58 protein-coding genes (1 of these 58 cut by a window edge) are annotated in these 57,671 nt (G+C 31.1%); 11 read left to right on the top strand and 47 right to left on the bottom strand.

The window, feature by feature from the left end:
• Window positions 1-342 precede the first annotated feature (342 nt).
• Window positions 343-888 carry a GNAT family N-acetyltransferase gene (locus tag BED47_RS04510; protein WP_069032602.1) on the bottom strand — a complete coding sequence of 182 codons (546 nt, stop codon included), beginning with the start codon at window positions 886-888 and terminating at the stop codon, window positions 343-345.
• 175 nt (window positions 889-1,063) lie between these two features.
• On the opposite strand from BED47_RS04510, the gene BED47_RS04505 reads away from it, so the two are divergent.
• A complete protein-coding gene (locus tag BED47_RS04505) occupies window positions 1,064-1,480 on the top strand; it encodes a hypothetical protein (RefSeq protein WP_069032601.1) in 417 nt (138 codons plus the stop codon).
• Between the two features lie 68 nt (window positions 1,481-1,548).
• Here BED47_RS04505 and BED47_RS04500 read toward each other — a convergent pair whose 3' ends face one another.
• Window positions 1,549-2,118, bottom strand: a complete 570-nt coding sequence (locus BED47_RS04500; RefSeq protein WP_069032600.1) for a class I SAM-dependent methyltransferase — start codon at window positions 2,116-2,118, stop codon at window positions 1,549-1,551.
• A gap of 196 nt (window positions 2,119-2,314) precedes the next feature.
• On the opposite strand from BED47_RS04500, the gene BED47_RS04495 reads away from it, so the two are divergent.
• The gene (locus BED47_RS04495; RefSeq protein ID WP_069032599.1) at window positions 2,315-3,382 is read left to right on the top strand and encodes a pyruvate kinase; all 1,068 of its coding nucleotides are present in this window, start codon (window positions 2,315-2,317) and stop codon (window positions 3,380-3,382) included.
• Window positions 3,383-3,429: 47 nt separating this feature from the next.
• On the opposite strand, the gene BED47_RS04490 is transcribed toward BED47_RS04495, so the two are convergent.
• Complete coding sequence (locus tag BED47_RS04490) at window positions 3,430-3,660, bottom strand: hypothetical protein (protein WP_175403448.1); 231 nt, start codon at window positions 3,658-3,660, stop codon at window positions 3,430-3,432.
• Window positions 3,660-3,980, bottom strand: a complete 321-nt coding sequence (locus BED47_RS04485; protein WP_069032597.1) for a YbjQ family protein — start codon at window positions 3,978-3,980, stop codon at window positions 3,660-3,662. Before BED47_RS04485 ends, BED47_RS04490 begins: the two co-directional genes overlap by 1 nt.
• A 554-nt stretch (window positions 3,981-4,534) precedes the next feature.
• Here BED47_RS04485 and BED47_RS04480 point away from each other — a divergent pair.
• Window positions 4,535-5,236, top strand: a complete 702-nt coding sequence (locus BED47_RS04480; protein WP_069032596.1) for a polysaccharide deacetylase family protein — start codon at window positions 4,535-4,537, stop codon at window positions 5,234-5,236.
• Window positions 5,237-5,317: 81 nt separating this feature from the next.
• On the opposite strand, the gene BED47_RS04475 is transcribed toward BED47_RS04480, so the two are convergent.
• The 7 genes from BED47_RS04475 to BED47_RS04445 all read right to left on the bottom strand — a co-directional run bounded on the left by BED47_RS04475 (window position 5,318) and on the right by BED47_RS04445 (window position 11,873).
• On the bottom strand, window positions 5,318-6,421 hold the full coding sequence (locus BED47_RS04475) for an MGDG synthase family glycosyltransferase (protein ID WP_069032595.1): 1,104 nt from the start codon (window positions 6,419-6,421) through the stop codon (window positions 5,318-5,320).
• A 32-nt stretch (window positions 6,422-6,453) separates the two neighbouring features.
• The gene (locus BED47_RS04470) at window positions 6,454-7,026 is read right to left on the bottom strand and encodes a hypothetical protein (RefSeq protein WP_069032594.1); all 573 of its coding nucleotides are present in this window, start codon (window positions 7,024-7,026) and stop codon (window positions 6,454-6,456) included.
• A gap of 157 nt (window positions 7,027-7,183) precedes the next feature.
• Window positions 7,184-7,816 carry a VTT domain-containing protein gene (locus BED47_RS04465; RefSeq protein WP_069032593.1) on the bottom strand — a complete coding sequence of 211 codons (633 nt, stop codon included), beginning with the start codon at window positions 7,814-7,816 and terminating at the stop codon, window positions 7,184-7,186.
• Between the two features lie 29 nt (window positions 7,817-7,845).
• On the bottom strand, window positions 7,846-9,075 hold the full coding sequence (locus tag BED47_RS04460; protein ID WP_175403447.1) for a sensor histidine kinase: 1,230 nt from the start codon (window positions 9,073-9,075) through the stop codon (window positions 7,846-7,848).
• Window positions 9,076-9,175: 100 nt separating this feature from the next.
• Entirely contained in the window at window positions 9,176-9,850 is a 675-nt protein-coding gene (locus BED47_RS04455) for a response regulator transcription factor (RefSeq protein WP_069032591.1), read from the bottom strand.
• A 27-nt stretch (window positions 9,851-9,877) separates the two neighbouring features.
• Window positions 9,878-10,462: a phosphatase PAP2 family protein gene (locus tag BED47_RS04450; protein WP_069032590.1), complete on the bottom strand. Its 585-nt coding sequence runs from the start codon at window positions 10,460-10,462 to the stop codon at window positions 9,878-9,880.
• 199 nt (window positions 10,463-10,661) lie between these two features.
• A complete protein-coding gene (locus BED47_RS04445) occupies window positions 10,662-11,873 on the bottom strand; it encodes a serine hydrolase domain-containing protein (protein ID WP_069032589.1) in 1,212 nt (403 codons plus the stop codon).
• Between the two features lie 172 nt (window positions 11,874-12,045).
• Between BED47_RS04445 and BED47_RS04440 the strand changes: the two genes are divergently transcribed.
• Entirely contained in the window at window positions 12,046-12,666 is a 621-nt protein-coding gene (locus BED47_RS04440) for a trimeric intracellular cation channel family protein (protein WP_069032588.1), read from the top strand.
• Between the two features lie 64 nt (window positions 12,667-12,730).
• Here the strand turns inward: BED47_RS04440 and BED47_RS04435 are convergent, their stop codons facing one another.
• A complete protein-coding gene (locus BED47_RS04435) occupies window positions 12,731-13,282 on the bottom strand; it encodes an NADPH-dependent FMN reductase (RefSeq protein WP_069032587.1) in 552 nt (183 codons plus the stop codon).
• A 355-nt stretch (window positions 13,283-13,637) separates the two neighbouring features.
• Between BED47_RS04435 and BED47_RS04430 the strand changes: the two genes are divergently transcribed.
• Window positions 13,638-14,543 carry a DMT family transporter gene (locus BED47_RS04430; protein WP_069032638.1) on the top strand — a complete coding sequence of 302 codons (906 nt, stop codon included), beginning with the start codon at window positions 13,638-13,640 and terminating at the stop codon, window positions 14,541-14,543.
• Between the two features lie 966 nt (window positions 14,544-15,509).
• Here the strand turns inward: BED47_RS04430 and BED47_RS04425 are convergent.
• Window positions 15,510-16,070, bottom strand: a complete 561-nt coding sequence (locus tag BED47_RS04425; protein WP_069032586.1) for a TetR/AcrR family transcriptional regulator — start codon at window positions 16,068-16,070, stop codon at window positions 15,510-15,512.
• Window positions 16,071-16,208: 138 nt separating this feature from the next.
• Here BED47_RS04425 and BED47_RS04420 point away from each other — a divergent pair, with 138 nt between their 5' ends.
• On the top strand, window positions 16,209-17,114 hold the full coding sequence (locus tag BED47_RS04420; RefSeq protein ID WP_069032585.1) for an ABC transporter ATP-binding protein: 906 nt from the start codon (window positions 16,209-16,211) through the stop codon (window positions 17,112-17,114).
• Window positions 17,107-17,889 (top strand): ABC transporter permease, encoded by a 783-nt coding sequence (locus BED47_RS04415; RefSeq protein WP_069032584.1) that lies wholly within the window; start codon window positions 17,107-17,109, stop codon window positions 17,887-17,889. Before BED47_RS04420 ends, BED47_RS04415 begins: the two co-directional genes overlap by 8 nt.
• Before the next feature lie 709 nt (window positions 17,890-18,598).
• Here BED47_RS04415 and BED47_RS04410 read toward each other — a convergent pair.
• The gene (locus BED47_RS04410; protein ID WP_069032583.1) at window positions 18,599-19,180 is read right to left on the bottom strand and encodes a MerR family transcriptional regulator; all 582 of its coding nucleotides are present in this window, start codon (window positions 19,178-19,180) and stop codon (window positions 18,599-18,601) included.
• 804 nt (window positions 19,181-19,984) lie between these two features.
• Window positions 19,985-23,155 (bottom strand): ATP-binding cassette domain-containing protein, encoded by a 3,171-nt coding sequence (locus BED47_RS04405; RefSeq protein WP_069032582.1) that lies wholly within the window; start codon window positions 23,153-23,155, stop codon window positions 19,985-19,987.
• Window positions 23,156-23,471: 316 nt separating this feature from the next.
• On the opposite strand from BED47_RS04405, the gene BED47_RS04400 reads away from it, so the two are divergent.
• Complete coding sequence (locus tag BED47_RS04400) at window positions 23,472-25,073, top strand: glycoside hydrolase family 10 protein (protein WP_069032581.1); 1,602 nt, start codon at window positions 23,472-23,474, stop codon at window positions 25,071-25,073.
• A gap of 65 nt (window positions 25,074-25,138) precedes the next feature.
• Here the strand turns inward: BED47_RS04400 and recQ are convergent, their stop codons facing one another.
• From recQ to BED47_RS04295, 22 genes are all read right to left on the bottom strand, one after another.
• Complete coding sequence (gene recQ, locus BED47_RS04395) at window positions 25,139-27,250, bottom strand: DNA helicase RecQ (RefSeq protein WP_069032580.1); 2,112 nt, start codon at window positions 27,248-27,250, stop codon at window positions 25,139-25,141.
• Window positions 27,251-27,291: 41 nt separating this feature from the next.
• Window positions 27,292-27,732 (bottom strand): YaiI/YqxD family protein, encoded by a 441-nt coding sequence (locus BED47_RS04390; protein ID WP_025569195.1) that lies wholly within the window; start codon window positions 27,730-27,732, stop codon window positions 27,292-27,294.
• A complete protein-coding gene (locus BED47_RS04385; protein ID WP_069032579.1) occupies window positions 27,716-28,432 on the bottom strand; it encodes a pseudouridine synthase in 717 nt (238 codons plus the stop codon). The genes BED47_RS04390 and BED47_RS04385 overlap by 17 nt, the downstream gene beginning before the upstream one ends.
• Before the next feature lie 83 nt (window positions 28,433-28,515).
• Window positions 28,516-29,019 (bottom strand): ankyrin repeat domain-containing protein, encoded by a 504-nt coding sequence (locus tag BED47_RS04380; protein ID WP_084006763.1) that lies wholly within the window; start codon window positions 29,017-29,019, stop codon window positions 28,516-28,518.
• A gap of 2 nt (window positions 29,020-29,021) precedes the next feature.
• A complete protein-coding gene (locus BED47_RS04375) occupies window positions 29,022-29,966 on the bottom strand; it encodes a biotin-dependent carboxyltransferase family protein (protein WP_069032577.1) in 945 nt (314 codons plus the stop codon).
• A gap of 4 nt (window positions 29,967-29,970) precedes the next feature.
• Window positions 29,971-30,726, bottom strand: a complete 756-nt coding sequence (locus tag BED47_RS04370) for a 5-oxoprolinase subunit PxpA (RefSeq protein ID WP_139116339.1) — start codon at window positions 30,724-30,726, stop codon at window positions 29,971-29,973.
• On the bottom strand, window positions 30,716-31,459 hold the full coding sequence (pxpB, locus tag BED47_RS04365; RefSeq protein WP_025569274.1) for a 5-oxoprolinase subunit PxpB: 744 nt from the start codon (window positions 31,457-31,459) through the stop codon (window positions 30,716-30,718). Before pxpB ends, BED47_RS04370 begins: the two co-directional genes overlap by 11 nt.
• On the bottom strand, window positions 31,452-32,069 hold the full coding sequence (locus tag BED47_RS04360; protein WP_353616537.1) for a pyroglutamyl-peptidase I: 618 nt from the start codon (window positions 32,067-32,069) through the stop codon (window positions 31,452-31,454). Before BED47_RS04360 ends, pxpB begins: the two co-directional genes overlap by 8 nt.
• 279 nt (window positions 32,070-32,348) lie before the next feature.
• Window positions 32,349-33,305, bottom strand: coding sequence for a LacI family DNA-binding transcriptional regulator (locus tag BED47_RS04355; protein ID WP_069032574.1), 957 nt, complete (start codon window positions 33,303-33,305; stop codon window positions 32,349-32,351).
• 385 nt (window positions 33,306-33,690) lie between these two features.
• On the bottom strand, window positions 33,691-34,536 hold the full coding sequence (locus BED47_RS04350) for a protein-glutamine gamma-glutamyltransferase (RefSeq protein WP_069032637.1): 846 nt from the start codon (window positions 34,534-34,536) through the stop codon (window positions 33,691-33,693).
• 172 nt (window positions 34,537-34,708) lie between these two features.
• Entirely contained in the window at window positions 34,709-35,554 is an 846-nt protein-coding gene (locus tag BED47_RS04345; RefSeq protein WP_069032573.1) for an IS3 family transposase, read from the bottom strand.
• 17 nt (window positions 35,555-35,571) lie between these two features.
• On the bottom strand, window positions 35,572-35,871 hold the full coding sequence (locus BED47_RS04340; RefSeq protein ID WP_069032572.1) for a helix-turn-helix domain-containing protein: 300 nt from the start codon (window positions 35,869-35,871) through the stop codon (window positions 35,572-35,574).
• A 515-nt stretch (window positions 35,872-36,386) separates the two neighbouring features.
• Window positions 36,387-36,785 carry a Gfo/Idh/MocA family oxidoreductase gene (locus BED47_RS23995; protein WP_254664544.1) on the bottom strand — a complete coding sequence of 133 codons (399 nt, stop codon included), beginning with the start codon at window positions 36,783-36,785 and terminating at the stop codon, window positions 36,387-36,389.
• On the bottom strand, window positions 36,782-37,411 hold the full coding sequence (locus tag BED47_RS23990) for a Gfo/Idh/MocA family protein (protein WP_254664543.1): 630 nt from the start codon (window positions 37,409-37,411) through the stop codon (window positions 36,782-36,784). The genes BED47_RS23995 and BED47_RS23990 overlap by 4 nt, the downstream gene beginning before the upstream one ends.
• A 40-nt stretch (window positions 37,412-37,451) precedes the next feature.
• Window positions 37,452-38,420, bottom strand: a complete 969-nt coding sequence (locus tag BED47_RS04330; protein WP_029715356.1) for a sugar phosphate isomerase/epimerase family protein — start codon at window positions 38,418-38,420, stop codon at window positions 37,452-37,454.
• 24 nt (window positions 38,421-38,444) lie between these two features.
• Entirely contained in the window at window positions 38,445-39,161 is a 717-nt protein-coding gene (locus tag BED47_RS04325; RefSeq protein WP_029715355.1) for a ThuA domain-containing protein, read from the bottom strand.
• 43 nt (window positions 39,162-39,204) lie between these two features.
• On the bottom strand, window positions 39,205-39,951 hold the full coding sequence (locus tag BED47_RS04320) for a sugar phosphate isomerase/epimerase family protein (RefSeq protein WP_069032571.1): 747 nt from the start codon (window positions 39,949-39,951) through the stop codon (window positions 39,205-39,207).
• Between the two features lie 21 nt (window positions 39,952-39,972).
• The gene (locus BED47_RS04315) at window positions 39,973-41,049 is read right to left on the bottom strand and encodes a Gfo/Idh/MocA family protein (protein WP_069032570.1); all 1,077 of its coding nucleotides are present in this window, start codon (window positions 41,047-41,049) and stop codon (window positions 39,973-39,975) included.
• 76 nt (window positions 41,050-41,125) lie between these two features.
• Entirely contained in the window at window positions 41,126-41,989 is an 864-nt protein-coding gene (locus BED47_RS04310; protein ID WP_025569010.1) for an AraC family transcriptional regulator, read from the bottom strand.
• 168 nt (window positions 41,990-42,157) lie between these two features.
• The gene (locus BED47_RS04305; RefSeq protein ID WP_025569009.1) at window positions 42,158-42,532 is read right to left on the bottom strand and encodes a DnaJ family domain-containing protein; all 375 of its coding nucleotides are present in this window, start codon (window positions 42,530-42,532) and stop codon (window positions 42,158-42,160) included.
• Window positions 42,533-42,750: 218 nt separating this feature from the next.
• Window positions 42,751-43,434 carry a hypothetical protein gene (locus BED47_RS04300; protein WP_069032569.1) on the bottom strand — a complete coding sequence of 228 codons (684 nt, stop codon included), beginning with the start codon at window positions 43,432-43,434 and terminating at the stop codon, window positions 42,751-42,753.
• Between the two features lie 430 nt (window positions 43,435-43,864).
• Window positions 43,865-44,350 (bottom strand): AraC family transcriptional regulator, encoded by a 486-nt coding sequence (locus BED47_RS04295; RefSeq protein WP_069032568.1) that lies wholly within the window; start codon window positions 44,348-44,350, stop codon window positions 43,865-43,867.
• A 220-nt stretch (window positions 44,351-44,570) separates the two neighbouring features.
• Between BED47_RS04295 and BED47_RS04290 the strand changes: the two genes are divergently transcribed.
• Window positions 44,571-45,338, top strand: a complete 768-nt coding sequence (locus BED47_RS04290; protein WP_069032567.1) for a HipA family kinase — start codon at window positions 44,571-44,573, stop codon at window positions 45,336-45,338.
• 134 nt (window positions 45,339-45,472) lie between these two features.
• Here the strand turns inward: BED47_RS04290 and BED47_RS04285 are convergent, their stop codons facing one another.
• Complete coding sequence (locus BED47_RS04285) at window positions 45,473-45,976, bottom strand: CcdC protein domain-containing protein (protein WP_025569092.1); 504 nt, start codon at window positions 45,974-45,976, stop codon at window positions 45,473-45,475.
• A 202-nt stretch (window positions 45,977-46,178) separates the two neighbouring features.
• Window positions 46,179-46,619, bottom strand: a complete 441-nt coding sequence (locus BED47_RS04280; RefSeq protein ID WP_025569093.1) for an NUDIX hydrolase — start codon at window positions 46,617-46,619, stop codon at window positions 46,179-46,181.
• A 214-nt stretch (window positions 46,620-46,833) separates the two neighbouring features.
• On the opposite strand from BED47_RS04280, the gene BED47_RS04275 reads away from it, so the two are divergent.
• On the top strand, window positions 46,834-47,298 hold the full coding sequence (locus tag BED47_RS04275; RefSeq protein WP_069032566.1) for an NUDIX hydrolase: 465 nt from the start codon (window positions 46,834-46,836) through the stop codon (window positions 47,296-47,298).
• A 172-nt stretch (window positions 47,299-47,470) separates the two neighbouring features.
• On the opposite strand, the gene BED47_RS04270 is transcribed toward BED47_RS04275, so the two are convergent.
• From BED47_RS04270 to BED47_RS04255, 4 genes are all read right to left on the bottom strand, one after another.
• Window positions 47,471-47,989, bottom strand: coding sequence for a hypothetical protein (locus BED47_RS04270; protein WP_069032565.1), 519 nt, complete (start codon window positions 47,987-47,989; stop codon window positions 47,471-47,473).
• 232 nt (window positions 47,990-48,221) lie between these two features.
• A complete protein-coding gene (locus tag BED47_RS04265) occupies window positions 48,222-49,277 on the bottom strand; it encodes an ABC transporter permease subunit (RefSeq protein WP_069032564.1) in 1,056 nt (351 codons plus the stop codon).
• On the bottom strand, window positions 49,274-50,152 hold the full coding sequence (locus BED47_RS04260; protein ID WP_069032563.1) for an ABC transporter permease subunit: 879 nt from the start codon (window positions 50,150-50,152) through the stop codon (window positions 49,274-49,276). Before BED47_RS04260 ends, BED47_RS04265 begins: the two co-directional genes overlap by 4 nt.
• Before the next feature lie 34 nt (window positions 50,153-50,186).
• Window positions 50,187-50,708 carry a hypothetical protein gene (locus BED47_RS04255; protein ID WP_069032562.1) on the bottom strand — a complete coding sequence of 174 codons (522 nt, stop codon included), beginning with the start codon at window positions 50,706-50,708 and terminating at the stop codon, window positions 50,187-50,189.
• Between the two features lie 217 nt (window positions 50,709-50,925).
• Here BED47_RS04255 and pepF point away from each other — a divergent pair, with 217 nt between their 5' ends.
• Window positions 50,926-52,737: an oligoendopeptidase F gene (gene pepF / locus BED47_RS04250; protein WP_069032561.1), complete on the top strand. Its 1,812-nt coding sequence runs from the start codon at window positions 50,926-50,928 to the stop codon at window positions 52,735-52,737.
• A gap of 48 nt (window positions 52,738-52,785) precedes the next feature.
• On the opposite strand, the gene BED47_RS04245 is transcribed toward pepF, so the two are convergent.
• The 4 genes from BED47_RS04245 to BED47_RS04230 form a co-directional block, all read right to left on the bottom strand.
• On the bottom strand, window positions 52,786-54,174 hold the full coding sequence (locus tag BED47_RS04245; RefSeq protein WP_069032560.1) for an APC family permease: 1,389 nt from the start codon (window positions 54,172-54,174) through the stop codon (window positions 52,786-52,788).
• A gap of 266 nt (window positions 54,175-54,440) precedes the next feature.
• On the bottom strand, window positions 54,441-55,088 hold the full coding sequence (locus BED47_RS04240) for a nitroreductase family protein (RefSeq protein ID WP_069032559.1): 648 nt from the start codon (window positions 55,086-55,088) through the stop codon (window positions 54,441-54,443).
• An 11-nt stretch (window positions 55,089-55,099) separates the two neighbouring features.
• A complete protein-coding gene (locus tag BED47_RS04235) occupies window positions 55,100-56,935 on the bottom strand; it encodes an ABC transporter ATP-binding protein (RefSeq protein ID WP_069032558.1) in 1,836 nt (611 codons plus the stop codon).
• Window positions 56,916-57,671, bottom strand: the 3' portion of a protein-coding gene (locus BED47_RS04230) for an ABC transporter ATP-binding protein (RefSeq protein ID WP_069032557.1). It continues 984 nt past the right edge of the window; 756 of the gene's 1,740 nt are visible here — the last part of the coding sequence; its start codon lies beyond the right edge, outside the window — the gene reads right to left on this strand; its stop codon occupies window positions 56,916-56,918. Before BED47_RS04230 ends, BED47_RS04235 begins: the two co-directional genes overlap by 20 nt.

Below are 57,671 nucleotides of genomic sequence, written 5' to 3'. Positions count from 1 at the left end.
TGTGTCAGTCTTAAGGGTTACCCCACATTCTACCGGATTTATTCGTTATCCAGAAAGCATCTTTCATCTATTGAACTGACTGTGTTGAAACCTACCATGTAACTCCAAATTTATCGGTTACTTGTCCGTATAAAGGACTCCAAAAAGTTTTTATATTTAAAAGAGGGTTATCTAATTTCTCTAATCCAAGTAAACGCATAAAACACTAGATTTTTCAGAAAATTCATTTTATAATATTGAAAATGTCTTTATTTTAGCCTCTCTTATAATACTTAGCTATTAATTTAATTTATCAAATGGTTGTAAAAGGAGACGCATTAACTGACTCTTTTTAATGAACATTCATTTATTAAATCTACCCATTAAAATCGAATTATAATATTTCCCATCAGAAAGTACCTTATCGTTTTTTAAAACACCTTCAACTTCAAAGCCTAACTTTTTATAAAGTTTAATTGCATTTTCATTCGTTTCTAAAACACTCAAATTCATTTTATGGAGATCATTTGCATCCGCCCAAGAAATTGATCGTTTTAAAAGATTTTTACCGATTCCGTATCCCCAAAATTCTTTTAAGACGCAAACTCCAAACTCTACTTTATGAGAAAGTCTTTTTAATTCATTACCTTCACATCTAGAAAAACCTATTATTTTATCTTCAACTTCTGCTACTAAAAATAAATTATTAATCGTTTCTGTATCTGAGATAATTAATTGTTCAAAGCCTTTTGGATCAATAAATGCTTCCCCGGCTTCTCTGTCTAAATTTTCTGTTTCCCCGTCAATTTGTACTCTCAAACTAGATAATTGTTTAGCGTCAGTAAGTACTGCATGTCTAATAATAAATTGTAGTCCATTTATCGTAAATTTCTGAGGTTGGATTTTCATCATAAACTCCTTACACTTGTATTCTTTTTTATAGGAAGATAGATTATTTGTGTTATTAGATTGGATAAGCCTGATTATTGAAAATAGATTGATTCATACTAAAAGAGATCATCCAAATGTTAATAGTTAAAGTTTTTAGTCGAAACTATATTAATATGAAAGAGGTGTATCAATAGTGGAATTTAGAAGTAGTGGAAGGCTTTCCAATTTTTTAGTTGCAATATTGTTTACGATTTGTTTAATCACTTTTATATTTTATGTACAAAGGCATGGATTTCCTATTACGATTAAGTCATATATGATCATGACTATGGTATTCTTAATCTTTCTAGCTTATATTGGCTATACTCGTAGTATGATTATTAGAATAAACGATTACGGTGTTACATACGAACATTGGGGTTTTAAGCGAACGATACCCGCTCATCATATTACACGTGTTAATTTACAATATCGCTATAAAGAAACACCCTCACATAGTGCTTATTTAGTAATTAATCATCCCGAAGAATCTATTTTCATACCTTCTATGATGTTTCAAGGTCAAATCGAACGAATAACGAAAGAAATCAGAGATATAATGATCTACTAATTAAATCTATTTTAAAGAACTGAAGTAAAGCTTCAGTTCTTTGTTAAGAAAATGATGTTTTTGGTATTTTATCGCTTTATTGCATCTACAATGATTGATGGAAACAGCACTTTTTCCCCGTGATTTCTAGGATCATATTTTTTTGAACGGAAAATAACCCCGTCCTTGCCATCCCACTCTTTAAAATGAAAATTTCCTTCTTCATCACAATATTCTAGCAGTTTAACTTCAAAACCCGCTGTTTCAAACATAGTAACTAGTGTTTTATAGTTATAGACAATTTTATGGCTTGCAGCAGGATGATCTATTGGTCCTGGTCCGCCAACTTTAACAATACTTTGATAAGTTTCGTCTTGAAAAAATCCATCTGGTACTGCACAACGAATATAACCCGTTGGTTTTAAATAATCATAACAAATTTTAGCAGCTGCTAAACCTTCATCATATGTAAGGTGTTCCCAAACATGTTCAGCTAAAATAGCTGTAATTGAATTTTTCTCAAATTTATTTTCCCACGTGGACTTAACTAATAGATTAAGTTCTTCTTCCTGAGTTTGAATCCATGTTGGATTATTGTTATATTCACCTGCTCCAATTACAACTTTTAATTCATCTTGTTTAATCACTAGTAGATTCACCTCACACTAAACTTTGATCGATTAGTAGTGTTCTACAAAAGTTACATGAATTCCTTCTTTAAAACGTAGAAAAATGTCAAATTTTAGAAATCAAGATTATTTGAGATATTCTTTTTTAATTAACACTTCATAAATAATTTAGATTCTTCTACTTTATCTTGGGTATAATAATTCCAGTAAATGGAGGCGATATCGAATGACAATTGATCGAATTTGTACGATTGGACCAGCTAGTTTTGATAAAAAAATACTGTCTGAATTGATTCAACACGGCATGACGATCGCAAGACTAAATTTTTCACACGGTACACATGAGAGTCATCACAATGTGATTGAACTAATAAAAGCTATCAGGAAAGAGACAGGAAAAGAAATCAAGATTTTAGGAGACCTCCAAGGTCCAAAAATACGATTAGGTAAAATTGAAGGCGAAAAAATAAATCTTGAACCTAATCAAACTTTTACACTCGTAATTGATGAAATTACAGGTGATCGTAATCAAGCAAGTGTAGATTATAAAGGGTTAATAAATGATGTGAAACAAGGAGATCGTATATTAATTAATGATGGTGCTGTGGAGTTAATTGTTGAAAAAATAGAACAAAATAAGATTGTCACTTCAGTAAAAACAGGTGGCGAAATATCTTCACATAAAGGGGTAAATTTACCCGGAGTCGTTACAAGTTTACCTGCTATAACTGAAAAAGACCGAAAAGACATCGAATTCATTTTGCAAGAAGGTTTAGATTATATTGCATGCTCATTTATTCGGCGGTCATCGCATTTACAAGAAATCAGAAGTTTTATGAATTCAAAAAGTGATAAAACACCTCAATTAATCGCAAAAATTGAAACGATTGAAGCAATAAAAAATTTCCAAGAAATTAATAAAGAAACAGATGCAATTATGATTGCTCGTGGTGATTTAGGTGTTGAACTACCCTATCAATGGATTCCTCTCTTACAAAGAGCCATGATTCATGAGTGTAATTCAAATGGGACATATGTGATCACAGCAACTCAAATGCTACAATCAATGATAGATAACTCACTTCCAACAAGAGCTGAAGTAACAGATGTATTTCAAGCAGTGATGGATGGTACAAATGCCGTCATGTTATCCGCTGAAAGTGCTGCTGGCCATCATCCAATCGAAAGCATTGAAACATTAAAAATTATATCTCAATTTGCTGAGACCGTAAAAACAAAATCTCCGTTTGATTTTAATGATATGCTTGAATTAATTAACTCAACAATTAAATAAAATTGTTTTTCAAGACAAAAACGCCCTTTAGGGGCGTTTTTAATTTATTACTTTTCTTTTTTATAAAATCGTTCACCTGTATCCGGATTATAGTAAACTCTTGTTTTCTCCCCTGTTACAGGATCGATATTAACTTCGCTAGTTCGTTGAAATCCTTCTGGTATTTGGTTTCCATGATTTCGATTAAATCGTTTATCGTAAATAAAATAACCTAGCAATAAACAAATAATGAGAAATAAGATTTGGATACCATAAAAACCGAAAATAAATGTTTCCACTATATTTTCTCGACTACTACAGCGGTTCCATATGCTACAATTTCACTCATGTTTTGCCCTATTTCACCTGAATCAAAGCGCATCATAATAATTGCATTTGCATCCATTTCACTAGCATTTTTAGTCATTCGATTCATCGCTTCTTTTCTTGCATCCTCAAGCATTGCAGTGTATTGTTTGATTTCTCCACCAACAAGACTTTTTAGACCAGCTAAAATATCGCCACCCAGTCCTCTACTACGTACAATTACTCCAAATACAGGACCTTTAACTTCAACTAGTTTATACCCTTCAATATTTTCAGTTGTAACTACGATCATATTGTTCACCTCAAAATTTTTATTCTTCACACAAATATATTTATTCAATTTTGTGAATGTATTTCAATCCCATTTTTAAATTTCATTAGTTAAAAATGGAAAATTTGAAACGTATAATGTATTAATTCTATGTAATAGTTTTAATCCCTTTATACTAGAGATAAATTCATATCTTAGAAAATTATTATTCGTTAACATTTCCAACAGTGATTTTCTACTTCAATTGATGCCTTGTCATTTACATCAATAAATTTAGTGTTAAACTGCTTATACCACTCTTTTTCATATTGATATAATTTCATATTTTGGTCAAATGAACCTCTTCTTTTTGACAAATCATTTTGTTTTCTTCATTCAAGAGTTTCAAATTCAGCATCTAAATAAATAATTAAATCAGATCTGCATTTTCGAAGTTGATTTAATTCATCTTTTAAACCATAGCGCAATCTTATTTCATCATAATATTTTCTACATTTAATTACCAACAAAATGTAAATTGGACTATAATAATGTTATATTATCATTTTTATTTAAAGGTAGTTTAAGGAGAATTTATGCTAAGAATTTTCGTCATAATCGGTGGTTTACTTGTAATATTATTTATCCTTTATGGTCCAATCCCGAGTTTACTAACACGTTTATTTAAATTTTTTTCAATACATACAGTTTCAATTAATAATCAAAAACGCATTGCTTTAACTTTTGATGATGGTCCCCATCCAGTTTATACGACTTTACTTTTAGATTTACTCCAAAGTCATTCAATTAAAGCAACTTTTTTTGTATTAGGATCAGAGGCAGAAAAGTATCCTGCGATCATTAAAAGGATACATGAAGATGGTCACTTAATCGGAATACACAATTATAAACATAAATGTAATTGGTTTCTCAGTCCAAAACATTTAAATAATCAAATCGAAAAGACTGCAAGTATTATTAAGAAAATAACGAACAGTGATGCAATTTACTATCGACCACCTTGGGGGTTAGTTTCACTGCCACTTCTATTTCAGAAAAAGCTTAAAATTATTTTATGGTCTGTCATGGCAAATGATTGGAGTAGTAAAAAAGGAAGTGAAGGCATTTATTCTCTTTTGTTAAATCAAACGAAACCAGGAGCAATTATTTTATTACATGATAATGGAGATACATTTGGTGCAGATGAGGATGCTCCTATTCATACAATAAAAGCATTAGAGAGATTTATTGGATATTGTTTACAAAACCAATATCAATTTGTTAGGATTGATCATTAGCTAATTAAACCCAAACACCACAAGGAAACTCTATACCTTGTGGTGTTTTTACATATTTATAAAGTTATTAGTCATAAAATTTTAAGAAATTGAACTAAAAATATCATTAACAATTAATTGAGAACTAAATCCTTTATTTAATGCAGTTAATGATGATTTCATTTGTTCTAAATGATTTGATTTGAAAAGAATTCGATTAATATAAAAAGTTAATTCATTTAACGACTTTACTGTTACTGAAGCACCCGCATTTTCAAATATTCGGGAATTCTCTTTTTCTTGACCTGGTGTTGGTTTATATAGGATTGTCGGTAAATTACATGCAATACATTCTGATAATGTAATACCACCAGGCTTGGTAATTAAGAGATCAGATTTTTTATACAAATTACGAATATTATTTACGTAGCCAAATACTTGTAGTCGATCTTTGTATTCTTCATTTAACTTACTTAATTTATTATAAAGGATGTGATTATAGCCACAAACAACTGCTACTTTAAGTTTTGTTTCAACAAGTAACTGCTTGGCCATTTTTTCTACATCCTTTAATAATCCAACTGCCCCAGCAACTATTAATATTTGATCGTTAGATTTCGAATTACTTGTACCTTCATTTAAAAAATCTATTTCTTTAAATTCTTGGCGAAGAGGTATCCCAGATACAAATATTTTCGATAGAGAAACACCTAAATTCACCATTTGATGTATTAATCCTTCCGTCGCTATATAGTATCGATCGATTTCATTATGAATCCATGAACGGTGAATATAATAGTCTGTAACTACTGTATATAATTTACAAGGATGTGAAGAATATTTTTTCCATTTTGCTACAGATCCAACTGGAAAGGTAGTAATGATAATATCAGGCTTCTCTTTTTGAAGAATACTTTTTATATTCTTTCCGCATAATTCTAAAAGCCTGTCAAAAATGACTGTGCTGAATAATTTCTCAGTCCCATAAAAGAACCATTTATAAATTGTTTGGGCATGCTGGAATAATTGCAAATGAATATTTTTTGCAAATACATTTATTGTTGGATATGCTTCTTCATATATATCAATTATTGTTACATCGTTAAAGTTAATATGTTCAAACTCACTTTTTAACGCTTTTGATACTTCTTTATGCCCATTTCCAAAACTCGATGTAACGACAAGTATTTTTGGTTGCAATACCATACTAATCAACCTCTTTTGAATAGACAAATTAATTAAACGAATGTATGAATTAACATTGAGATTACAACTGCAAATGAAAGATAGTAATGCCAGTTTTTATCTTTTCGTTTATATCTTAAAAAACCGAATATTCCTAATGGAAGTAGTAGCAAATAAGTTATAACACCTGAAATATAAACAGCATCTGTTTTCCATTCAAAAAAAGTCATAATCACAGAGTGTACTGTAATTAAAGCAAAAGTAATTAACGAGATTGGGACATGTATTAACTTGCACCATTTCAATAATTTACCTAAGAATTTCTTAAATTGTTTTTTATCATTTAATTTTTTAAATCTAATTAAAAAATAAAGCGGAAAGAGAACAAATGCCGCAAATACACCTATTCTTCCAAGGGAACCTTTATCTTTCGCATACATTTTTAAAGGATTTATTTTATGAAAACCATGTTGGATTCCATTTTGTATATGAGGTCCCATATTCGTTAATAATTCAGTACGATGCGAGACTTTCCACCCAGCAATGACGAAAATTATGATCGAAATTGCTAATGCTATATAAATTAATTTTCTCTCAGATTTATTTTTTATCCAATTACTAATCATATTGATTTGTTCCTTTCAAGTTTTGAAAAAATATTAGCAAACACATAATCCATATTCTCCTCCTTTTATATACAAACTAATGTACAAAATAAAAGTGAAAAATTAATGAAAATAGTATTATGTTTTCCTAAAATTGATTCATTTGTTTAGATTCAATTTATTTTTTCTTAATAAATTTTCTAATTACATCGATTAATATTGGAATGATTGATACGAAAATGATTCCAATCGTTAATAGCCCAAAATGATTTTTAACAAAAGGAATATTACCAAAAAAGTAACCAATCGATACCATTAGTCCAACCCAAAGCGTCGCTCCGAAAATGTTATATGAAATAAATTTTGAATAGTTCATTTCACCGATCCCTGCAACAAACGGAGCAAAAGTTCTAACAATCGGAATAAACCTTGCTAATACAATAAATTTAGGACCTTTTTGTTTGTAAAAGTTTTCAGTTTCATGAATGTATTTCGAATTTATTTTTTTGCTCTTACTTAATTTACTACCGAATTTCTTACCTATAAAATAATTTAAAGAATCGCCTAAACTTGCTGCTACTATGAAAAGGACTAATAATCCAAAAAAGTTTAATAAATGTAAGGAAGCAAGTGCACCTGCTGTAAAAATTAATGAATCTCCTGGTAAAAATGGTGTCACAACAAGTCCGGTTTCCAATAAAATAATCAAAAATAAGATGAAATAAGTTATTGCCCCATAATTGTGCACAAAGGTTAATAAATGTTGATCTAAATGCAATATGAGATCAATAATATTTTTAATAATCTCCATATAACTTTAACTCCCTTAAAAATCATTCTCTATATGTTTGTCTTAATTTGAAATAAATTTGAAATCGGAATTTTAATTTTAAAACTGCTTCCCTTACCGAATTCACTATTTACTATAATTTCTCCATTTAAAGACTCTATAATCGATTTTGCGATCGATAAACCGAGTCCAGTATTTCCTTCATCTCTCGACCTATGCTCTTCTATTCGATAAAACCGATTAAATATTTTGTCTTGTTGCTCTTTTGGAATTCCAATACCATTATCATTTATTTCATAATAGAAATAGGTTGCTTTTTTTTCTGATTTTACATAGTAATTTAAGGAGATGGTATGGTCCTCATTTGAATATTTAATTGCATTATCAACAAAGATATTAATCAATTGTTTTAAACTTTCTTGATTTGTTTTAACAATAAATTTTTCTTCATTTAATAGCTTGATTATTTGTTTTTTTTCTGATGCCTTATATTGCCATGCTTTTTGAATTTGTTCCGAAAAGACATCGATTCTAAATTCTTCTCTATTCACTTTGGCGATTTGTTTATGATCAAGTCTTGCTAGAAAAAGTAATTGATGGACTAGATTACGTGTATCACTTAATTCCTTTTTTAAATCTGTTAAGGTTTCTTTTCCGAAATCAGATAGGCGATCTTGTTCAACGCTTAATACATCAATACCGGCTTGTAATACTGATAACGGTGTTCTTAGTTCATGTGAAGCATTTTCCACGAATTCTTGTTGTTCTTTATAAGATGCAATAATTGGTTCCATTGCCTGATTTGTAATTTTCTTTCCGAAGTAGTATGCCATAAAACAAAAGATGATTGAGAGCAAAAATGAGATACTGATAAACTGCTTTATTAAATAAATAACCGACGATAAATCTTTACCACTATAAATTGTCCCAAGGTAATGGTTTGATGAATCATACACATTTTCTGCAGCAATCATTAAATTTAGTTCTTCTTTATCATGAGGATCAATTCGTTTAATAACGACTTTATTATGAATAGGATTAATCTGTTTTAAAACTTTTTCTATATCCCTTGTATACCCGGGTGCTGTTTCATCATAGATTTCAAATCCGTTTTTTTTATTTAAAAAATAATTAAAATAAACATTTTTACGTTTATGTTTTCTTTGAGTAATGTCATCATTTGTACCTAGAGAAGTAGCATTCATTTTTACTTCTTTTATTTCTTGCTTTAACACTGTGATTAGATCACTCTTTTGGTCTAAGTAAATGTAAAACGACATTACAATTCCCACTGAAATATTAAATAAAATAATGAAAATCATTAAAATTCTAAGATTGAAAAATGTTAATCGCTTGCTAATTTGATGAAATAGTGAAATCTCATTTTTCGATTGTATATCCAACACCTCTAACACTCTTTATATAAGTTCTGTCATTTGGTAGATCAATTTTTTTTCTTAGATTTTTTACATACGCTTCAACAGCATTACTTGTTACTTCTGATTCAATTCCCCAAACTCTTTCAAAAATAACTTCTCTAGTGAGCACAATCCCTCTATTTTTTACTAATAAATCAAATAATTGTAATTCTCTTTGCGTTAAAATAATTTGTTCATTGCCTCTACTTAAACTAAAATTTGTCCGATTATAAGTTAAGTCTTCAATCGTGATGACTTCATCTTGAAGTGGTGCAAAATTCCTTCGATTGAGTACTTTAATTCTTGCGGCAAGCTCACTAAAATCAAATGGTTTGATTAAATAGTCATCCGCTCCAGCTTCTAATCCTTCAACACGGTGATTAATACTATCTCTGGCTGTTAACATTAAGATAGGTCCTTTAAATCCATCTCTTCTAAGCTTTTTACATATTTCTAAACCACTAATTTCAGGTAACATCCAGTCCAAAATAAGTAAATCAAAATCATAGTGGATAGCTAATTCCAATGCTTGCTTTCCGTTTGTAGTCCATTCGATTTGAAATGGAGTTTGTGTTTTTAACAAATGGGTCGTCATTTTCCCTAATTTTTGATCGTCTTCAGCAAATAAAATTTTCAAAAGATGTCTCCTCTATTTAGTTCTTAATTAGGAACTCAAATTCTTTTTCTTATTATTTGGTAACTTTTTTATTATTCTTTCATATAACTTCAATAATATTTTCATTATTGGTTCCGTTAACGATGATGTTTTTAAAACAACAATTGCAACTACACCAGCCAAAATAAATGCACCAATTATATCAAATGGATAATGTACCCCAACAAAGATTCTGGAAATACCAACTAATATCGCCCAAACAAATGAAATCAAACCTAATCGATCTTTTCTAAACAATAAAATAAGCGCAGTAGAAAATACTAATGTACCGTGATCACTTACAAAAGATGAGTCGGACGAATGTGAAATCAATTTGGTCACATGGTGATTAACGAATGGTCGCGCGTGGTAATAAAATTGGTGGATAATAAAGTTACCACCTAGTGCTAAAATTAGTGTTAAACCAATATAAAAGGCTGTATACTTACGTTCGGTTCCTTTTTGAATCCATAAATAACATAAAATTCCTATTACGATTAAAATGGCAGATTTAGATAAAAATATCATTACACTATCTAAAGCAGGCCATTTGCCAGCAAAACTATTTATTAATTTAAATATTGAGTAGTTCATTAAAATTTCCTCCATTTTTTTGATCGGAAATTATTATATAAAAGTTTTATGAAAAATTGATGAAAATTTAATTGGGATTTTCTATTACAAATAAAAAAAGACCTATTGATAAATAGATCCTTTTAACAAGATTAAGTCTGATGGAGGAATTTTTACTCCACTATGGAACAGAAAAAATTGTAGTTTCTTATTATTTACCTTACAGCTGATTTAATAAACGTTCTTCAATAATGTGTTTATAAATTATTTCTGCTAATTCTTTTTCTACTTCTAATCTTGAATCTTCAGATAATTCAAACTGACATCCGTTCAAAATAAATATCATTCCAAATTGTTTTTCTTCATGCCAATATAAGTTGCTGATTAATCCGTATGCTTCACCCGCATGCCCGATCATTTCTTTGTAACCCGGTAAAAAGTCGTGGCTAATATGAAAACCAAGCCCCATTTTACTAAAGAAGTGATTATTTTCTTCTCTAGACCATTGAATTGATGTCATTAATTTTGACGTTTTTTGTTCAAGAATTTGGTGTCCATTTAAACTCCCACTTAACATATGTACCCGTAAAAACTTACTTAATTCAACTGCGGATGTCCTTAGTCCACCTTGAGGTTCAAATAATCCTCCATGTTTACCGATGATGTATTGGTCCCAATGATTCTTAGAATATCCACTCTGCCTAATATCATCAATTGATACTTTATATTCGTTTGTATCTTTATTTTTTTCATAAAGGTTTGCCAGTTCATGGCTTTTATTAAAATTAGCATACGAAAATGCTACATTCTTCATTTCTAAAGGTTCAAAAATATTTTGTTTGATATATTGGTCAAAGCGTAACTTAGTGACTTTTTCTATTATTGCACCGCATATGATCGCACCAATATTTGAATACATCCATTGATCTCCTGGTTTCCAATCCCCCCATATTTCTTTCGTAAAATACTTTCCATTTTCATCTAATAATTCTGTAAGTTGTAATGAAAAATCTGAATGGCCATCTTTAATGTACTTAGCATAAACACTATTTGAAGCATCGTCCGAGTTAAGTGATGATGTATGAGTTAATATTTGTCTCAAGGTAATTGAAGAATTACGGAATTTAGGATTTCTTACTTTAAAACCTAAATAATGACTAATATCTTGATTTAAATCGATTAGTTTTCTTTCGACTAATTGCATGATTGCAGTAGCAGTAAAAAGTTTTGAAATAGAAGCAATTCGAAACATCGTATTTTCTGTAACTAATTCTTTTGTTTCTAAATTACGATAACCATAAGCATCGGACCAAATCAGTTTATCTTTTAAAACCGCAGCAGCTTGAAACCCGACAATATTAAATTTATCCATTATTAATTGAATTTCTTTTGATAAAATTTTATTTTTATGTTGTATAATTTTGTTTTGCATTTTAACCTCTCCTATCTATAAATTTCAAGTGAATTTCTTGTAAAATACTGTAAATTTTTCATATGAAAAAATTTTTTTAAATGAAGCGTTTTCAAAGTTATTTTAATATTGTAATAGTCCTTACCTGTTGCTAAAATGAATCATAGAAAATGGAATTAAGGGGATAGAATGGATGATTTTGCTCGAGGTTTTTGTTTATGCAGGGATTATAGCTGCTAGCATTTCTGGTACTTTGGTTGGTATTCAAAAGAAATTGGACTTATTCGGTGTTGTTTTTTTAGCAGCTTGTACTGCTCTTGGCGGAGGGTTAATACGTGATATTATTTTAGGTCAAACGGTACCGAATGCTTTCGCAAAACCTCAATACTTTATCGTAAGTACAGTCGTTTCAATTGTAACATGGTTATTTTATCAACGAACAATGCAGTTCCAATCAACTTTAATCATTACTGATGCAATTGGTTTAGGTGTTTTTACTGCTGTTGGTTCATATTCGGCAATTGATCATGGTTTAAAAGGTTCTTTTTTAATTATTTCGATGGGGTTAATCACTGGAATTGGCGGTGGAATTATGCGAGATGTATTCGCAAGAGAAATTCCATTTGTATTCCGAAAAGAAATTTATGCAATAGCAGCAATTATCGGCTCTATTACAATTTTGTTTACACATGGTGAATTTACTAAACTGCAATCTTTGTATATTTGTTTTCTAATTACAACTGCAATTAGAATTATCGCTGTACGATACAAAGTAAACTTTCCTATTAGAAATGTAAATGATAATTTACTTTAAGCTTAACAAAGATGTTAAGCTATTTTTAATGGTCCTAACCCATAATTGATTAGGACCATTTTTATTACTTAGAAACACTATTTGATTCTATGTATTCTTTATACAAAATTTCTTTTTGTACATATTCTTTTAATTCATCAATTACTTCAGCTACTTTTGCAAAAGCTTCAGGCTTCACAACTGTATCATTTTCAAAATCAACTGGATCTAAAACTAGTTGTTTTGGTAATGCATTTCCATATACACCACGAATTACAGTTCTCATACTATTTAAAGCGTTTATACCACCTTTTCCACCACCAGCTACTGCTAATAATGAAATTGGCTTTTTCTTAAATGGCTCAGAGCCTAATAATTCAACTAGATTTTTTAAAGCTCCACTCATCGCATTATTGTACTCTGGCGTACAAATAACGATTCCATCAGCTTTAACTAGTAATTCTCTAATAGCTTTAACTGCTTCTATTTCTTTTTGTTCAGCTTCCCCGTTATAAAGAGGAACTTGTTCAAATGCTAAATCTAAATTTGTAAAATTATTAGAATCTGCGATTTGTTTTGCTAAGAATCTAGTTCGACCATTTGCTCTTGGTGAACCATTTACTACTACGATATTCATTTAAATTCCCCTCACTATTAAAAACTTAATTGACTAATTTTTATCAATAATTCTTTAAAACTACAAATAATAGTATAAATGAATTCTATTTATTTGCCTATTAATTTAAACAGAATTTAATGAAAACTTCGATTTTAAAAATCTTAAATGGCTTGGAAAATATATTTATTTTGAACATCTTATGAGTAAGGAATTATTAGCTTCCTAGCTTTTTACTTCCTCATGAATACTCAATGACTAAGGTATTTCCTTATCCATGATTTATTCAATTGATATAACCCTAATGTTTAGTATATACTTATTTGACAGAATATTGAAATTACACATGAAATGGATGTGATACATATTGGGGAATATGACAGTAAATAAAAAGGCGACAATTAGTATCATTATTGCAATGGCTACTTTCGGCACAGTAGGTTTCGTCGCTCCTAAAACAGGCCTAAAAGCCATTGATTTAGTTTTTATTAGATGTGTTTTTGCAACTATTTTTTTATTTTCAGTTTGGTATTTTTCAGGGTTAGCTAAAAAAGAAATATTTAATAAAAAAGATATAACACTTTCATTATTTAGTGGGATCCTATTAGTTATGAATTGGGTATTTTTATTTAAATCATTTGAAAATTTATCAGTTACAATTTCAGTTTCAATTTATTACTTAGCTCCCGTTATTTTATTCTTATTAGGTAGTTTAATTTATAAAGAAAAAATTACGGTAATTCCTTTACTTGGTGTTTTAAGTAGTTTTATCGGCTCAATTCTTTTATCCGGTATTAATTCTGATTTTACACTTGATAAATTTCTTTCATCTGGTGTCATTTGGGCATTTCTTGCGGCAATCTTTTATGGATTATTAATGATTGTGAATAAAGGGATTACAAAAACAAGTTCATATTTTACGACCTTACTTCAGACTACATTAGGGTTTCTACTTTTAATTCCTTTTGTTAAATTTGATTCTTTTCAAAACTTGCATTTAGAAAACTGGAGTTTTATTTTGATTATTGGTTTTGTTCATACTGGCGTTATTTATGCATTATTCTTTGGTAATATTCGATTTTTACCTTCTAATATGATTGCTGTATTAACATTTTTAGATCCTGCAGTGGCCATTGTATTAGATACAGTCATAACAGGTTTTAAACCAACACCAACCCAAATAATAGGAATTTTTATGACATTTTTAGGTATCGCTTTAATACTGCTACTGAATTCACCGAAAAAAGTGTCGCAAAATTCAAATGAAAAAATTGCAAATTAACGATTCATTCAGTTAAAAAGAACGTTAACTTCATTGTCAAACTATACTAAAAGGACTATAATGAAGTCATAAAGAATATACTAAAAAGGGATGTGCTGCGAACACACCCCTTCCGAGTAGTAATTGGAAAGTTGCTTTCCTTGGATCCAGTGAAGAAATAATCACCACAACCATTTCGAGGGGTAGGGTGGTTATTTTTTTTTGCTAATAGAAATGATAATACCGATTATGCTTAAGATTACAGTTGCAGTTATTCCAACACATTGAATAATTAAATTTGCAATCTCATAACCAGTCACATTCTCACCTCCCTTCTATGCGAAGAAAGACTAGCAGTTACTTCTATCAGGAAATAGTATTCCTACATAATTTCAAAAAAGCCTTGATACTACTGATTTTAACTTTATGTAGTTTTCCTAATTTAATATCTACATAGACTTACATTACAAAGAAAGGCAACTTACAATTCTACTCTACCTTATTTTACCATAATCTATAACACAAAACCAGAATGTATGTTCTGTTTTTGTTAATACTTTTAAAAATTTTGCTTTCTTTTTTATACCAATGGCAATCTAAGAACTCATAAAATATTTTAATACTCCAAATGCAATTTTTGTCTTCTCAATTCTTCCTATACATACTCCACTTTAGTGGGTTTTCCATCATGTTGGAGAATGGCAAATAATTACGCTATAACTGCAGCAGCACAACAATTATCGTTTGTTGATATATAGCCAAAATAGAATATAGTATATTTGGTCTATTACGCTATCGTTTCGTACTGCGTAATAAGAGTTACCTCACAATAATAGCCTTAAAGCATCAAGTCTCTTTTCTTTTTTTAGAAAAACACCAAATTGTTGATCAGATGTATTTGCTCTTTTCACACACTCTCCATTTATGTTTTTGTGTATTAATTTACGCATTCAACAATAAATATCCCCAAAAAAATACCACTCAACTTCACCCTATTAACTTCTTCATAACACCTTCACTAGAAAGTTCCCCTAACAACTCTATCAATTTTTCAATGGATGGAGCATTTTCTTGGTTAAACCAATAGCTTAGTACGCCTATCATAGCGGATAAGGCATATTCCAACTTATAATCCAGCTTAAAACTGTCTGTCGCTCCTCGTGCAATTAGGAGTTCTTTCATCATGGGTTTCATGCTTGCTTTAATTCTCCCTTGAAAGGCTAGGTCTCCTTGATCTCCTAACAGGACCATGAGATATTTGCGGTGATGTGAATACATGCTCACAATTGCTTCAAACGGAAATGTATCTGAAGTGGATAATTTCTGGATAGGTAACTGTTGTAGTTTGAAAATTAAATTGTCTTCCAATTGTGCCAGGACATCGTAAACATCGGAAAAGTATTCATAAAATGTGGACCGATTATACCCTGCTCTAGTTGTAATTTCCTTTATTGTAATTTTTTCTATTCGCTTAGTGCAATAAATTTCCCAGAAGGCATCTATTAAATTTTGTTTTGTTTGTGCAGTTATCTCTGGCTTCTTTTTCATTTTTATCCCTCCAACTTGTCTCTCGAAATCCGACAGTTGTACTACGAATGTCGGTTGATAGAGATAGTAATCCATAATACACTTACATCATACGACATGTTGTCGGATAAATAAAGCAGAATTGGCGTGGTGATTTAAATGACAATAATAAACATCCAACACCTTACAAAAGATTATGGAAACAATAAGGGTATTTTTGATGTATCACTTAAAATTGAGAAAGGGGAAGTTTTTGGCTTTTTAGGTCCTAACGGTGCTGGTAAAACTACGACGATCCGTCACCTATTAGGATTTATCAAACCCCAAAGTGGAAAAGCTACAATTTTAAATTTAGATTGTTGGAATCAACCAAAAGAGATTCAAAAACATCTTGGTTATTTACCTGCAGAGATTGCTTTTCCTGAGAACATGACTGGTACACAACTTATTTTGCATGCAGCTAAAATGCGTGGTCTCGGTGACATGACAAAGGCGAATCAGTTAATAGAGATGTTCGACTTAGATCCATCAACTCAAATAAAACGTATGTCCAAAGGAATGAAACAAAAGGTTGGGATTGTTTGTGCTTTCATGCATGATCCTCAGATTCTTATTCTAGACGAGCCAACAACAGGTCTTGATCCACTAATGCAATCGATGTTTGTAAAATTAATTCATCAGGAAAAAAACAAGGGTAAAAGTATCCTAATGTCTTCTCATCTATTTGAGGAGATTGAGGGAACATGCGATAGTATTGCGATGATTAAGCAAGGTAAAATCATTTCGGTAATGAACTCTCAAGATTTTAAGCATTTTAGTAAAAACACATTTATCATTATGTTTAAAAAACGATCAGACTTCGAATCGATTTTAAAAGAAAATTTTGTCATTAAAAAGAACGATATGGAAACTTTACAGGTTACTGTAGAGATAGAAGACAAACAAATTAACGAATTAATACGTTCCCTGTCTAAAAGAGAGGTAACAATGTTTCGTGAAATGAAGAACTCATTAGAAGATCATTTTATGAGTTTTTATAAAGGAGAGAATCAAGAGCATGTTTAAAAAGTCTTTATTTATCCGCTTAGTAAAATTAAATTTAAAAGTTTTCAGTATTATTGCAGGAGCACTTTCTCTGTTAATAGTGATTGTTATGAGTGTTTTCACTCCGGAAACCATGCAGAATATTGCCCAAACAAGCATGGATGCTCCTGTAAATCCCTTAGGTGATATAACTACCTTAATTGCCTTTGTAGCAAATCAATATTTTGGAAACTTCGTCCTCATCTTTGCCATGATTTATTCGATTATTATTGGAAATAAACTAATAGCAGAACAAGTAGATAAAGGTAGCATGGCCTTTCATTTATCAACTCCGATCACAAGAACGCAATACACTTTTACAAGTATTATCTTTTTTGTTTTGTCACTAGTGGTAATGTTCGGGTTGATATTTGTTGTAGGATACGGTGTGGCGGAGCTAGTCCAGCCTGGTGAATTACCTGTAAATAAATTCTTCATTCTTACATTAGGATCTCTAGTATTGAATTTAGCCATTAGTAGCATTACTTTTTTTGCATCTTGTTTATTCAACCGTTCAAGCTATTCCCTAGCACTAGGTGCAGGCCTTACAGTGTTTTTCTATGCAACGAATATGCTTTCTGGAATGAATGACAGTCTGGAATTCCTTAGAAATGTTAGTATTATCACTCTTTATGATTCCACTGCCATCATTCAAAACGGAAGTTATGGAGGTCAATTATTCATACTTGTTGGATTAAGTCTTCTTCTCTATTTCATGGGCGTTGTTGTTTTTAAGCGAAAAGATTTACCATTATAAATATCCTACTAACGAATGAAAAATAGGGATGAAAAAAATTTTTAAGCAATTAGGCGTTGAACTAACTTGAAAACTTGATAATTGCAAAAAAATCTTCCAAATCTTACACCAAAATGGCTTAGAGAGACTTCTCTGAGCCTTCGACTAAAAACTAATATAAAACATAGTAAACACTTATTGATGTAATACACCTTATTGAAGAACTTAATTCATATTAAGTTTTTGATAGTATATTTCAGTATTGTTCAACTATCTGGAGTGATAGTTGAACGATCATCATCAGTAAAGTCACATCGCAAAACATTCTTTAAAAAAAGAAAGGTGCGCAGTTTAGGTCTACTTAGTAAATATCATCATTTTATCGCTTTTTCACTCGGAACTACCCAGCAGCAAAACTAGCCACGTGGAGTATCTTCTAACTTATCATTAGGCAATTCTTTTGATCCTGAAGCAATTACATCTAAAAGTGAGCCTAATAACGATTTACATCAAATTTACATTAACTAATTACCAATTAAAAAGCTTGTATATCAAGGCCTAACCACCACTCTCCTCTTCTTCTTTAAGAAGAAAGGCACCTACCACGCCCTACTATACCTAATTTTACCATTAGAATATCCAAAAACCAGTAATTAAGTGTAGAATTCCAAATGGCTAATATTATTCCAACGACAATAGCACTGCGAAAGTGCTAGATTGTAATATAAGCTCATGTTTCAAAATACCATTTTTTTAATTCTTCCATTTTTTCACTTACTTTCTTTAGTAATGAATTCTTTTCTTGAGTGGCTGCCGTTTCTAATAACAGTTGTTGATCTTGTTTTCTTTGTTCTCTCCATTCTTGCATCAGTAAGCTAGTCTGCTTTTCTCGTTGCTTTAATACTTCTTTATGTTGTAGATCCATCTTTTTAGAAAGTCTTTCTTCCATTTCATTCATTAGTTTTTCAATTGTATGCAACTGGTGTTCATTGTTTATTTGTATTAGGTGCTCCGTTAAGTTTAAAGACTTTTCTTCGACTATCATGTCAGTATGAGGTATTAATCTATTGGTTTGCTCTTTTATCAATCTCGCAGACTTCTCTAACGTCATACCATCATGCTTACTTAATTCGATTAGTTTTTCGAAGATCAAGACATCATAATTTGAATATTGTCGATGTCCTCTACTATTCTTCTTGATTGTATAACCAACATTCTCTAAGATGTCCTGATATTTTCTGAAGGTGCTTGGTTTCAACTCTAACTGCTCTCTTATTTGAGTACTAGTTAATATTACATCTCCATCTATCATACCCCTCACACTCCTTACAATGCTTATATTCTATACTGGCATGCTATCTCCTTTTTGCATTAAAAGGTTTATCGAATTTAGCATCAAAGTTTATTGAAAGAGAAAGATTTGATGAGCTAATAAATGAATTTTTATAAAAGAGGACCACTACTTAAGTGTGATTCTCTATTTAATTTCTTCTATTGTAATTTATAAACGCATTTATATTAAACAGTAAGCTCAATAGTGTTCTATGATTTTTATATTTTGTAAAAGCATGCTTAAGATAAACCAATAATATCAAAGTTACTATGAACATTCGTTTGCATGTTATCTTTGTATAGTATTGATAAAAGCATTGTTCTAATTTACAGCTCTATTATTATACGAATGAAATGATATAATAATTTCTTTATTAAAAAAAGAAATATAAAAAAAACTCATTTGTATTTTTAACAAATGAGTTTTCGGATCAAATTAATATGCAAAATACAATATTTTAGTTTAAAAGATATGTCATCAAGAATATTACAAATACTGTTAAACCCGCTGATATTTTTAAGTTTCTACCTAAGTTTAAATGATTCATTATATCTCCTACTTTCAAATATAGTATTGTTATTTTAAAAATATATTTTTAAAAAATTCGTTTTTTTCTACAGATTAATCATACTAAGTATACTGTGTTAATACCATGTATAAACTGTGAACATTATTCTATGAAAGTTTTACAACAATTTTACCTGTTATATAGACACATATATTTTAAGCCACAAAATAAAAAACTCATTTCAAAAAGTTCTTTGAAAATGAGTTTTATTTTTATTAATTATTTTGAATCAAACATTGATAAACTGCCATCATATCACGTTTATTTAGTTCTCTTATACGATTAAATATCGGTATATCTTTAACTTCTTCAGTTAATTGATTTTCAGGAACTATTTCACTTACTTTACCAGTGAGCCATGTTTGAACTGCAATTCCCTCAACAAGCTGTTGGCGTCCACTCTCATTGATTCCACTAGCTAAACAGCTAACACATGGTATTGTTAATTTATATACACCGTCATGTAAATTATCTTCAGAAATTACTTTTTTTCCTTTACAGAACGGACAAGGGTTACTCGCTTTTACTTTATTAATTAGTGTAACGATTTTTTTATATCCAAATGCTTCATAAACATATGTTAGTTTTTTGAATTTACCATTTGTAAAATATTTGTCTATAATATCTTCTCTGGTCTCCAATATATCTTTAAAATCAGTTATCGTTATTAAGTTTTTATTGCTTATTTCTTCAATATTTGTCTTAACACGATCCCAGAACGGTAAAGCATTTTGTAATACAACTTCATATCCAACGAAACTTGCTTGTTTTATTTCTAACATTTTTAAAGCAACCTGTTGTTCTCGAGATAGTAAAGAAACTTCTACAGTTAATGCTGTTTCTCCACCAACAATTGATTTTATTTCTTCTAAGACTGTTAACTGTCCAACTGTATTAATTACTTGATCCACAGGTTGATTAATGATTTCACGAATGTCTAATTTGCCAAACATTAATTTTTTGTGGTGGTTTAAAACTGTGCCTTCACAAATAGGACATATAATTTGCACTTTGGAAGCTTTCATTTGTTCTTTAATGGCCGATTTTGAAATTGACATATATCGTCCAATAATCGTATTAAAGCCTTCCCATAATCTTTGTGTCTTTCCAGCCTTATCATAAAAAGTTTTTTCATAGTATCCATATAAAAAAGTTTGTTTTTCTGCTTCTGACATCTCATTAAAACTTTTACTAATGTCTTGACCAAGTTCATTTTTTATTTCATCAAATAAGAATTGTAATTTAGGATATTGGTAATATTTTAAAACTTCCATTACATCAGAATGTAATAAACCTTCCCAAAATGGTACTGTTTTATCTTGAATGACTACATCAATATCAAACTTCTCAATTACTCTACGGCCAGAACAGGAAGGACAATGATTTTCTTGGTTATAAAAGTCAAAACTTCTTGTATCCTTATTTGTCGGATGTGAAGCAACGATTTGATTGATTAGGCCGCCGATTTCATATAAAAATGTATATTGACTGTATAAATGTCTTTCTAAATCAATTGCAATAACAGGAAGAATAGCATCAGATTCATATTCTCCATAAATAAGTCGTGCCATCGATGATAGACTTTTTAATATTCCGCCTTTATAAATGTTTTCTGCATTTTTGAAATAATTTATATTATTTTCTTGTAAATATTGAACACCCTTTTGTATTTTAAGTGATGATGAAATTTGCGACTGTGGCTTTTCATGATCCTGTTTTATCTGATTAAAATAGTCATCATGATTTACAACATCGAGATGTTCAACGGGAGTAATCTTTCTTTTTCCAAAATCAACAATATAATCCGAGCTTTCTAACATGTAAGCATTGTGTTCAATCATCATAATAGAAATTGATTCATCTTTTAGAATTTCTCGAACACTATCGATAAATTGATTTAATATATTTTGTGATAATCCTTTTGAGGGCTCATCAAAAATGAATAATGTATGAGGGCTTCTTGTATTAGAAAATAGTTCAGAAACTAAATGTACACATTGAAATTCACCAGTTGATAGTGTTTGTGTTTTTCTCTCAAGAGTAAGATAGCCAAGCCCAAGTTTGATTAATAAGCTTAATCGCTTATGTGCTATGTCTTCGTTCGGTAGTTCTTCAATGATATCCTCGATTGAACGTAGGAAAATATCATCTATTTCTTCACTATATTTTGTTAACTTTCTCTTTATATCTAGGAAAGTAGCAACTGTTGATCGACTCGTAATCGATTGGTTCCGATCCTGACCTACCATCACCAATTTATCTTTTGGGTATCGTTTTAAAAAGTCTTTTGACATGCATTCATTTACTAGAGTTGATTTACCACATCCAGATTCTCCAGTAAATGTTACTAGTCTATTTTTAGGAATTTGTATATCTTGAATTTGGATATTACGACAATGAAGATCTTTAAACTCATAGAAATCATTCGGGAAAATCTCGTTTCTTTTCCAATAAATCGGTTTAGGTCGAGGAGATTCTTCAACGATTTTTCCGCCGTATTTACCACTTCCAGGTCCGAAAAACACTTGATCATCTGTTGCATCTAGTACAGTATCGGAATGGTCAATTAACCAAATTTGATTTTTAAATCCTAATTCTTTTATCTCGGCTAATATTCTATTTAAAGTATCATGGTCAAGACCTACCGAAATTTCATCGATGATTATAACAGTATTTTCACTAGTTGCCATAAATTCTGCTAAATAAAGTCGAGTTATTTCTCCACCGGATAATGTTCCAGTAATTCGATTTAGGGATAAATAGCCAATATTCATTTTGATTATATTGTTTAGTAAATGCTGTTTAGCTTCACTAATTTGTAATTCCTCTGCTAGTGATAAAATTGTTTCTACACTTAAATTATTAATATCCGAAATAGAATGTGGACGATCAAATAACTCAATTTTATATTCTTCAATTTTTTGATTATATCGGTTTCCTTTACACTTTTTACATTCAATATTTTTTGTAATTCCGCGGCCCTTACAATCTGGACACCAACCTAATTCATTATTAAACGAAAAAACTTCTGGAGAAAGATTAAACTTTTCTGCAAGGCTTACACGAATGTCTTTAAAAACACCTGTATGTGTTCCTAGTGTTGAACGTGGATTAGTAGAAATGGATGATTTGCCTAGGAAAAGTACTAATGGCATTTCTTCCATGTTAATCGCACTAAAATTTGTTTCCATTATGTTTGGGAATAAATATTGATATTCAGCTTTTGGAAGTAAAGACACTAGACGTTTCTTTGACTCCTCACCAATTGTTTGACAAAAAGTAGTTTTACCAGAGCCAGATAATCCAGCAATTCCCAATGACTGATTCTCAGGTAAAATTGCATCTAATTTATTAATATTATTTGCAATTAATTGACTTATTTTCAAATTCTTATCCTCTCTTGTCTCGTAATATTTGTATAAATTATGTATGCTCATTCCTTATATGACCTTTAATTTATGCAATTATACTTCAATCAATATTTTACCAATTTAAGACAAGCCAAGCTATAGATCGGGAATGATAAAATGATTTATATTTGAGGGATTTCAAAAAAGTATCAAACAAATCGAAATTTAATTTCTTAATTTTTTAGATTTTTTTGAAATTTTGTTTCAAAAATTATAGACAATACTTTCCATTTTTGATAGTTTTATATTATGTAAGCGCTACTAATTTAATAGAAAGTATGGTGGAACACTTATGAAGAAAAGAAAACTTGGAAAATATGCGATTGCTGCTACAGTAGGTGCATCTCTATTATTTCAACAAATTCAAAATGTTCATGCTGAAACTACTTCACAGTACTCTATCCCTCCAAAGCATGAGCTACGAGCAGCTTGGATTGCATCAGTAGTAAACATCGATTGGCCATCTGCTACTGGTTTGTCTGAAATGCAACAAAAATCGGAGTTTATTAAACTATTAGATGATGTAGAAATGATGGGAATGAATTCAGTCGTTGTCCAAATTAAGCCGACCGCTGATGCTTTTTATCCATCTAATTATGGTCCATGGTCAAAATATTTAACTGGTACACAAGGTAAGGATCCAGGCTATGATCCACTTGCATTTATGGTTGAAGAAGCACATAAACGAAATATTGAATTTCATGCTTGGTTCAATCCATATCGAATTACTATGCCACGAACAGCACCAGGAAATGCAACTTTAGAGGATTTAAATACTTTAGCAGAAAACCATCCTGCAAGAAAACATCCTGATTGGGTAGTCCCATATGGAAAGCAATTATATTTTGACCCAGGTAATCCAGATGCACGTCAATTTATTATTGATGGGATTATGGAAGTTGTAAAAAAATATGATATAGATGCAGTACATTTGGATGATTATTTTTATCCATATCGTATCGCTGGTCAAGAATTTCCAGATCAATCTTCGTACGAAAAATATGGTAAACAAAAGTTTGATAATATTGAAGATTGGCGACGAGACAATGTAGATCAGTTCGTAAAAGTACTTCATAATTCAATAAAGAAAGAAAAATCTTATGTCAAATTTGGGATTAGTCCTTTTGGGGTATGGCGAAATATAGCAAAAGACCCTACTGGCTCAAATACTACTGCTGGTCAAACAAATTATGATGATTTATTTGCAGATACTAGAGAATGGATTAATAAAGAATATCTTGATTATATTACTCCGCAAATCTATTGGAATATAGGATTTGAACCTGCTGCATACGATATACTCGCAAATTGGTGGACGAAGGAAGTAAAAGGTAAGAATATTGATTTATATATTGGACAAGCTGATTACAAAATTAACGATAACAACGCAGCTTGGGCTCTACCTGACGAATTACCAAAACAAATTGAATTAAATCGTACAATTCCTGAAATCAAAGGAAGTATGCATTTTTCAATAAAAGACTTAAATCGAAATCCACTTGGTATTAAGGATCGTTTAAGCCAGGACTTATATAGAACAAAGGCATTAATTCCTTCAATGCCGTGGTTAGATAACCAAGCTCCAAAGACACCAAAATTCGAAAAAGCTTCTCGAACAAAAGATGGAATCCAACTTACATTGAATACTCACCCTAATGATCACGATGTTTCATATTATGTTGTATACCGTTTTGATGGATTACATAAAGATAGCATTGATGATCCAAGGAACATCTTAACTACTGTTCGCAAATCAAAAAATGGTAAAACAACATATTTAGATACAACAGCAAATATAGATAAAGATTACACGTATGAAATAACAGCTGTCGATCGACTTCATAATGAAAGTAAAGAAAGTAATCAAATAAAGGTCAAGGCTAGCAAGAAATAGGTAATATAAAGAGCTTCCCATTTAAAATAGGAAGCTCTTTATACTTTTAGTGTAAAAAGTTTATATTATGTTGCAGATTTCATAATTACAGCTTTTATCATAAAATAACTAATTTCAGTTGGTAATTCGTCTTTTATAGGTCGAAGTTTTTCGCTTCCAACTGTATTTATTACTTCTTTAATTTGTTTTTCAATATCAAAAGGCACTACTTCATCCCAATCAAAACGATCATCTTCCACTGCACTTTGCAAAATATGATTTTCAACAGTAGTCGTATTTAATCCTCTCTCTTTTGCAATTTCAGAAATCGAAAGTCCGTTTTGATAAGATTCGTATGATATTTTGTGTGAAGGTACTTTATTAATAATTGTTGCTTTTGGTTTTGTTGTTTCTACTTCAATTTGGTTTTCTTCTTTATACTTCTTGATCACTTCTATAAATTGATCACCAAATTTTTGTTGTTTTTGTAATCCGACACCTTTTGCTTGTAGGAATTCTTCATCAGTAGTTGGGAGTAATTTACATAAATCTCGTAAAGTACTATCTGCAAATACGACAAATGGTGGTACTCCAAGTTCTGTCGCAATTTCTTTACGTAAACTTCGCAGTTGATCAAATAAATGATTATCGACGTTTGTACTTTCAGTAACTTGGATTTCTTCTTTTTTCATTACATTTATTTTATTTAATAGTACTTCTCTTCCCCTATTTGTTACAGTTAACAGTGGGAATTTACCGCTTGTAACGCCAATAAATTGTTCCGATGTTAAATAATCAATTAAATCACCAACACTTTTTAATGTACGGTTTTTGAATAAACCGTATGTCGTTAAAGTATGAAAATTTAAGTCTATTAATTTTTTATTCATTGATCCAGTTAGTACTGATGCAACCATCGTTTTACCAAATCTTTCGCCCATTCGAATAATGCATGATAAAACAATTTGAGCATCAATTGTAATGTCTATTGCAGTCCGTTCGTCAATACAATTACTACACTTTCCACAAGAGTGGTCACTTTCATCCCCAAAGTATTTTAAAATAAATGCTTGTAAACATGTTTCACAATAACTGTAATCCTTCATTGATTGTAGTTTTGAAATCTCTTGTTTTAATCGATTAGGTTCAAAGGTAGATTGCTCAATTAAAAATCTTTGAATTTGAACGTCTTGTGCAGTAAAAAGTAAAATACATTCACTTTCTAATCCATCTCGTCCTGCTCTTCCAGCCTCTTGATAATAACTTTCCATATTTTTAGGCATTTGGTAATGGATTACGTATCTAACATTACTTTTGTCAATTCCCATTCCAAATGCATTTGTAGCAACCATTACATTAATATTATCTTGTAAAAATGCATCCTGTTGTTTTGAACGTTCTGCATCGCTTAAGCCTGCATGATATTTACCGACGGAAATGCCTAGGTTTTTTAATTTATTGGTAACATTATCTACTTCTTTCCTAGTTGCTGCGTAAATAATACCAGATTCGTTTTTATTTTGTTTTATGTAATTACAAATATAATCTAATCGATTTTGTCCTCTAATCACTTTAAATGACAAATTCTCTCTTTCAAAGCCTGTAATGATCGTCGTTTCCTCAATTATTCCTAGTTGATTACATATATCAGATTTAACTTGAGGAGTTGCCGTAGCAGTAAGTGCTAATATTGTTGGGTTCGTAGGCAATTCTTGTATTAAGTTTTTTATACGTAAGTAACTTGGTCTAAAATCATGTCCCCACGACGATATACAGTGTGCTTCATCAACTGCTACAAGTAAGATCGGCAATCTTTTTAATTCATTGATAAAGCTTTCTGATTCTAACCTTTCAGGCGCAACATATAGAATTTTGTATTCGCCATAGCTTAAATCCATCATTCTTTCATTTACTTCATTATAAGAAAGTGAACTATTAATAAATGTGGAAGGAATACCTACTTGATGCAATGCATCTACCTGGTCTTTCATTAAAGAGATCAAAGGAGAAATTACGAGGGTAACTCCTTGGAGAATTGTCGCTGGAATTTGATAACAGATCGACTTTCCACCACCTGTTGGCATAATACCAGCTGTGTGCTTTCCTGATAAAACTCGTTCAATAATTTGTTCTTGTCCCGCTCTAAAATTTTCATATCCAAAATACTTTTTTAAGTTTTCTCTTGCAAGTGTTAACATGCTTGCCTCCTTTTTTATTTTATTTGTACAACTCTATTTTACTATAAAGAAATTGAAGAAAGTAATTTTCTTAAGCCGTTTTCGAAATTTGCATTATCAAGCTTTTGACGTTTTTTTGGTCCCTTCACTCGTCCACCCGCATTTCGAATTTTCTTTGAAACATATCGAGTATGTAATAGTGAATCAATATTTTCATTTGTATATTGGAAGCCGTTTTGATTTAATACATAAGCTTGCTTTGATAAAACCATAGCAGCAAGACCATAGTCTTGGGTAATTACGAGATCTCCACTTACAACTCGATTTACTAATGCAAAATCAACTGCATCCGCACCTTGGGAAACTACTATCGTTTCAGCGCCTTCTCTTTGCATTATATGAGCAGTATCACATAATAAAAGAACGTTTATTTTAAATTCTGCTGCGATTTTAATTGTTTCTGAAACTACTGGACAGCCATCTGCATCAATTAAAATTTTCATTTGATTCTTCCTCTTTCAATTGTTCTTTTAAAATAAATAGTTCGTTATCTGTTAATTTTCTCCATTTACCTATTTCTAGATTTTCCATATAGATATTCATAATTCGAATTCTCTTTAATTTAATCACTTTAAATCCAAAACTTTTTGCCATTTTCCGAATTTGACGATTTAAGCCCTGCGTTAAAATAATACGGAATGTAAATTCATCTATTTTTTCAACTTTACATTTTTTAGTTAAAACATTTCCGATTAGTACACCATTTGACATGCCATTAATAAAATCTACATTAATCGGCTGATCGACTGTAACAATATACTCTTTTTCATGTCCATGTTCACTATGTAAAATTTTATGTGCAATAGGTCCGTCGTTTGTAAGGATGATTAATCCTTCAGAATCTTTATCTAATCTACCTATTGGAAAAATCCTCTTCGGATAATTAACAAAATCAATTATATTCCCTTTTACGGTTTGTAATCCTGTACAAGTAATTCCTACTGGTTTATTTAGGATAATATAGTCTTTTTCACTCGTTAAGTAAATAGCTTCATCATTTACTTGTACAACATCGTTTTCTTCTACTATGCTGTTTTTTTCAGCAGTTAGTCCGTTAATTTTAACCTGTCCCGCAACTACCAATCGTTCTGCTGCCCTTCTAGAACAATACCCTGAAGCGCTAATATAAACATTAATTCTCAAATCTTATTCCTCTTTTACTATTCTTTCCTTTATCATATCAAAAAGTGTTGTGACAGAACAGTCATCACAACACTACGAATTATTTATAAAGTCACTTTTTTTATAAAATTGATAAACTCTGAATTACCACGTTCTTCAGCAATTTCAATTGGTGTTTTACTAGAATTATTCGTTTTAATTTCAGCACCGTTTTTTAACAAACGTTCAGCTATAGAAGTGTTTCCTTCAAATGCTGCGATATGTAAAGGAGTGTGCCCTTCACTGTCGCTAATATTAGGATTTGCTCCATTAGTTAAAAGAAAATCGATCACTTCAATTGACTTAGCACCAGCAATAGCTGCATGGAGAGCCGTGTTTTGTGGAATGAATGAAAGCTTTGAGTGAGAAAGCTCATTGATCTGAGCACCATTTTTTACTAAAGTTTTTACAACTTCATATTGACCGTAATGTGCTGCGATTCCAAGTAATGATAGCCCATGTTCATTTTCTTCATGAATCAAATTCGGCTGGTTACTTATTATTTCAATTACAATTTCATTTTCGCCTTTTTCCGTAGCATCAAATAACTTTGCAAGTAAATTTTCCATCTTTATCTCTCCTTATTTCTACATTCAATTTGTAAATAATTTAAAAATAAATGAAGCCTTATATTTAAAAGTCTCGCCTCATCTACATCTACTGGTATTAATTGAATTGTATTTCCTTGTTGCATTTGTACAAGTTTCCAAAGGTCTGAATAAATTACTGTACCTAATGTGGCATATCCACCTGTAGTTTGTGAGTCTGCTAGTAAGATAATTGGTTCACCAGATGGTAGGATTTGAATCGTTCCAAAAGTAGTGCCTTCTGATAAAATATTTGAGTCAAACTGTTCTAAATTAGCATTTTTTGAATTTAAATACATTCCCATTCTATTAAAGGTACCAACTGTAAGAGGTTCAGATAAAATTTGTGTTTTTATCTGGTGATGTATTTTTTCAAAATGACTACTTTTTATAAAATGAACCAAATTATGCTTATGATAGTTTGGTATAAACTCATGCTTTAGTCCATTTTTTACTAGTTTATATGTAGTCCTTGAACCATAAATTATTGTACCTTTCTTTACAATTAATCCAAGAGAAGCAGGCTCATACGAGGACTGACTTTCGAAATGACATTCACTTGTAATTCCGCCGGGTACCGAAATATATGAATAAACACCATTATTTCCCCCGTTAAAAGTCAAAATCTCACCTTTTTCTAAGTCCATTATTTTATACATCTCAACGAATTTACCGTTAATTGTAGGTTTCAAATTTCCGCCTGTAATGACGATTGAACATTGATTTAATGCTTTTAAGACTGTACCACCAATCGCAATTTCGATACTAGATGCATTAAATTTATTTCCTAATAATAGATTTCCAATTTGATAAGCTAGCTTGTCCATCGCACCAGATACAGGTATCCCTAAATGTCTAAATCCATTCCTACCATTATCTTGAATTGAAATAGATACTCCTCTTTGTAAAACTTCAAAAAGCTCTTTCAAAGTATTACGCTCCTATAGACTTAACAAGTATATTATTTTCACTAAGTACCTTACGTAATTCCATCGCTAATTTAATAGAAATGTCAGAATCACTATGTATACAAATGGTATCAGCTTGAATTGGAATATCTTTACCGGAAATTGTCGATACGGTATTAGTTGTTACTATTTGAAGTGCTTGTTTAATGGCATCTTTAGTATTGTGATGAACCGAGTTTAATTGATTACGAGGTACTAATAAACCATCTTCATCATATGTCCGGTCTGCAAATACTTCTGAAGAAAAAGGGATATCCATTTCGATTGCAGCTTCAATTAATTTGCTATTTGCAAGTCCAAATAAGACTAGTGAAGGATCGAAGCTTTTCATTGCTTTTGTAATCGCTAAAGCAAGTTTCAGATTAGTAGCTGCCATATTATAAAGTGCACCATGAGGTTTTAAATGACGTAGTTCAACTTGGTTTACTTTGCAAACCGAATAGAGTGCTCCAATCTGATAGAGAACTAATTTATATATTTCTTCTTCACTGAAATTCATTTCTCTTCTACCAAAACCAAGTAAATCTGGAAAACTTGGATGCGCTCCAATTGATAAATTATATTGCTTTGCTAATTTTACTGTTTCATAAATTACAAACGGATCTCCTGCATGAAATCCGCAAGCGATATTAGCAGAAGTAATATGTGGCATAATTTGTTCATCATTTATTTTGTAATTCCCAAAACTTTCACCTAAATCACAGTTTAAGTCAATGTGAATCAATAAAACGCACTTCCTTTTTAATTGAATAGTTGTCCTCTTTCACTAGTTGTTCAATCTCATTAAATCCTTCGATATTAATCTCAAAAAATTTCACTAGATCTCCAGGTTTAAAGTTTTCTGTGCCATTATTTTTCGTTGAAAATATTGAAATTGGCGTACGTCCAATAATATTCCATCCCCCAGGAGATTCAAATGGATAAATACCTGTTTGATTTCCAGCAATCCCAACCGAACCCTTTAAAACTGTTTTTGGTTTTGTTAGCCTAGGAGTTGCTAGTTTAGGATTTAACCCGCCAAGATATGGAAACCCGGGTATAAAACCAATCATATAAATGGGATACATTTTTTCTAAATAAAGTCGAATTACCTCTTCAGTTTTTAGTTTATTATGCTCTGCTACTTTTGGAAGTTCTGTCCCAAACGTGGAACTAAAACAAATTGGAATTTTATAAATTGTATGTTCTCTGTTAATTTTCGAACTAGTATAACGATTAAAATGACCTTTTATTTCTTGGTATATTTCCTTGTATGAAAAGTTAATTGAATCATAAAAAATCGTAATGGAATGATAAGATGGTACAACTGCTGTTATTTTAGTCAATAATTTAGTTTTTAGATATTCTGAAAAAGCATGTACTAATTTATTTGTTTCCATTGAAATGGAATCACCTAAATAACATACTAAGCCAGAGCAACCTACTGGAAATATATCCAATTTGGTGCTAGTCATTTAAATCAATCACTTCGATTGCTAGCTTTATAGCGTTCGTCAAATCAGTTTGTGACCAACTTGGCAATTTCTGATCAATTACGGCCATTTCATGTGAAGCTGGGATATGAATAAAGCCACTCGGAATTTGCTTGTTAATTTTATTTAATTCATTAAGCATTTGATACATCACGTTATTACACAAATAAGTACCTGCAGAATTGGATATTTCAGCTGGAAATTTGTGATTGTTTAATTCATTAACAATCTTTTGAATTGGAAGTGTTGTAAATAGTCCATCCGGGCCTTCTGGATCAATTTTAGCCCCTGCATATTTATTCCCTTTATTATCCGCTGCACCATCATTGCAATTTATGGCGATCCGTTCTGGCGTTATTTTTAATCGACCACCTGCTAATCCTAATGATATAACTGCCGATGGGTTATACGTATGAAATAATTTTATAAACTCATTACCCGCTGTACTGAAATCAACAGGTAAAACTGCCCCAATTATTTGAAACCCACCAACCTCTTGATTATTTAACTCTTTCACAATTTCTTCTGTAGGATTAATTGAAAAGTTCAAAAAAGGTTCAAAACCCGTTAACAATAATGTGTTCAAAAGCACTCAGTCCTTTGGTAGAATTTATATAGTTCAATATTTCGACAAAGTCAGTATAATTTCCTGTCATATTAGTAAAAGAGGTTGAATTCCAAGGTATGTTCTTTTTTAATTAAGTCATTTGTTCAATTTTACTATTAAAAACTGTTTTTTTTTGTTTTTTTCGTCCTATTACGGTATGTGAAATTTTCGTTATTAGACATAAAAAAGAAACTTAAACATCTCTTTTTAAGAGAAATTTAAGTCACTTTAAGAAAAACTTAAGTTTCTGATATAATTATCTACTTAAGAAGATCCACCAACAATTAATGAAACTTCAATTTTCTCATTCTCAATAACTTCGTTAGATATGAGTTTCAATAAATTTTTAGCCGCTAATGAACCCCAATCAAATGTAGAATAAGATACAGTACTTAATCTTGGTGATACATATTGTGATAATTCAATATTATCAAAACCTACAATATAGACATCTTTCCCTACTTTATAATCTGTATTTTGTAGATAGTTATAGATCCCAATTGCCATTTCATCATTTAAACAGAAAATTGAACTTGGCTCATTATAGTTTGAAAAGATTTGTTGTGCTGCTAACTCTCCTGAATCCTTCATGAAATTTCCACCGATTTCAATTAACTCAATTTCAGGATAATTTGCTACTTCCTCTCTAACACCTTCCATACGTTTACTTGAATCGTATGATCCTTCTGGCCCTGTTACCGCATATACTTTTTTTACATCATTTTTAAGAAGTTCTTTAATCGCTAATTTAGCTCCACTATTATTATTTAATAGAACGCCTTTAATATTATTGTGCTGTAATTCTCGATCCATCACTACCATTTTATAATTTTTTTCTGCATAGTCTAAAAGTTCTTCATCTGAAAAAGCCTGATCTAATATGATTCCACCATCAATTACTTTTTCTAGTAAAAGTCGATGGGATTGCACGCCAGAACAAGCAATTAATTCATAACCTTTGTCGTTTAAAGCTTGTCTCATTCCTCTTAATAGTGGTCCGTAAAAATAACCTCCATAATCAGCTAAGAATACCCCAATAATTTTTGTTTCTTTAACCTTTAACATCCTTGCCGCAGCATTAGGAACGTAACCTAATCTATTTGCAATCTTCATGATTCTGCTACGAGTTTCTTCTGTTACTTTTGGACTACCATTCAATGCATATGACACCGTTGAAATGGAAACTCCAGCTTCTTTGGCAATATCTTTTATTCCCGCCATCCCATATCCTCCATTCTATGTATACCAAAAAGCCATTTTTCTATTTTTTCTTTGATTACGTTTAGATTAAATGTAGATGAAATATAATACGTATATTAATTTTATCAAAATTAATTAATACTTTCCTTTATTTTTTCCACCCTTTGTATCTAAATTAGAAATGTTATATTTATACTTTTAAAAAGTGAGCACTGAAGTATTTTTAACTTCCATTGCCCACTTTTACATCAATGGTAAAATTAAGAAGTAATAAAGTTATTGGGAATATTAGGGCATAAACTAATGGAAATATTATAAAAAGAGTGAGGTTTAGCAAATAAAACACTCTGCCATGACCTCACTTTGGTTTTTTATAGTTTTAAGTAATATTTATTACAATTGAACATCACATAAAGTGATTCGTAAAGTAGTTTAACAAATACATATAATGATCAAATGAAATCGAACTTTCATTATGATGGATTACTATATTCCTATGCTTATTATTTGAATGATCTCGTTGCCAATTCGATAATGCTGCCAAATTTTTAAAGTTTGGTCTTGTAACTGAATTAGTCAGGTAGGCTGACCGAAATGCTCCTGGCCATCTCATTTTATTCAGGGCAAAAATCATTTGTTCGGCTGTCAATATTCCTAATCCATGTCCAAAATAAGTACCATCTCCTAGAACTACCGCATTTTCCCCTCTCCACTCAGGGGTGAGTGGATTAAATTCTGGATTATTAAAATATACGATATCTCCAGGTAAAATTCGGTTAGAATACTGTGCACCTATACCTAAGTCAGTATTAGTATGCCAGCCGTATAAATAGATGTTTTGAAATATTTGATTAAATAAGTTTTCGCCAATAAGATTTAGGACCGCATGGTAATAAATGATGACCATTGCCGTTGCACATTCAAACGCATAATATGAACTATTAATGAAAATATCATTAATTGCGTCAGAAGGTCTTACGCCTCTCCTCAATAGGAATCCGCCAGTTCTCATTAATTGCCAGTACATTGGATTACAATAAGATTTTTCAAATACTGCAAACCTGATTTTATTTTGAAACATAGCTCTTGCACTTAAAATTATGTTATTTCGCAACATCCCCTCATACTCTTCAACAGATCGAAATCCAAATAAAGTCGGTTCTTCATTCATCCGTTGAATGATCTTTTTTACACTACTGTCAGACGAACCCGAGTCAATTTCTTGAGTGGGCAATCCCGAAAAACGATTCATAATATACCTCTTTTCTACATCAAGTATTAGTTTTCCATGTATACCCATCATATTCAATCATCTTTTTTAAGTGTATATTCGTCGAAGGACCTTTCCTTGGTCAAGACCCCAAAAAGTGGATATGAAATAAAAAGCAGAGTTATTTCTTTGAAATAGCTCCCTTTTTACGTGCTTAAGAAGCCAGTTGTTGATGTCTAAAACTAACTGGAGATTGTCTATTCAGTCGTATTTGTCTTCTTTTGTGATTATATTTATAAATATATTTATCAATTATCGCTTTTAAATCCTCCATATTTTGTACAGAATAGGGATAGAATGCTTCTGTCTTTAAATGAGAAAAGAAGCTTTCTATACAGGCATTATCATATGGATTGCCTGGTCGAGACATACTGGACTTAATTCCGTAAGCATCCAGTGTATCTTGGTATAGCTTGGATGTGTACTGTGTTCCCCTGTCGCTATGGAGAATAACATTTTGCACATCCTTTTCTTTTTGAACTGCTTGATACACTGTCTTTATTACCAAAAGAGTCTCTGTATTTTTACTCATTTCATAAGCAAGAATTTCATTATTATAAAGATCTAATATAGCTGATAAATGTAATTTCTCAGCCCCTACTTGGAAGGGAGTAATGTCAGTTACCCACTTATGGTTTGGTTTATCGACTTTAAAATCTCTATTTAATCGGTTTGGTGCGATTGTTTCCGGTTCTTTCAATCTGTATTGATTGTAGTTAGGATACTTTCTCTTTTTTCTAATAATAGACCGGATTCCAAGTTCCTTACAAAGTCGATATACTCGTTTATGATTAATCTTCATATGGTATTCTTCTACAAGCTCACTGTGTATATTTCGAAACCCCCATTGTTTATCTGATTCATCATACAATCTCAGAATTAAATCTTTTAGTTCTCTATGTTTATCCTCTTTAATAGTCTTTTTATACTTATAATAACCACTTTGAGAAACCTCAAGAAAGTTACATAAATCTTCAACTGTAAATCGACTTCTTAAAATGTCAACAATATGGAACTTTAGTTTTTTCCCTCCTTTATCAAGATTTCCTGAAACTTTTTTAGAATGGCATTCTCTAACTCCAATTTCTTAATGTATCGTTCTTGATCTGAATAATCTTTTTTTCGACCTCTATTATCAAGATGAAATGCGTGTCCGTCTCTTTGATATTTCATCCACCAAGTAGTAACAGTGTCACTACTTACAATGTTTAATCTGTCAGCAATTTGCTTATAAGAATAACCTTCTTCTTTTAAACGGATTGCTTCTGCCTTAATTTCCATACTATATTTTTGAAACTTTTGTCCTTTTTTCGCCATAAGAAACACCCCTTAAAATCAATGTTGCCCATATGTGGGTTTTTCAACATCTACTTTAAGGGGTGCAGTCTATCCTAGTGGTTCTTTTTTAATTAGCATGAATACAAAAATCTAACGAAAAGAAACTAAATAATAAATAATTAAAATTTATGAAGTGAATTAAACAAAACGGATACTTGACAACCTAACTCGCTACCCATTTATGCTTTATAACGATTTAATTTCTTTCTTAGTATGTTCTACTAATACGGTAAATGAAATTTTTATTGAAATACTAAGATTCTTTGTTGCAAGCTGCATTAATTGTGATATTTTTTTCATCAAAATCTTTTCCTCAATAATGGACTTTATTTGTTTACGATCTTAATTCCTTCCTATAATTCAATTTAGTCAATTAGTCATTGAATACAGTGAAAAAATAAAAAAAGTAAACGACATGTAGCATAACCCTCTACGTCATTTACTTTTTTATAAGTTTAATTATTAAATTATTGGGGATAAAATAATCGATTTATTTATAAATAAATCCTCTCTTTTTTCTTACCTGATTCATAGATTGCACAAATCATCTTTTGAGTTTTCATTGCTTCTTCACCAGTTATATGTAACTGAGAATGATCGTTCAATGATTCATAAAAATTATTAATCTGTTTTACATGACTAACGCCCCAATACCCCTTCGCGCCATTGCCATAATCAAAGGTTTCATTTGGATTGTTATCAGCAACGAACTCTCTTCCATCTTTTAAAGAGACTACTCCACGGTCAGCAACCATTTTAGCAAGCCCATTTTCACAATGCAGCTCAATCGTAACTGGTGCATCATAAGAATAATAGTTTATTGTATGGAAGGCAGTGACTACACCACTTCTATACTTAATAACACCTTCTGCACAATCTTCAACTTCAATCATTTCATGTGCTCTATTACTAATTGTCGCGTCGACATATTCACATCATCAACGAACCATCGCATTAAATCCATCGTATGAATCGCTTGGTCAATGACTACCCCGCCACCTTCTTTTTCCCAAGTCCCTTTCCAATCACTAGTTAAATAGTACGCGTCAGAACGGTCCCAAGTTACTGATAGTTTTCCAGATTTTATTTTTCCTAGCGTACCATTTTGTAACATTTCTTTAATTAAAACTGATCCTGGATTATACCTATTTTGAAAAATGACACCTAATGTTACTCCATTATTTTTTGCTGTTTCTACCATTTCTTGTGCATCAGAATAATGAATAGACATTGGCTTTTCAGTAAGGACATGGATTTTTCGCTTTGCAGCTTCAATTGCAACCGGCGCATGTAAATAATGCGGTAAGCAAATATGGATAACATCTAAATTTTCTTTCTCAAAAAGCTCTAGATAATTTGTATAATAAGTACATTTGAATTGTTCAGCTTTCTCTTTTGCTCGCTCTTCTTTAATATCACAAACCGCTACCAATTCTACATTTTCTCTTATGAAAGCAGGTTGTGCATGCATTAAAAATATATTTCCACAACCAATAATCGCAACTCTTAATTTTTCCATTTTTTCACCAACTTTTTTTGGATTGGTTACCTATTTTTTATTAAGTCCACCACATTTGTGATGGCTCTTCGTTTATCAATACGGAATGTAAGTTTTTTACAGCACGTGAAAAACCTTCTTCAATCGACATGATTGGGTCTTCATGTTCAATACTAACAACATAATCATATCCAAAAGTACGTAGTGCGCTCATCATATCAGACCAATCTTTCAAACTATGTCCACAGCCTACTGAGCGGAATGTCCAAGCTCTAGTTTGAACTTCACCATAAGGTTGCATATCAGTTAAACCATACATATTTACATTATCTTGGTCGATATACGTATCTTTTGCATGGAAATGATGAATCGCATTTTCTTTTCCAAGTATTTTAATCGCTGCTACTGGATCAATCCCTTGCCACCAAAGATGACTAGGATCTAAGTTAGCACCGATTGCATTACTAGTTTCTTTACGTAACTTTAATAATGTATATGGAGTATGAACTAAAAAGCCACCATGTAGTTCTAGTCCAATTTTCACTTGATGATCCTCCGCAAATTTGCCCATTTCTTTCCAATAAGGAATTAACTTTTCTTCCCATTGCCAATTTAGTACATCTCTATACTCATTTGGCCAAGCAGTTACTGGCCAACTTGGGTATTTTGCTTCTTCATGGTCACCACTTGTTCCAGAAAAACAATTGACAACTGGTACACTTAATAGCGAAGCCAGTTTAATCGTTTTAGCAAGTACATCATGAGATTCCTTTGCAAACTCTTTATCAGGTGATAATGGATTACCATGACAACTAAAAGCACTAATCGTTAATCCTCGTTTTTCAACTTTTTCAATATATTCTCTTCTTACTTGCTCACTTTCTATTAAACGGTCTAACGGACAATGGGAATTTCCAGGATAACAACCTGTACCAATCTCAACAGCCTTTAATCCCGAATCTGCAACTTTATCAAGCATTTCTTCAAATGATTGATCCGCAAATAATACTGTGAATACTCCTAATTTCATCGATTTCTCGCTCCAATCTATGATTTACGTTAATGCCTCTATGGCCTCTTTATGTCCATATGAAGGATAATTTCTTTTTGATTTATTCGCCCAATTTACTGCATTAATGATAATTTTTTGAACTTCTTTATGATGATAAGTTGGATAAGTTTCATGTCCTGGTCTGAAATAGAAGATTTTTCCATTCCCTCTTTTAAATGTACAGCCACTTCTAAATACCTCTCCACCTTTAAACCAACTTACTAACACTAGCTCATCTGGAGTAGGAATATCAAAATGTTCGCCATACATTTCTTCTTTGTCAATTTCAATATATTCGCCAATACCATCTACTATCGGATGACTCGGATCGACAACCCAAAGTCTTTCCGTTTCAGCTGCTTCACGCCATTTTAAATCGCAGCTAGTCCCCATTAATTTTTTAAAAATCTTAGAAAAATGCCCAGAATGTAAGACAATTAATCCCATACCTTGCAATACTTTTTCATAAACTTTTTGAACAATTTGATCTTCCACATCATTATGAGCAATATGTCCCCACCAAATTAATACATCAGTATTTTCTAGCACTTCACTGGTCAATCCATGATCAGGTTGCTCTAATGTAGCTGTCGTAGTATCATACCCTGCTTCATTTAAGAACGTTGCAATGGTTGAGTGTATTCCGCTTGGATAAATGCTTTTTACAACTGGATTAATTTGTTCGTGTCGATTTTCATTCCAAATCGTAACTTTTACCATATGTCTCACCCATCTCTATTTTTTTACATATTTTAATAGCGTTTTAAGCTTCAGCTAAAATCCTTTTTAAATTATTCAATCCAATTTCAACACTTTCTAATTGTGGTTTCGTAAACGCTTCTTGCTCAACAATTAACCATTCAGCTGAATTTAGTTTTGCTTGTTGTACAATTCCTTTTATATTCATAATTCCATTTCCAACTTCAGTACTTTCCTCTTTGGATGGTGCCATATCTTTCAGGTGAATTAATGGAGTTCTTCCTTTATACTTACTCATATATTCAACCGCATCTACACCAGAAAATTCTAACCAATAAGTATCTAACTCTGCTTTTAAGAGATTTGTTGGAACTGAGTTTAATAAAATATCTAGTATATATTCGCTTTCTAATCTGACTAATTCATGAGCATGATTATGATAAACTAACGATATTCCCGCTTCAGCTAGTCGGTTTCCAGATTGTTGTAAATGTTCCGCAAATTCTTTCCATTCTTCTAAACTAGTAAAATTGGCCCAAGGACATACAACATATTTGTTTCCTAATTCTTTTTCGAAAGCTATTACGTCATCAATATAATGAATAATTTGATCTGCACTTACATGGGCTCCTGCTATCTTTAATCCTAGTTTGTTTAAAACAGCTTTTATTTCCGAAGCATTTTTACCATAGTATCCCGCGAACTCTACTCCGTCATAACCCATTTTCGCTACTTTTTCTAAAGTACCGAAAAAGTCGATTGCTGCGTCCTCTTTTACACTCCATAATTGTAGGGCAATTGGTAGTGTCATATATTTCATCTCCTATACTAATTAGTTAAAATATACCGGTTTCTTTGATTTTGAAGATTCGTAGATTGCCTCTAAAATTTGAGTTACAACTAATGCTTGCTCAGGTTTAACAATTGGCTCTGTATCATTAATGATACTATCAATCCATTGTCTCGCTTCTAATACTTCAGCGGAATCGGTTGCGCCTTCATAAAAAGCTACGCCGCCAGTGTTGATATCAATTTTTTTATCGTAAAGTCGCCCATATGCTTCTCCATTAATTCGGAGACCATCTCTCATATCAGCTCCACCTTCAGTACCACAAAGTGTAGTTTGAGCTTCACCTATTTCAAGAGTGTTTAAAGCCCAGCTCGATTCTAGGATAACGGTTGCACCATTTGCCATCGTTATAAAACCAAATGCAGAATCTTCTACTTTAAATTCCTTTGGATCCCATGGACCAAAAGCATTTGCAGCGTTTTCTTTATGAGATAATTCGTGGTAAACGTTTCCAACTACAAATTTAGGTTTATAATTATCCATCAGCCATAACGTTAAATCCAAAGCATGAGTACCAATATCAATCAGTGGTCCGCCACCTTGCTCTTCTTCGTTTAAAAATACACCCCAAGTAGGTACCGCTCTTCTTCTTATCGCATGAGCTTTTGCAAAATAAATTTCACCTAGTTCATTATTTTTACAAACTTCACTTAAATATTGTGAATCGTTTCGAAAACGATTTTGATAGCCAATCGTTAATTTTTTTCCTGTACGTTTAGACGCTTCTACCATCGCTTTTGCTTCTGCTGAAGTTTTTGCCATAGGCTTTTCACACATAACGTGTTTACCAGCTTCTAAAGAATCAATTGTAATAAATGAATGAGATTTATTTGGTGTACAAACGTGAATGACATCTATCGATTCATCTGCTAATAATTCCTTGTAATCTGTATATGTCTTTGCTTCCTCTACACCAAATTGTGCCTTCGCTTTAATAGCACGTTCTTCAATAATGTCACAAAAAGCTACCATTTCTACATGATCTAATACTGCTAAGCTTGGCATATGTTTACCATTTGCTATACCGCCACAACCGATTATTCCTACTTTTAATTTCATTATAAAAACCTCCGGAAATGTTATTTACATTTCCAGTTTATAGAAATAATTCATTTGAGTCTTCCTTACACCTTGCCTAAAACTTCTCAAATATTGTCTTTTTTTTATATTGGGTTGGAGATAAACCAACTTCGTTTTTAAATAATCTGTTAAACGTTTTCACATTAATGAATCCAACATTATAAGCAATTTCTGTAATTGGTAAATCTTCATTAAATAAATACCATTGAGCCTTCGTTATTCTGTATTGATTTAAAAAATGACAAAATGTAGAACCAGTGTATTTTTTAAAAAACTTTGCAAAATATGAATTGGTAAAGCCGATATAATTCGCAACATCATTTAATGTAATATCATTCATATAATTCTCTTCTATAAAATGAAATATTTTTTCTAGTTTTAATAAACTAGCCTTCCTATTTGGATAGTTTAGTTTATTATTTTCTGTATGAGGTAGGTCCCGATAAACTAGAAGTAAAATATCATATAATCTAGCTCTTATCGCCAATTCATATCCTTCTTTTTTGCCGATATATTCACATTCAAGTTCTTCTAAATAGGTAATCATTTTCTGTTTAACTTCTTCATTCCAAAAAACACTAGATTTTTGAATACAATTAAACAATTCGATTAGTTCCATATTATTTTTTTTCAAAAACTGTACATCTTCGAAAATAGTAAAATCAAATTGCACGACCAATCTCATACTATTTGGTGAAGATAAAAAATAATGAATATCACCACTATTAATGATATAAAATTCGCCTTCTTCTAAATGAAGTAACTCATCATTTACACCAATCTTTAAAACGCCTTTCTGTACATAAATGATTTCTACGAGTTTATGCCAATGATGACCAACTAACGTCAATCCATCATTTGAAAATAAACAAAATGGAAAATTCCGATCTAGTCTCCTCACTTCAAGAGTGGCGCTCATTCTTATCCCCCCTTACAACTATTTTTATTATGTATGTATTTTACATTAACATTAAATATAGATTTTTTCATAGAATTCCCATTTTAAAGTCAGAAAATAAAAAGATGCTTATACCGAGTAAAAAAGTATAAACATCTATATAGTGAATTCGTTCATTTTTTCACAAACTCATTTCCAATAAATCAATTGACTCTCAAGGTTTTCCTTATTTACATAATTTCTTTGCATCGGAAAAGGACAGCCTAAGTTATATTTCTTAATTTCATCATTTACTTCCGAGATCATTTTAGCTATTTCTTTACTATTTTCATCAGAATTTAACTTCATCAAAATCGTTTCAAGCTTCTGGAATATTTTCTTTTGTTGCATTACCCAATCTGGTTTATAGCCTGACTTCTTAATAACAGTTGTTAATAAATCATCTTTTAAAAGCTCCTTAGGTAATGGTTTACCTATTCCAGGTAAATCTTCAAAACCACCTTCTTTTTCATGACGTTTAACAATTTCACTTAACCAATCTACATATTTCCCATTATTCGTCATCGTTATAGCCACCTTTTTGGTTAGTCCTATATTATACTATTCGTTACTTTCTAACTATTTCCTTTCTATATTTTATGCAAACGAATGGTTTAAGTAAGTTTCTAACTTTATCAAAATTATGAACTTTTTTTGAATAAACAAAAAGAGGAACCGCTCATGCCAGCCCCTCTCAGTTTTTATATGTATTTTTAAAACCAAATTAAGTATAATGAAAAAATTTATGCTCGATGTCTTTGAATAAACACATTCTCTTTATAATTTTTTAACAATCCTCTTTCTCTCAAATATTCCTTAAAATACAAGTTCGCTTCTTTCCGCTCATCATAAGGATTCTTAGAAAGTACAAAGCCTAACTTATCTTCCTTTTGAAGTTCAACACCTGACATATATAAATGAATTTTATTTTGATGATAAATTTCTTTTAACGGTTCCATGAAATTAATAGTGAAAGCAGAAAGCAACTTCATTTCCGTATCGAATGTAAACCTTGAAATATACGATAAATCCACAAAAATTACGCCAATAAATCCAGTATTTGAAATTTCAGCCCTTATTGTTTTGTCATTATTTAAGTGACCAATTTCACGAAGATATTCAATAAAATAACGAATTCCTTCTTCTTTTTCGAATGGCTTTTTTGATAAGATTAAGCCTATTTTCTTTTCCTCTCTTAAATATTCACACGCAATAAATGCTGGAATTTTTTGTTTTTGAAATAATGCACATGCAGCTTGCAATAGTCCATTTAATACTTCATGTATAATTAAAGGATGTTTCCTTGTAAAATAATATTGATTTTCTTGCAATTCTTCCATATCAATGAAACTTGCTCCGATAAAACCTGTATTGGATATAATAGGTGTTTTTGATTTCCTTTTAGTTGCTCCATTTCTTTTCATCATGCAAGTTCCTTTCCTTCTAAAATCTATACATAGAACATTAGTTCGCCTTTTATATTTTAATCATACACAATAAATTTTAAAATGTAAATCTTAAAAATGAAAAAAGGATACGAAAATTTTTCGCATCCTTGAAATAATTTTTATTAAGATTGATCATTAGCTTAAGAAACAGTTTCTTCCTCAATGTCTACATAGCAATCCATTGTATGTACTTCTTTATCTTCATGATTTCCAAAGTAAATAGTGAAATTCATAGTCTAACACCCTTTCACAAAGGATATAATTTTAATTTAAATTCTATTTAATTATATTATTATTTCCAAGAAATAACAATACTTACATCATATATGAAAAAAGATGTTTAGGTTAATAGAAAATCATTTTACTTTATTACTAATTGGTCTTTCAAAATACTAAAAAACTAGTTTATTTAAGCTGTCCGACTTTTAACTGGCACATATAAATGAACTTTAGCTTTTCCATCTGGGTCTTCAGCAGGATTATTCATACTAAATTCTAAGTTATAGCGGTCATAATCAGGTTCAAACTCACTGTTTGGTGACCATTGTTCATACATATATTTATATCCATTATTTAACATACTAGGAGAATCATAATATTGATACAAAACGTAATGACCTCCATCTAATTTTCTAAATTGGATATTTTCATGTTTTTCTTTATCAAAACCATCAGGTATTGTAACACAGGCATCGTGACGACAATTTAGACTTTCTATTAAATCTGGGTTATCTAAGGAAATTCCTATGAAAGATTGTTGTGGTGGAAAAAGTCCATTATTTATTGCCCAATTTAATAACTTATCCCAATGTTCCCCATTTGGTTCAAAATATGATCCGACACGTCTAAAAAACGCAACCTCATATTCTGTTAGTTCTTTAATTACAACTTTCATTTTCTCAACTCCAAATTGGTAATATAGTCCTTTATTCTCTTTCCTTTATTTAAAATCCTTTTCTTACAAAAATTAAATTTAGAGCATATACATCTACCGAATATGAAATTGTGAAAAGAAAAAAATTCTTCTAGTTCATTAATTCTTTTGTCCAATACCCTTCTACTTATATAGAATATAGTAATATGTTCTACTTAATAAGGAGGTTTTAGTTATATCATTGATTGTACCGATAAGATATATAGAAACGCTACCAGGAAAAGCTGCACATTTATTTTTGTTTAGTGATGGTAATCGTTATGCTGTTAAATGTAAAAATAATTTCCATGGAACAAGGGAACTTGTAAACGAATATGTTGTCGCTAGATTAGGTCAACTGTTGAATTTGCCTGTTGTACCTTTTGAAATTGTAACGATGACTGAAAAGCAAATTCAGCAAATACCCAAAAAATTTTCTTCTCATTACCAACCAGGTAAACAGTTTGCTAGCCTTTTTATTGATAACTGTATTGGCCTTGCAAAAAAACCTCCTCGTCCGACTATAAATGAATTAAATAATCCCCATATTTTGGCTGGAATTCTCGTTTTCGATTATTGGGTGCATGATGCAGACCGCACTAAAAGCAATATACTTTTAAAACGACACCCAGATGGACAGTATGACATTCATATGATTGATCATGGAAAATGTTTTCCAGGAGGATACAAATGGAATGCAGAAACTCTTCAAAAATCCAAAAAGTTTAAAAAGGAATCAATCGTTCATGTTTGGACGGTAGATATGTTAAATGACTTAAACATCATAACGTCTTATATTGAAAAAATCTTAGCATTATCTGATGTCTCAATCGAAGAAGTTATTCAGGATATACCAGTAGACTGGAATGTTTCAAACGAAAACAAAGTAGCACTTTTTAAATATCTGAAGGAGCGCAAAAAAACACTTGCTGAATCAGTTTATACATTTGTAAAAAAATATTTGAATTAGTTACGATGGAAGATATTATTCGTCTATCAATATGATTATTATGGGTATTTTTACTGCAGTATTTCGGAGACATATCTATTTTTATTAACATTTCATTATCAGGAGTGAATCTATTAAAAAAACCAAAATACCCTTCAGATATTTTTCTGAAGGGTTTCTTTATTATTATAGTTTCTTTTAATATATATTTGACGAAACTTGAGAAATGAAATAATTCTCCAAGGGCAAATATATCCGATTGCAACGGTCATAAAAAGTGCTGCCTCAGTCTCATTGCCGAGCCACTTTAAATAATCGCGAAGTACAAATCGGATAATAAAGATTATAACAAAGACGACGATGAAACTTTTGTTCTTTGTAGCGTAGATTTGTTGATCAGATCGGAGTTCATAATTTGTCGTCCAAATAAGTGGAATAGATAAAATAACTCCAAAGAGAAGTGCACAAATCCATACCCAGCTAGCTGCATGAGCATTCGGATTCAAAACAATGGGAATACTAGGGATCAGTAAATATAGCATTGGGAGAAGAAGGCGAACTCCTCTTCCTTTAATTGGGTGATACATAGCTCTCGTTCTTCGCCATAATACCAATGCAGCAACCATAATAACAATCATATAAAAAGAAGAAGCGTTCATATATTCCCCCGCAATTGTAATATTTTAAGTGTTGAAAAACATTAAACATTTTAATGTATATTCCTCAGATAAAGAGATAAGAAGTCAAAACGAAATTAAGAAAAGCTTTTAGAAATTCATATATTAGGAGAAAGATCTATTTTTGAAAGTGATATTGTCATATTTTATGTATGCTAAAATAATGAAATCTGTTAGTTGAATATTAAAACTCTATATAAAAGGGATGGCTGTTTTCATTCAAACAATATTCAATTCTTTGTTTGAAATTTTTCCAAGTTACCATAGTTAAGGCCTCCTCAATAGGAAAATATCCCACTTCTATGCTTTCTGAAGATGTTGTCAACTTTCCACCAATTGGTTTAGCTAAAAACAATGTGTTACAAATTGATCCACTAACATTTTGAAATACTCCACAAAATTTCAAAACTTCAATATCAATTCCACTTTCCTCTTTTGTTTCCCTAATTGCAGCTTCTTTCAATGATTCCCCCTCTTCAACTTGCCCACCTGGCATTTCCCAACCTCGTTGTGGACCCTTAATTAATAAAATTTGATTTTGTTCATTTATTACAATTGTCGCTGCTGAAATAATATGTTTGGGTGGTGAAAACTTATTTTCTGTATTTTTTTCCTTAGATAACAAAAGAATTCCCCTTTCTTCATCTAACTCCTAAATAATACTTTTTAAATATTCTATTAAAACTTAAAGAGACCTTTTTTCAAATAAATGCATCTTTTTTATGTCTATGGATGAAATGATCAATTATTCCGCTCAATGGAAGGTTAGCTAAAAAAGAAGGAAATTTTATTCCTTCTGTCGAATTTTGAAGGATTAGTACGATGAAGGAGATTTTCACATGGATTATATCAAAAATATGAGGAAATATATTGGAAACGAAACCCTATTCACAATAGGTTGTGGGATCATTATAGAGGAAAATGAACAAATATTGTTGCAACACCGAACAGACGAAGACAATTGGTGCATACCAGGTGGAATTATGGAAATTGGAGAAACTTTTGAGGAGGCGGCAAAAAGGGAAACTCTTGAAGAAACGGGACTTACTGTAACGGGATTAGAGTTGTTTGGTATCTATTCAGGTGAAAAATGCTTTGTTCAGTACCCTAATGGAGATAAAGCATTCAGCGTTCAAATAATTTTTTTATCTAAACAATTTACTGGAGAATTAAAACAAAAGGATATTGAAAGCAGAGAACATCGATTTTTCAGAAAGACAGAGCTTCCTACTAACTTAAATCCACGACAAAAATCATTCATAATTGATTGGGAAGAAGATAATAGACATCCAATTATTAAATAATTAACTCAACAGAGGCTTTTATGGAATAGGAAATTCATAAAGAGTGAAAAACCCAGAACAATTAAGATCTGGGTTTTTCACTCTTTTAGTAGAATGCTATATGCTTTTTTCACTTAACATATTTCAGAGTAGTTATTTCAATACACTCCTACAAACTCACATATTTTATGTCTTAATCGTTGAAACATTTGCTAGAATCAATTGTTTTAAAAATTCGTGTATATACATCCTTTATGTTAAGATCGTTTACTTTGTCATTGTATAGTCCATATCCACAGAAATGATTTTCATCCAAAATACCCGTGGCATAGGATTGGTCAACCATATCAGGCGCATCTTTATAGGATATTTGTCCATTAATAATTAATTCAAATGATTTTTTTGAATCCATAAAGAAAAATGGAAGACCAGAATGTTGATAAATAGCTAGATATTTATGATTGGCAACTTTAGAAAGATGTTCCTTCTTTATTATTATGGCATCAAATTCCGAGGAAAGATTCTTAGTTTCTTCGATTTTATCCAAATTAATATGTTTGAATTTCACATTCTCTTCTCTTACTTTCGGAATATTTCCTATAACACCAATAATTAATTTTTTCCCATCATAAAGAGGTGTGTAAATAGTATCAGAATTACAACCAGTCAATATGACTAATACTAGCATTAAAACTGGAATTATTTTTTTCATAAAATTAGACTCCTGTTATGTAATTAGTTGATTAGTTAGAAACTCCACAAATGTAATGATCGAACACAATCAAATGAAATTTATTTACTAGATTTTTTGCTAATTCTTCAAAACTATAAATTGCATTTCCAGCAAGGCTGTGAACACAAACAATAGTTGGATTTTCTTTATTTCCATTTTCGTATTAACTCACTCTATTCTTAATTTAGAACAAATGCCTTCTATTAAGCTATTATCTTGTTAAAAGCTGTCCATTCGTTTTAGGTTCTTCCTCTAAAATCCTATTAACTTCATCTAAATTTTCTTTATTTACAAAATCGAAATCATTTAATCCAGGATATAAATTTTCATTTCTGAGAGGTTTCTTCTTTTTTTGCACTGTTTGGTTTTCCATTAAGCGCTCAATTCCCAATTTAATAAGATTAAAAGCAAATATTGAAACGATAAAAGCGATACTTGGACCAATGATTACCCATGAATCAATCGATAACTCGATGTAATTAGCACCAATCATCGCAGACCATTCATTAGCTTGTGACATCGGCCGATCGACACCTAGATCTAAGTAGAGAACTTTTACACCACCAATAAAAAGTTTAAAAACCCCTAATTGGGTTAGTAAAAATAAAGTATGAATAGTCTGTTGTACAAATAATAAAAGAATTCGGCTTCTTAAATATGGTATGACATGTTTACGGCGGATCCAGCCATTTCGTGCACCAATGACTCTAGAGCTAGTAATAAAATCATTTTTTAAAAAATCTCTTACTTCTTCACCTATTGAATTCATCAATATTGGTATTGAAATAATAATTAGTAGTGTTATTTGAATTGCAATCGTTTTTTCTTTTGCTGCTTCTGGAACGTCATTTAATTTCACAAAAAATGGAAATATAATGATTACAGCTGGGACAAAACGAAATGCATTTAAAATTGGTTCAATAATTTTTAATAATCTTTGATTCATGAATCCGAAAAATGTGCCTAGTAAACTACCAAATATGACTCTCATTAGTCCTACAACGATGGCAATGGATAAAGTGTATTTTGCACCATCAATTACCATCCAAAATACATCTCTTCCAAATCGGTCGACACCAAAAAGATATTTCGAACTTGGAGGATAACCATATGTATCTACTAATTTACCTTCTGCATTGTATAACAAAGCAGGGGCTGGTTTGATCGTATCCTTAATAAAGTAAGTATAAATAAAACTAAAGGTGATTAAGCCAAGTATGATAAAGCTTCCAATTATAATTGGTAAATATTTTCTATTTTTTATCATATAGCTTGTCCCCCTTTCATTCTATTAACAATTTGTTTAAACAAAATCTCTAGCAAAAAGAATGGGATAAATAGTAAAACTAGCGCCATAAAAAAGATTTCAGGCGAACTGCTGTTATTAAATAGAAATGAAAAATAGCCCTTCATATTAAAGAACTTCTCTACTATTAATAGATTTGAAATCATCATCCAAAATATTAGCTTACTATTACTTAATAAAGTAATCGCAACATTTCGTAATATATGACGGATAATAATCCAAGAATTAGACAGTCCCTTTGCTTTTGCATACTCTACATAGTCTCTAATTTTTTCTTCCTGTATTGCTAGAAATAACATTTGGAAAAGTTGAATAGTAGGAATGATTGATACAAGGAAGATTGGTAATGCGTAAGCTTTCGATTCAAAGCCATTTACTGGGTCCACAATTTTAACGCCTGTTTTATTAAAAATCCATAAAAAGAAAATTTGAAATACGCAAATCATTACTACATCTGGTATAGATTGTAGGAAAAATAGGATACTATTCATTATTTTTCTAAATGATTTTGGGCCTAAATTAACTATATAAGCAATAAATAATGCCACGAAAATTGAAAGTAAAAACGCTGATAAAAGAATCGTAAAAGAATAAATATATGGCTCTAAAAATACGGAAGAAAAAGGAGCATATTGAAATTCTTTTAAGTAAACTTCTAAATTATCGAAGTAAAAAAAACTCCAAAAAAAGATTTGTAGTTGATTCCAAAACTCAACCAGTCGCTCCCCTTTTGGTAAAAATAGAGTAAAAGAAGTAGCCGTAATTAATCCAATTCCGAATATGGTTAAACAAAACTGAAGAAGATATTTAGATATAATTCTACTTGTTTGTATCATGTTTTCTACACAATCTCTTTCGCCTAATTGTGTATTATTTCCCCTCCTTTTCTTGCTTTATCTTATCTTTACTAAATACTAGAAAACCTCCATCACTTAATTTACCGAATTTCCAAAATGTACCGTACTGTTTAATATATATATATTTTTGGTTATTTTTTTTCCCAACTCGATAACCTTCTGTAGTGGATCGAATGTTTTCACCATATTTACCGAATTTGTCTTGAATGTTTTTTGGTTGGTTTTCAGGCTTAAAAAATAATAAACCAGTTAGGTTTTTATTTTTTGTATCTAATAAAACTTTCTTATTTGCAGTACCATTTTCATCTGTTTTAATAGTAGTTTCGTAGATTACTTTCTTTGTATCATCATCTTTAAACAAAAGATTAAATTTAGCATTTTTAGGAAGTGATGATTCTACTTTAATCCCGACGGTTTTAAAATCATAAGTACCTTGTGGTTTAATAGCTAAATTTTGTGGAGGCTTTTTAATAGTACAAGCTGAAAGTACGATAGTTGCCAAGGTTAGTAAACAGACCATTTTAAATTTTTTCATTCGATTAAAAAACCCCTTTCAAAGGAATAAAATTTATTTCCATTTTTTTTTATAAAAGTTAAAATTTTTAACCAAATACAATTAATTTTATCAAAATAATGACGGCTTGTGCAGTGAAATTGTTATAATTTTCTATTTTATCGAATAATTCCACCATTTATTTGTTTTTATACAGTATAATAGATTCGTACCAACTACTAATAAAGGAGGCAATTTGATGGAAAAAATGTTAGTAAAACGTTTAACACGTGCTGAGGTTCCAACAGAAATGACATGGAAATTAGAGGATTTATTTCCGACTCGTGCAGAGTGGCTAGTTGCTTTAGAACTAATTGAGAATGACCTAGTAGAGGCGAAATCGCTAAAAGGTTCTGTCCTTAAGTCTGCTGAATCTTTAAAAAAGGCTTTATTAACTTATGAATCGATTATGCTTCAATTAATTCGTTGTGGTACATATGTAAGCTTACTTCAGTCTGGAGATGGTTCAGATTCTCAAAATCAATCTGATAGTTTACAATTTTCTAGCTTAAGTACAAAAGCAAATACAACTTTAACGTTTATTCAATCAGAGCTTTTACATTTAAATAACGAAATGTTAGAAGGATTTATTAAGGAAGAAAATGAAATTGAGGTCTTTAAATTATTATTAGAAGAAATTATTGCATCTAAAAAACATATATTACTCCCTGAAACTGAAGAGGCTTTAGCTGCGCTTGGTGAAGTTACTTCTGCCCCATATCGAATTTACCAAACAAGTAAGGCCGCTGATTTAAAATTCGATTCCTTTGAAGATGAAAATGGAAAAGAATTAGAAAATTCGTTTGCCATGTTCGAAAACTTATATGAATTCTCTCCAAATCAAACAGTGCGTAAACAAGCGTATGAATCTTTTACTAAAACACTTACCCAATACAAAAATACATATGCTTCGATTTATGCTACTCAAGTAAAAAAGGAAGTCGCATTAAGTAAATTACGTAATTATGACTCAGTTACGCAAATGCTACTTGAAGATCATAAAGTATCTTTAGAAATGTATCATAATCAATTAAATATCATCTTTAAGGAATTAGCTCCACATATGCGTAGACTAGCTAACTTAAAGAAAAAACAACTTGGACTTGAAACGATACATTTCTATGACTTAAAAGCACCACTAGATCCAGATTTCAACCCAAGCACTACTTATGAAGAAGCAAAAGAAACGATTTTAAAATCACTAGAAATTATGGGACCTGACTATGTTTCAATTATGGAAAAAGCGTTTGATGAGCGTTGGATTGATTATTCCGATAATGTTGGAAAATCAACAGGTGCATTTTGCTCTAGTCCGTATGGAGTGCATCCATATATTTTAATTAGCTGGCAGGATACGATGAGAAATGCATTTGTCCTTGCTCATGAGCTAGGGCATGCTGGTCATTTTTATTATGCAAACAAATATCAACGTGTTGTAAATACACGTCCTTCTATGTATTTCGTAGAAGCACCTTCGACATTTAACGAAATGTTATTAGGCCAATATTTATTAAAACAAACGAATGATCCAAAAATGAAGCGTTGGGTGATCCTGCAATTACTAGGTACTTATTATCATAATTTTGTAACTCATTTACTTGAAGGTGAGTTCCAAAGAAGAGTTTATGACCTTTCTGAAAAAGGTACGCCTCTTACAGCGAAGACCTTCTGTGAAGTTAAAGGGAATGTTCTGAAAGAATTTTGGGGAGATTCTGTTGAAATAGATGAAGGTGCAAGTTTAACTTGGATGCGCCAGCCTCATTATTATATGGGACTTTATCCATATACTTATTCTGCTGGATTGACTGCATCTACTGCAATTTCACGAAGAATTGCTTCAGAAGGCCAACCTGTTATTGATTCATGGATTGAAGTATTAAAAACAGGTGGATCGAAAAAACCTGTTGAACTATTAAAAATGGCAGGTGTTGATCTAACAACAAGTGCACCAATCAAGGAAGCTGTTGAGTATGTTGGTTCATTAGTGACTGAATTAGAGTCTCTTTTCTAAAAACATCAAAAAAACCTAAATTATTTCAAAATAATTTAGGTTTTTTTATTAGTTTTTCATTTGTTTCTTTTTACCTTTCGTTCCATTAGTGTAAAGTATAAATCCAATACATCCAAATAAAATTGGTCCAAGTACGATAGGTAAATATTCTAGTAATGTCGTATCTGGAGCTGGAATAAGCGTTAAACCGATTGTTCCAACTACTGAAATCATTCCAATGAGTGCAACGAAAATGGCTAGTGAATTACTTTTAATTTTAAACGGTCTGTTTATTTTTTTATCAGTCATACGAAGTTTAAGATACGCACTAATTAAAAATACATAAGGAATAAAAAATGCCAATGTTGACATTAAAATTAACATATTTAATGCCTTTGAGACACTTGGTACAAATGCAGATAGGATTAAAATTAGCGTTACTGCCGCTGCTTGACCTAATATTAAAATTGATGGCATACCATCTTTATTTTCTTTTAATAAATTTTTAGGAAGTACCTCTTTTGCACTTTCAGCAATCATTACACTTGGATTCAAAATTAAAAATGAAAGAGATCCTACAAATGCTAATACAAAGCAGATTCCTAAAATTTGAGAAAGTGAAAAATCCAGTCCAAATTGTGAAGTTATTTTATCCGCAAATAAGTAAAGTGCCGTCGCAGTTTGGTCAGATGAAATTGTAATGACAAACTGGAAAGCAACTGTTGCAAGTATATATACTAATGCAATAATAATTGATGTAATTAAAATTGCTCTAGGAAATGTTTTTTGTGGGTTTCTTACATTACCTGCAATCGTTCCTAGCATTTCTGCCCCTGAAAAACCAAACATTAGTGTTGATAAAAACATGATCGTTCCAAATGATAAATTATTTGGCATGATTGTACTTTGTGTAAAGTGGGTAGCGCTTGGTTCACCGCTAAACATACTATAAAATCCAAAGCCAAATATTAAAATAGCCGGTACTAATACGCCAAGTGGAGCCCCGATCGATGCAAGCCTTCCGCTCATTTTAGTACCTTTTAATGTAAGTAATGTAACAATCCAAAATATAATACTAGATATAATAGCTGTTTTCATAGGATGACTTGCCATTTGTGGCTGGTTAATTCCATATGCAATCGCAATTGTTGTAGTTAATAAAAGTGACGGATAATACGTAAAATTAGCAATCCAAAAAAACCACGAACATAAAAATGACGCCTTCTCGCCAAAAGCTTTTCGAACCCAAACACCCATTCCGCCTTGATTTGGATAGGTTGTAGATAACTCTGCTACAATCAATCCAATTGGAATAAAATAAATTAACGCTGCAGCAATCCAATAAAATAAAGCTGAAGGACCGATTGTTGAAGCAAAAGCAATATTACGTAAACCTAATATTGCATTTATACTTAAAAATGATAAACCCATTACCCCTAATTTTTTAGTCGAATTCATGATGATACTGCACCTTTCAGAAAAAATTCTTCTACTTATTAATCACTTGAGTAATTATACAAATATATTAATATAAATTCAATCGTTATTTTATACTAATATAATATTTTGAATTGATCTAAAATTTCATCTTTAAATGCGAGTTATTGCTCAAGCAGGCAATGAACTTTGTTAATCGAAGAGATATTCTATTCAATATCCAGTCGATTGTTCTATAAAAATACAAAAAACCCACGAGTAATTTCCTCGTGGGTTACTTAATTTTATTAATCAACGTAACGAATAATTTCTGCAACTTCTTTACGTGCAAGTTTTTTCGCTGGTTCAGATGGATATCCAAGTGAAATAACCATGTTAATTTCGCGGTTTTCCTCAATTTCTAAATACGTTCTTAGTTTATCTTGAGCAAGTAAGACTGGACCTGTCATTGGACATGTTCCTAAGCCTAATGCATGGGCTGCTAACATTAGGTTTTGTGATGCTAAGCAGCTGCTTTTAATTCCTTCTTCTTTCCAAACTTCATTTTCAACAAAGCCAATTGGATCAAATATTTTTGTTCTGAATTTTGATTCATAAGGTGTTGCTAAACAAATAATTAAAACTGGTGCTTCTCTAAATGCTGTTGCATAAGGACCAAAAGAACGAACTAATAGTTTACCTTCTTTTTCTAATCCTTTTTCTTTTGCTTTTTCAGCAACTTCATGTAGAGAATCCCATGTCATCTCTTCAATTTTTTTAATTTTGTCAGTGTTTTTAATAATGATAAACTCCCAAGTTTGTGAGTTTGTATCACTTGGAGCATAACGTGCGCAGTCAATAATTTCTTCAATTATTTCATTTGATACTGCTTGATCAGTAAATTTTCGAATACTTCTTCTTCCGTGAATAATTTCTTTAAACGAATTGTAATCCATGCTTCCACCCTTTATTGTATATGCTGATCTTCACTCATCCCTTGATGATTTACTAATTCATAGTAAAATCCTTGTTTATCAATTAGTTCTTCATGTGAACCTCTCTCTATACACATTCCATTTTTCAAAACAAGTATTTGATTAGCATTTTTAATTGTATTTAGTCGATGAGCAATGACAAAGCTTGTTCGGCCTTGCATTAGTCTTTGTAAAGCTTCTTGAATTTTAATTTCAGTAATTGTATCAATACTACTTGTTGCTTCATCTAAAATTAAAATTGCAGGATCTGCTAGAATAGCTCGAGCAATTGAGAGAAGTTGCTTTTGACCTTGACTAATTTGCTGATCATCTTGATTTAAGATTGTATCATATCCTTTTGAAGATTTCATAATAAAACTATGTGCATTGGCAAGCTTTGCAGCCTCTTCTACTTCTTCATCTGTTGCATCTAAACGACCATAGCGAATATTTTCTCGAATTGTTCCTTTAAATAAAAATGAATCTTGTAAAACAAATGCCATTTGCTGTCTCAAATTTTTTCTAGAATATTGTCCAATACTTACACCATCTATGAGTATATCACCACTATTGATTTGATAAAAGCGCGAAAGTAAATTTACTACTGTAGTTTTACCTGCACCAGTTGCTCCGATTAGAGCAATTGTCTCACCTTGTGATACTTTGAATGAAACATTTGTTAATGTATTTGAATCCTTCCCATAAGAAAAATTAACATTTTTATACTCAACTTCACCTTGAATAACTTTTTGATCGTTAATTATGTGGGATTCATCAATCGCTTCAATATCTTCATCGATGATTGAGAATACTCTTTCAGCACCAGCAATAGCAGAAAGTAATGTATTAAACTGATTTGATAAATCGTTTAGTGGTCGAGTAAATTGTCTTGAATACTCAGTAAATACAACAATTGTACCAATCGAGATATGTCCTTTATAGGCAAAGTAGCCACCAATACCTGCAATGATTGCAAAGCTTACATTGTTTAATACATTCATGAATTTAGGAATAAATCCGGCAAAGATAAAAGCCCAAAATCCTGAGTTTTTCAATTTTTCATTTTTATTTAAAAAATCTCGAATCATTTTATCTTCTTGAGAAAAAGTTTTGATGATTCTTTGGCCTGAAACAGTTTCTTCAATAAATCCATTTAACTCACCTAAGTTACGTTGCTGGATTTTATAGAGTTGGCCAGTACGGTGCGTAATCCATTTTATACCAATTATTAAAACTGGAACAATTGATAAAGTCAGTAAAGTTAAGATTGGACTGTACCAAAGCATCACTGAAATCGTACCAATTAAAGTTAAAACACTTGAAAAAACTTGGATTACTGATGTATTTAAAGTCGAACTTACATTTTCCAAGTCATTTGTTACACGGCTCATTAACTCTCCATGTTGTCTTTTTTCAAAAAATGACATAGGTAATTTATGAAACATATTAAATAATTCTGTCCTCATTTTTGTTACAGTGTTTTGAGCAATATCGATCATCCAAAAATTTTGTAAAAACAATGATGCTGAATAGCCTAAGTAAATAAACACTAAAGCAACGATTAACCAACTTAAACCACTTAAATTATCTTTTAGAATATAATGGTCGATTGAATAGCCAACTAATACAGGTCCTAATAAACCGAGTACAGAACTTGCTAAAACCATTAAAAGTACGACAACTAATTTACCTTTCATTAATGCTAGGTAAGACCATATTCTTTTCAATGTTGAGGAAACGTTATCTGCTCGAGAAGCTTCCTTTTTCTTCTTTTCCTTTGATAATTGTAAGTGTTTATATTGGAAAGGTTTAGTTAGCTCCTTTAACATTATGAATTTCCTCCCTTCCATATTGTGAATAGTAGATTGCTTTATATAATTTTGAACTTTTTAATAAAGATTCATGTGTACCCTCTTCTACAAGCTCACCCTCATCTATAATTAATATTTTATCTGCATTTTTTGCTGTGCTGATCTTTTGAGTGATGATTAATGTGGTGCAGTCGTAATTTTTTAGAGCTTCAATCAAACTAGCTTCGGTTTTTAAATCTAATGCACTAGTACTATCATCAAGTAATAAGATACTAGGTTTTCTAAGAATCGCTCTTGCAATCGAAAGTCTTTGTTTTTGACCACCAGAAAGGTTAACTCCTTTTTGACCAATTAAACTTTCATATCCATTTGGGAAAGTCAAAATTGAATCGTGAATTTGTGCATGTTTAGCAGCTAAATAAACTTCCTCATCTGATGCACTTTCTCTACCCATTAGTAAATTTTCTTTGATTGTACCTGTAAATAGTAAAGCTTCTTGTGGTACATATCCAATTTGTCCTCTCAGTTGCTTACTGTTTATTTTACGTATATCTTGATCATCAATTAAGATTGTTCCAGAATTAACATCGTATAAGCGAGGGATTAATTGGAATAAAGAAGTTTTTCCAGACCCTGTTGAGCCCAATATCGCAATTGTTGTTTGAGGATATGCAACAAATGAAATATTTTTTAACACCTCTTTTTCAGAGTTAGGATAACTGAAAGAAACTTGATGGATTTGAATTTTTCCTTC

This window comes from Gottfriedia luciferensis (assembly GCF_001712755.1).
Lineage (GTDB): Bacteria > Bacillota > Bacilli > Bacillales > Bacillaceae_G > Gottfriedia > Gottfriedia luciferensis_B.
The sequence above is the reverse complement of the archived record's forward strand: the minus strand, read 5'-3'. Positions and strand labels throughout refer to the sequence as shown.

Coding starts and splice junctions, on each gene's coding strand:
- BED47_RS04425 (WP_069032586.1), bottom strand. CDS start 16,070: ATGAAAAAGAAGCCAGAGATAACTGCACAAACAAAACAAAATTTAATA.
- BED47_RS04355 (WP_069032574.1), bottom strand. CDS start 33,305: ATGGCGGGAATAAAAGATATTGCCAAAGAAGCTGGAGTTTCCATTTCA.
- recQ (WP_069032580.1), bottom strand. CDS start 27,250: ATGTTAACACTTGCAAGAGAAAACTTAAAAAAGTATTTTGGATATGAA.
- BED47_RS04330 (WP_029715356.1), bottom strand. CDS start 38,420: ATGAAATTAGGAGTATTCACAGTATTATTTGCGGATCAATCATTTGAA.
- BED47_RS04495 (WP_069032599.1), top strand. CDS start 2,315: ATGACAATTGATCGAATTTGTACGATTGGACCAGCTAGTTTTGATAAA.
- BED47_RS04440 (WP_069032588.1), top strand. CDS start 12,046: ATGATTTTGCTCGAGGTTTTTGTTTATGCAGGGATTATAGCTGCTAGC.
- BED47_RS04285 (WP_025569092.1), bottom strand. CDS start 45,976: ATGAACGCTTCTTCTTTTTATATGATTGTTATTATGGTTGCTGCATTG.
- BED47_RS04350 (WP_069032637.1), bottom strand. CDS start 34,536: ATGAATCGTTTTTCGGGATTGCCCACTCAAGAAATTGACTCGGGTTCG.
- BED47_RS04470 (WP_069032594.1), bottom strand. CDS start 7,026: ATGATTAGTAATTGGATAAAAAATAAATCTGAGAGAAAATTAATTTAT.
- BED47_RS23990 (WP_254664543.1), bottom strand. CDS start 37,411: ATGGAAAAATTAAGAGTTGCGATTATTGGTTGTGGAAATATATTTTTA.
- pepF (WP_069032561.1), top strand. CDS start 50,926: ATGGAAAAAATGTTAGTAAAACGTTTAACACGTGCTGAGGTTCCAACA.
- BED47_RS04430 (WP_069032638.1), top strand. CDS start 13,638: ATGACAGTAAATAAAAAGGCGACAATTAGTATCATTATTGCAATGGCT.
- BED47_RS04420 (WP_069032585.1), top strand. CDS start 16,209: ATGACAATAATAAACATCCAACACCTTACAAAAGATTATGGAAACAAT.
- BED47_RS04260 (WP_069032563.1), bottom strand. CDS start 50,152: ATGATACAAACAAGTAGAATTATATCTAAATATCTTCTTCAGTTTTGT.
- BED47_RS04390 (WP_025569195.1), bottom strand. CDS start 27,732: ATGAAAATTTTAATTGATGCAGATGGCTGTCCAGTAGTTTCAGAAACA.
- BED47_RS04445 (WP_069032589.1), bottom strand. CDS start 11,873: ATGCAAAACAAAATTATACAACATAAAAATAAAATTTTATCAAAAGAA.
- BED47_RS04475 (WP_069032595.1), bottom strand. CDS start 6,421: ATGGTATTGCAACCAAAAATACTTGTCGTTACATCGAGTTTTGGAAAT.
- BED47_RS04460 (WP_175403447.1), bottom strand. CDS start 9,075: ATGTCGTTTTACATTTACTTAGACCAAAAGAGTGATCTAATCACAGTG.
- BED47_RS04300 (WP_069032569.1), bottom strand. CDS start 43,434: ATGATGAAAAGAAATGGAGCAACTAAAAGGAAATCAAAAACACCTATT.
- BED47_RS04320 (WP_069032571.1), bottom strand. CDS start 39,951: ATGACACTACCAATTGCCCTACAATTATGGAGTGTAAAAGAGGACGCA.
- BED47_RS04240 (WP_069032559.1), bottom strand. CDS start 55,088: ATGGATTACAATTCGTTTAAAGAAATTATTCACGGAAGAAGAAGTATT.
- BED47_RS04275 (WP_069032566.1), top strand. CDS start 46,834: ATGGATTATATCAAAAATATGAGGAAATATATTGGAAACGAAACCCTA.
- BED47_RS04245 (WP_069032560.1), bottom strand. CDS start 54,174: ATGAATTCGACTAAAAAATTAGGGGTAATGGGTTTATCATTTTTAAGT.
- BED47_RS04380 (WP_084006763.1), bottom strand. CDS start 29,019: ATGGAAAATTTACTTGCAAAGTTATTTGATGCTACGGAAAAAGGCGAA.
- BED47_RS04310 (WP_025569010.1), bottom strand. CDS start 41,989: ATGAGCGCCACTCTTGAAGTGAGGAGACTAGATCGGAATTTTCCATTT.
- BED47_RS04340 (WP_069032572.1), bottom strand. CDS start 35,871: ATGGCGAAAAAAGGACAAAAGTTTCAAAAATATAGTATGGAAATTAAG.
- pxpB (WP_025569274.1), bottom strand. CDS start 31,459: ATGACTAGCACCAAATTGGATATATTTCCAGTAGGTTGCTCTGGCTTA.
- BED47_RS04410 (WP_069032583.1), bottom strand. CDS start 19,180: ATGATAGATGGAGATGTAATATTAACTAGTACTCAAATAAGAGAGCAG.
- BED47_RS04265 (WP_069032564.1), bottom strand. CDS start 49,277: ATGATAAAAAATAGAAAATATTTACCAATTATAATTGGAAGCTTTATC.
- BED47_RS04510 (WP_069032602.1), bottom strand. CDS start 888: ATGAAAATCCAACCTCAGAAATTTACGATAAATGGACTACAATTTATT.
- BED47_RS04235 (WP_069032558.1), bottom strand. CDS start 56,935: ATGTTAAAGGAGCTAACTAAACCTTTCCAATATAAACACTTACAATTA.
- BED47_RS04485 (WP_069032597.1), bottom strand. CDS start 3,980: ATGATCGTAGTTACAACTGAAAATATTGAAGGGTATAAACTAGTTGAA.
- BED47_RS04400 (WP_069032581.1), top strand. CDS start 23,472: ATGAAGAAAAGAAAACTTGGAAAATATGCGATTGCTGCTACAGTAGGT.
- BED47_RS04450 (WP_069032590.1), bottom strand. CDS start 10,462: ATGAACTACTCAATATTTAAATTAATAAATAGTTTTGCTGGCAAATGG.
- BED47_RS04315 (WP_069032570.1), bottom strand. CDS start 41,049: ATGAAATTAAAAGTAGGAATAATCGGTTGTGGCGGTATAGCAAATGGT.
- BED47_RS04295 (WP_069032568.1), bottom strand. CDS start 44,350: ATGAAAGTTGTAATTAAAGAACTAACAGAATATGAGGTTGCGTTTTTT.
- BED47_RS04435 (WP_069032587.1), bottom strand. CDS start 13,282: ATGAATATCGTAGTAGTAAATGGTTCACCAAGAGCAAATGGTCGAACT.
- BED47_RS04480 (WP_069032596.1), top strand. CDS start 4,535: ATGCTAAGAATTTTCGTCATAATCGGTGGTTTACTTGTAATATTATTT.
- BED47_RS04325 (WP_029715355.1), bottom strand. CDS start 39,161: ATGGTAAAAGTTACGATTTGGAATGAAAATCGACACGAACAAATTAAT.
- BED47_RS04415 (WP_069032584.1), top strand. CDS start 17,107: ATGTTTAAAAAGTCTTTATTTATCCGCTTAGTAAAATTAAATTTAAAA.
- BED47_RS04305 (WP_025569009.1), bottom strand. CDS start 42,532: ATGACGAATAATGGGAAATATGTAGATTGGTTAAGTGAAATTGTTAAA.
- BED47_RS04465 (WP_069032593.1), bottom strand. CDS start 7,816: ATGGAGATTATTAAAAATATTATTGATCTCATATTGCATTTAGATCAA.
- BED47_RS23995 (WP_254664544.1), bottom strand. CDS start 36,785: ATGATTGAAGTTGAAGATTGTGCAGAAGGTGTTATTAAGTATAGAAGT.
- BED47_RS04270 (WP_069032565.1), bottom strand. CDS start 47,989: ATGAAAAAAATAATTCCAGTTTTAATGCTAGTATTAGTCATATTGACT.
- BED47_RS04255 (WP_069032562.1), bottom strand. CDS start 50,708: ATGAAAAAATTTAAAATGGTCTGTTTACTAACCTTGGCAACTATCGTA.